Source organism: Ligilactobacillus pabuli, from assembly GCF_022836475.1.
Classification (GTDB): domain Bacteria; phylum Bacillota; class Bacilli; order Lactobacillales; family Lactobacillaceae; genus Ligilactobacillus; species Ligilactobacillus pabuli.
Genome location: NZ_BQXH01000001.1, coordinates 173,015 through 216,219 on the forward strand (window position 1 = coordinate 173,015; position 43,205 = coordinate 216,219).

The window sequence follows — 43,205 nt, forward strand, 5'->3', positions numbered from 1 at the left end:
AACTTGAGCAGTGGGCTGATCAGCGACTTTATGAAAATTTTTCTGGCGCAATTTTTCCACCATTTGTGTTTTCTGTGTTAGAGCTGCTGAATAGCTCATACCTTTTTGTGCACTAGTAATGAGGTTCTTGGTCGGCAAACAAGCAACATTAATGCAGGTTCCACCATACATTTCAGCGTCCTTTTCAATCACTAACACTTCTTCGCCGTGTTTAGCAAAACTACCAGCTAGCGTTTTGCCTGCTTTTCCAAAACCAACGATAATATTCTGATAATGCTTCATGTTAATTTCCTTCCTAAGTGGGCACAATTTACGAGCAAAATTTCCAAGTCTCGCTGTGCCACTTACTTACTATTATATAATTAAAGTCATCCATGGACAACTCAACCGCTCAAATTCATGTATATTAGTTCGCTCACCCAGTAAATTCAACTAAAAAAAGGATCCGTTTGAGCTTCCTTTAATCAAGAACTCAAACAGATCCAGATGCTAATTATCAGTTAATTACCATAAAAATAATTTTCAATCACTCTTTGAACTGCATGCCCATCATTGGCCGTATTCCACAGCTCATTAAAAGTACTAAAATCGCTGCTTGTCAACGGTTGTAAAAGTTGTTCTTCTAACTGATCAGCTGTTTTAACCAGTCGGCCTGGCAACCATTCGCTAAAGTCTTGTTGAACCCCAACGACTTGGGAGTAATTTTCAAAATCATAACAATAGAAAATAATTTGCTGCGCATTTTCTAACAAACTATAATCAAAAATCACTGAAGAATAGTCAGTGACCAAGCGTTGAGTAATGAGCAATAAATCATTGGTCGAAAAATCATCGACCCAGACCACATGCGGCAAACTTAACTTTTTGAGTTCGGCCGCTTTTTCTTTAACATGTGGATGTAATTTCATGACGACCACTTGTTTTTGATTCAAGTGAGCCAACATCTCCGTAAAGTCGGCTGGCAAATCAAAATAGATTTCACCAGTCGCGGTTTCCCGGTATGTTGGTGCATATAAAATAATTTCTTTATCTTGTAATTCAGGATGTTGCTGCAAAATTTGCTTTCTTTTATGGGCTTTTTTCTCCTTAGCAAATAACAAATCAGTGCGGGGATAGCCTAAAACTTGCATTTTTTCCATTGATTGGTGGTAACTATTACAAAAAACTTCCGCCATTTGCGTCGAACCAACCACAAAATCATCGAACTGATCATAAACTTTTTGGAACCGATTCTTATCTCCGGTTGAGCGGTCTTTTGTCCGCGGTTCTTCCCAGCCAAAAGTTTTAACTGCTCCATTAGCGTGCCAGAGCTGGATCACTCGTGTTTGTTCTTTATTAAAGACACATCCGCCTAGAAAAGCATAATAATTATCAGCAAAAACTAAGCGAGCCTGTAAAACTACCTTTAACTGATGGATCAAAAAAAATCCTCCGTCAGAAAACTGGCTGCAAGTAATACCGTGTTCTCGCAACTGTTTTGCACTCGCTTGACAATTTGGCCGATACAAAACGGTTAAGCGGCCCCCTGGTTCCTGACGCACTCGCCTGGCTAAACGAATAATAAAGTCCTCATTTCCGGCAAAGCTTAATAAATAAACCACTCCACTGGTCTGCTTCTTAGAAATCAACCGTGAACAAAACATGATCAGCCACAAATAAATTGTTTTAAACATTAAAAAAGTCCCATCTCCGATCGTTAAAGCTCGGGTTCATAGAAATGACCCATAATATGCACATTTTCCGCAATACTTACGAAAGCATGCGGGTCGGCTTCGTGCATTGCCCGCTGTAATTCAGGTTGTTCATAACGTGAGATCACGGTAAACAAGATCGTTTTAGCGTCATGTTTATAGGCGCCTTCAGCACCGTGAACGATCGTTACCCCTCGCCGTAATCTGGTTTGCAATGAATCGATCACACTATTCGGCCGAGAAGTCACGATCATCACCTGCATTTTCTTTTGTCTGGTATAAACCATATCCATGACCTTAGCGTTAACTACCAGACCTAACGCAGAGTAAAATGCATAGGGCCAGCCAAACATAAAGCCGGCTGCTAGAACGATCAAAGCGTTAAACAACATATTGATCGTCCCAATGGATTTTCCGGTGTGCTTTTTGATCACTAATCCTAAAATATCCAGGCCACCGGTTGAGATCCCATTTTTTAGCGCTAATCCTGTCCCAAAACCATTTACTGCCCCACCAAAAATAGCACAAATGATCGGGTCAGTGGTCAGATCGATCGGATGCATAAATTTGATCATGATACTTGAAAATACAACTGCGAGAAAAGTAAAAACGGTGAATCTATGGCCAATCTGTCTCCAAGCTAAAACAAACAACGGCACATTTAATGCAAACAACCAAAAAGCTGTTGTCAGCGGTAACGAATTGTTTTTACAAATCGTAGCTAGTAACTGAGCTAAACCTGTAATTCCCGAAGAATAAATATGTCCAGGAGTCCAAAAAAAGTTCATTGCAATTGAAACGATGATTCCGTATAAAAACGCCGTTGATGCCCGCATCACATAGGCATGTCTTTTCCAGATCTGTTGCAATTCATCCATTGATTTATATGTGTTCTCCTTTTTCGTAAAATTCTTGCTGCTTTTTTATCGAATTCCATTTGATTATACTAAACATTATACCAATCCAATTTCAGAATACCAAAGGTTCTTTACCCCCGGGTTCTTTACCCCAGCAAAAATTTGATTTAAAAAAAGAGCCTCCGTGATAGGAGACTCCAAATTGACCTATTCTTCAGGTCGGTTAACTTTCGCATCAGCAGGGATATCTGTTTGTAAGAACAGTTCACCTAATTGTTTGTCCGAAACAAAACTAGGTGCGTTCGTCAATGGTTCTGCAGCCTTTGAATTCTTCGGATATGCAATGACTTCACGAATATTATTGCGACCAGCCAAGAGCATGGCGAAACGGTCTAAGCCAAGAGCTAAACCACCATGTGGTGGGAAACCATAATCTAAAGCTTCCATGAACCAGCCAAATTGTTCTTCAGCCTTCTCCTTTGTAAAATCAAGGGCTTTAAACATCTGTTCCTGGATGTCACGGCGGTGAATACGGATCGAACCGCCACCAAGTTCGTAACCATTCAAGACAATATCATAACTTTGTGCATGACATTGATGTGGATCAGTCTTTAATAATTCCAAATCTTCTTCATTTGGCATAGTAAATGGATGGTGAGCTGCAATATAGCGTCCAAAGTCTTCACTGTATTCAAATAATGGCCAATCAACGACCCAGATAAAGGCAAAATCACTTTCATCGATCATATCCATTTCTTTAGCGATCGAAGTCCGCAAGTAACCCAAGGCATCGGCAACAACTTTAGCTTTATCAGCAACAAACAAAATCAAGTCGCCCTCATGAGCTTCAACAGCTGCGGTAATACTGTCTGCTTTATCCTTAAAGAATTTAGCAATTGGTCCTTGTAAACCATCAGCAGTAACTTTGACCCAGGCTAAGCCCTTAGCACCATAGCGCTTGATGTAGTCTTGTTTAGCATCGATCTGTTTCCGTGAATATGCTTGAGCACCATTCGGAACAGCAATGGCTTTAACTTGGCCGCCATCTGCTAATACAGAGTCAAAAACTTTAAAGCCGGCGTCTGCAACTACAGAAGACATATCATGTAATTCCATGGCAAAACGAATATCCGGCTTATCGGAACCGAACCGGTCCATCGCTTCGTTCCATGTGATCCGTGGAATTGGTGTGGTCAAGTCAAAGTCAACGGCTTCTTTCATAACAGCCTTCAAAAGTCCTTCAGTCATTTCCTGAATTTCTTCTGCCGTCATAAATGATGTTTCTAAATCGATCTGAGTAAATTCAGGTTGACGGTCACCACGTAAATCTTCGTCGCGGAAGCAACGAGCGATTTGATAGTAGCGATCAAAACCTGCACCCATCAGTAATTGTTTAAATAACTGCGGTGACTGTGGCAAAGCATAAAAATGACCTGGATAAACTCGTGATGGTACCAAATAATCCCGAGCACCTTCTGGAGTTGATTTTGTCAGATAAGGCGTTTCGATATCAACAAAGTCATTGCTGTCTAAGTAACGGTGAACAGCTTGGGTGATCCGGTTTCTGATCAACAAGCCTCGTTGCATTTCTGGCCGACGCAAGTCCAAATAACGGTACTTCAAACGTAAGTCATCTGAAGCAGTGATGCCATCTTGAATATCAAACGGCGGTGTTTTAGCCTTATTCAAGACATTGATCTGGTGAACTTCCACTTCAACCTTACCCGTTTTCATCTCTGGGTTGATCGCACCGTCTGCTCGCGCAACGACTTTCCCAGCAATTTCTAGCACATATTCACTCCGCAAGGTATCGGCAACTTCCAAAGCCTTGGCGTCAAATTCTTGACTAAAAACTAACTGGACAATTCCTTTTCTATCTCTTAAATCAATAAAAATTAAGTTCCCTAGGTCTCTTCTTTTTTGGACCCAGCCTTTGAGGACAACGTCTTGGCCTAAATAAGACTCATCGACCGCTCCTGCATATGTTGTTCTTTTCATGAGTAACTAGTTCTCCTTTTCAGCTAAAATTGCTTCGGCTTGTCCAAAATCAGTATAGATTTGTTCCAAGTCAATTGCTTCTTGATGCCCATTGGCCATGTTCTTTAAGTTGGCCTTGTGTTGCTCTAATTCTTCTTGACCAATCGTTAAAGTATAAGCAGCATTGGCCTTGCTGGCAGCTTTAAACTGACCCTTAGGCTTTTTGTCCAAATAATCACGGTCAGCACTAAAACCTTGTTGTCGTAGAGCTTGCACTAGTTTTAAACTAGCCGCATTTGTTTCTGCGCCAATTCCTACCACGTAAACATCCAAATCATGTTGTTCGTTTAAGTCAATTCCTTCAGCTGCAAGGATCAGCAACAAACGTTCGACCCCTAAACCAAAACCAACACCTGGTGTTTCTGGTCCGCCTAATTGTTCAACTAAACCGTTATAACGGCCACCCGCACAAACAGTCGTCCATTTTCCACCGAAGGCTTTAGAATCTGACATTACTTCAAAGATGGTATGGTTATAGTAATCTAGACCACGAACCATATTTGAGTCAACTTCATATGGAATGTTGAGTGCATCCAAATACTCTTTGACCTGAGTAAAATGTTCTGTGGCAGCTGGTGTCAAATAATCTAAAATCGATGGCGCATCTGCCACAATTTTTTGATCGTTAGCATCTTTACTGTCTAAAACTCGTAAAGGATTTTTGTGCAAACGTTCCTTGGAGTCTGCTGACAATTCTGCTTCATGCGGTTCCAAGTATGCGATCAATGCCTGACGATAGTTTTGACGAGACTCATTATCACCCAAAGTATTTAGGCTGAGCTTCAAACTATTTAGGCCAACACTTTGTAATAAGGCCATCGCTAAAGTAACAACTTCAACATCTAAAGCTGGTGAATCAGACCCAAAAGCTTCAACCCCGATTTGATGGAACTGGCGCAACCGGCCTGATTGCGGACGTTCATATCTAAACATCGGTCCCATATAGAAAGTCTTAAAAGGTTTTTGGATTTCTGGTCCATAGAGTTTATTTTCTACATAAGCTCGAACGATTCCCGCTGTTCCTTCAGGACGCAAGGTAATGTGTCGGTTACCTTTATCAAAAAAATCGTACATTTCTTTAGTAACAATATCAGATGTTTCCCCAGAAGTGCGGGAAAAAACATCAAAACTTTCAAACATTGGTGTGCGCATTTCTTGGTAACGATATTTTTTAAAAACTTCTCGCGCTAAGCTTTCAACCGCTGCCCACTGAGTTGCTTCATTGGGCAAAATATCTGCGGTGCCCTTTGGACGTTGATATTTCATAATACTCCTCCTCAAATCTCTATCAATTCTCTGCCAACAAACTAATCAAACCAAGTTCAACAAGTTTTGCCAGTGTAAAATTCTAATTAATTTTCAAGCCAAGACTTTTGACCGTCAAAAACAGCTGCAGACAAACAAAAAGCCCCTGCCAAGTCATAAATTGACTCGAACAAGGGCGCAGTTCTGCACGGTACCACCTTAATTTATTACTTCGCGATAACGCTGCGTGCGGTATGTTGCCATACGCCTTAAAAGTGTCTTCATCTGCAGAACCAGGCGAGGATCTCAGCTATCCCTCGTTCTCTGACAAGTTCTTTTTAAATTACTATTCTTTCTCAACGGCTTTTTTTCAGTATACAAACAAAAAAAATGAAAATCAAGTCTTTCCCCAAATTCTCCCTGAAATCATGCCTTTTTTTGGGAAATAAGTAAAATTATTTCATCTTTTTCTGTTAAAAACCCTGAAGTCTTGTATAATATTTTGTGTATAACTAATTTACCCAGGTAATTAATGTGGATGGTGTGATCAATGCAAAGAATTAAACACGGGACAAAAATTCCCCTTAATCAAATTATCTTATTAGGAATCATCGTACTTCTAGCAGGAATTTTAACTTATCGAATGGTCTCTTATTTCAAACAAGTTGAAGTTCAAACTACTCAGGCAGTACTTAAAAAAGGTCCAGGAATTGAAACTAAAGACCGCTTTACCCTTACACAAGGGCAGCGTCTACGAGTACTGAAAACTAAACAACATTGGCTCTATGTGAAAACCGATGATGATCAATTAGGCTGGGTTGCTGATTGGATGCTATCGCCTTCTTATAAAAATCCGCTCGACTCTTTATCTGATGCAACCATTGTAATTGATGCAGGTCATGGGGGGCATGATTCAGGAGCTCTTTCTAATTCAAAAAAGGAAGAAAAAGTTTATACTTTACGCTACGCTAAACAAGTCGCCAAAAAATTACGGTTACATGGTGCCAAAGTTTATCTGACTCGTACTGAGGATCAAACCGTTAGTTTAGGTGCTCGCCCTCGCTTGGCAGAACAAGTCCATGCGGACGCTTTTATTAGTTTCCATTTTGACTCAGCTCCTCAAGCTAACGTTGCTTCCGGTTACACGACTTATTACTTCAACAAAGGACCATCATTGAAACTCGCTAATACGATCAACGGGCACTTTGAAGACCTTGGTTTAGACAATCGTGGCGTTGATCTGGGTGATTTTCTGGTGATTAGAGATAATTCTCGTCCTGCAGTCTTACTTGAAATGGGCTATATCAACTCTGAGCGAGACTTTGAGAAAATCAAGTCGCATGCTTATCAAAATAAAGTTACCAGCCAAGTCGTTGCTGGTTTAAAAGACTATTTTCATCATGAAGAATAAAACAGAGCGAAAAACTCGGTTAGAAGCTAAGCGGGCCCACTAAAAATACCCCTGTACCGGCATTTATGTCAGTGCAAGGGTATTTTTTCTTTCTCAATGCTTAGAAGTTCATCACACCATGCTGAATTCTAACTAGGCGTGGGGACGAATCCAATCTACAGCCACATTCATGGCTAAGCGACACGCATCAGTAGTGTCTAACTCATTTTTTAAAACAAAGTCGTGAATCGTTGCCTGTAAGCGGATCTGCACGGTTTTAACATGGGCATCCCGAATTTTCCGGGCTAGAGCCTCTCCTTCATCCCGGACCACATCAGCTTCAGCTGAAATCACTAAAGTCTCAGGTAAAGCAGCTAACTGCTCTTTGGCAGCCAATAAAGGAGAAAAATCAACCGAATTTCCAGCAGCTTGCGGTCCCAAATAATGATCCCACGACCATTTCATTTGCGTTCGTGTTAAACTATATCCGCCTGCAAAACTGATATATGAAAAAGTGTCAAAATTATAATTCACAACCGGATAAAACAGACACATTTTATAAATGGGTAATTGCTGTGCTTCTGTTTGTAAAGCCAAAGAAACAGCCATTCCCCCTCCAACATCATCGCCACTAAGAATTAACCGCCGCAAATTTAAGTGATATTTAGCAGCCAACAATGGTAGTTGTTTAAAAACAGCTAATAATTGCTGATTTTGGACCGGTGCCTGAGCTTCAGGTGCCAAACTATATTCTGGGAACACTAAACAGACTCGACTCCGAACGGTAATTTCTCTGATCAACTTATTATATGAATGATGATCACCCGCGATAAACTGCCCACCATGAATATAAAAAACAACCGGCAGCTGCTCATCTTGCCGTATATCAGTCGGAAAAAGCAGATAAACTCTAACCTGACCCAACTTTGGGCCCAAATCAATAGTTTCAGCTTTAAATTGAACCTGATGCAAATAGACCGGCGATTTTTGTTCTAATGCGAGTCGTTGACGGACCACATTAATTGAAATCGTCGTCGGGACAAAATTCATCCGTTTTGCACGTTCACAAACTTCACGAGCTTCTGGTTCAAGTGAAATTAAAGCCATCTAAACTACCTCTCTATTTTCAATTCAGGACTAAGTTAACTAAATCTATAGGTCAATTTCAGCGGTATCATAAATAATTGTGACTGGCCCATCATTTTGCAAATAAACCTGCATATCAGCACCAAATACACCACTGGCTACAGTTAAGCCACTCTCACGTAAACGCTGATTAAATAAGTCATAGTTTTTAGCTGCCAAAGTTGGTTCCTGTGCATTGGAGAATCCAGGACGGTTCCCTTTTTTGGTCTCAGCATATAAGGTGAATTGAGAAACTGATAAAATCTCCCCTGAAACCTGGGCCAAACTTTGATTCATTTTTCCGTCTGCATCACTAAAAACTCGCAGTTTAGCAATTTTGTTAGCACAGTAGTTAATTTCTTTTTCACCATCGCCATTGGTAAAACCAACTAATAAAACAAAGCCATGGTCAATTTGTCCGACGATTTTTTCGTCAATTTCAACCCGTGCTGCTTGACTTCTTTGAACTACAACTCGCACTACATCCATTCCTTTCACATCATTTAATTAATGGATCACTCGTTTCACTACATATACGTCAGCGACCCGCTTAACGTTATCGATCAAACGCTGCAACTCAACTTGATCACGAACACCAACTGTAAGGTCAATGATTGCCATCTTGTTATTATCGACTCGACCATTGATCGAATTCAAATTCTTCGTGGAATTGTTGACCATTTGTAAAATGTCATTTAATAAGCCGGAACGGTTATAACCTTCGATTTCCAAATCCGTATCATAGTAAGTTTGGTCTTCTGGTAAATTATTCCAGGAAACTTCAATCAGTCGTGTCCCATTTTTCTCTGCATTTTTCACATTTGGACAGTCAATTCGATGAACTGATACACCACGACCTTTGGTAATATAACCAACGATTTCATCTCCAGGAATCGGATTACAACAATGACTTAGTCGAACTAACATGTTATCGATCCCTGCAATGACTACTTTATCGTCCTTATCAGTCGACTTCTTAGCTTTCTGATTATTCTTATTATCCGTGTTAAGTTCCTTATGATCTTCTAAGAGCTCTTTTTCCTGTTGCTGACGTCGTTTTTCTTCTTCTTTTTGACGAATGTTTTCTACTAGAACGTTCACAACTCCAATTGGCTGTAATTCTCCAAAACCAATTGAAGCATATAAGTCTTCCACCGTCTTAAACTGCTTGCGCTCTAAAACTCGCTCAATATTTTCACTCACTAAGACTTGATGCGGATCAAAGCCGCCGTCTTCTAGTGCATGCTGCAAAATTTCTTGACCATTGGCGACATTTTCACTCCGGTCACGGAGCTTAAAGAACCGGCGAATCTTATTTCTCGCCTTATTAGTGTGCACTAAATCTAACCAATCTTGACTAGGACCGGCAGAATTCTGTGAGGTCAAAATGTCAACGATATCACCATTTTTAATTTGATAATTTAATGGGACGATCTTACCATTTACTTTGGTACCTGTCGTATGATTCCCAATTTCAGTATGAATTGAGTAAGCCATATCCAACGGAACTGAACCTTTCGGTAATTCCAAAACATCACCTTTAGGGGTAAACACATAGACACGGTCAGAAAATAAGTCGCCTTTAACACTTTCCATGAAATCGTTAGCGTCTTCTGATTCGTTTTGGAACTCTAAGATCTCCTTGAAAAAGTTAAGCTTCTCGCCAGTTTCCGTCGAATTAACAGCATCTTTTTTGCCTTCTTTATAAGCCCAGTGAGCCGCGATCCCAAATTCAGCAACTTGGTGCATTTCTTCAGTCCGAATTTGAACTTCAAACGGGCGTCCAGTTGGCCCTAAGACTGTCGTGTGCAAAGATTGATACATATTGGCCTTTGGCATCGCAATATAGTCCTTAAACCGTCCTGGCATTGGTTTCCAGCGGGTATGGATCGCACCTAAAACGGCATAACAATCTTTAATTGAACGGACTACGACTCGAATCGCAATTAAATCATAAATTTGATCAAATTGCTTGTGCTGATCGCGCATTTTACGATAAATCGAATAAATATGTTTCGGCCGTCCATAAATTTCACAATCCAAGTCTAAATCTGCAATGGCTTGTTTAATCTGTTCGATCACCTGTTCAATATATTGTAAGCGTTCCGTTCGTTTAGAGTTCATCAAATGGACGATCCGGTAATACTGTTGCGGGTTCAAATAACGTAAGGATGTATCCTCCAATTCCCATTTAATGGTACTGATTCCCAAACGGTCAGCCAGCGGTGCGTAAATTTCTAACGTTTCGTTAGCGATCCTGCGCTGCTTATCTGGCCTCAAATGACCCAGTGTCCGCATATTATGCAGGCGGTCAGCGAGTTTCACGATAATGACCCGCAGATCTTTAGACATCGCAAGTAAAAGTTTCCGGTGATTTTCTGCCTGTGCTTCTTGGTGAGAGATATATTTGATCTTACTCAATTTAGTCACACCATCAACAATGATTTCCACATCTTTACCAAAAAGTTCACCGACATCACCTAAAGTGACTGGTGTATCTTCGACAACATCATGCAAAAAGCCCGCACAAACTGTTGCTGGATCCATTTTTAAATTAGCCAAGATCCCGGCCACTTGAATCGGATGAATAATATATGGTTCGCCCGATTTTCTAACCTGTTCCTTATGAACATAAGTGGCAAAATCGCAGGCCTTTTGGACTAATGCAACATGTTCTTGGTTCATATATTTTTGACACATCTCAAGAACGCCTTCAGCGCTCCAAATTGTTTCTTTTTCCATGAGTATTCACCCCAAACTAACTTCGGATTTTCAAATTAGGCAGGATATTTGAGCAATTGTCCTCCTAACTTGAGTCCTCCATCGTTAACAAAATTTTTATTTAAAAGAAAAGCACGCATGTCTACCCTGGATAAACAAACGTGCGGTTCCTTTTAATCTTTGGTGATTCCATAAGCAAGGTAAGTCAGGCATAGATAGACTGCCGTGAAATAAACTGCATAGCCGTCAAAAAAGTATCTATAACCGATAAAATATAGTACCGGAAAAAATAAAAGGATCAGCCATGACATTTTTTTAGCACCAAGATACAATCCTAAAACAATGGCATAGACTACGTTCGCTCCCAGTAGAACAAAACCTACCTTCATAATATCATTTAAACCTAGTGTTACGCTAATAATTGGAACAATAAAAGCAAAAACAGCTCCAAAAGCTAAACACCATGCTGCTTTTATTGTAAAAAGATCTCTGACCTTCATAAAAGCCCCCGCTTTTCAAAATTTCTTAGTTAGTATTTTACTCCAGTTTTTGTCGATAATCAATTCTGCTCTTTGGCTAATAACTACCCATCAAATTGGTTAATTATGCCGGTTTTTAAGCTAACTCTAAACCAAAGGACAAAGCTGCCAGTAAATACAATGGTGCTGTTTCTGCCCGCATAATGCGCGGTCCCAGTCCACTAGCGACCACTTGCTGGGCTTGCAAAGTTTGAACCTCTGCTGGAGTAAAGCCGCCCTCTGGTCCAAAAAAGGCTGCTAAACGACACGGAGCCTGCGGTTTGGCCTGAAGCTGTGCTTTAATTTTCTGGACAATTTGAGCTAGTTGACTCGTTTCGCCCTGTTTGGCAGATTCTTCGTACGCCACGGTTCGATAGTCAGCAGTTTCAATCGCTGTAAGGACTTCATCCAAACTTTGACAATAAAGCACCTCTGGCACAACTACTCGGTGCGATTGTTCAGCAGCTCCCTGAGCAATCTTTTGCAAACGATCCACTTTTTTGACCGCTTTTTTAGTATTCCATTGTGCTACTGAACGGGCACCATTATAAAAAATAAATTGGGCAGCACCCAATTCTGTCCCTTTTTGCACAATTTTTTCAGTTTTATCTCCCTTAGAGATTCCGCAAATAATTTGCACTTGAACGGGTAATTCTGGTTTAGCAGTTAATGTTTCCACCAGCTTTGCCTGGGCTTGTTCAGGTTCGATTGCTGTTAATTCAACCACTTTAACTAATTGATCTGGACCGACCAGCTCCAATTGTGCTCCCACCTGATTACGCATGACCTTGATTGCATGGTGAAAAACTTCCGTGGGCAAAGTAAATTCATTAGTGGTAATGTCTGTGTGAATAAAATAACGTTGCATCTTTTTCTCCTATTCATCTTCCAGCGGCTGACTAGCAATTATCCCATACCAGTCACCAATGTTAAATGTTTCTTCCACGACAAAACCATTTTGGGTTAAGGTGTCCTTGATCAAAGAGACCTTATCCTGAATGATTCCAGATAACAGCAGCTTACCGTTAGGGTTAAGATGCGTTGCAGCTTGTGGGATCAAAGGTACGATGATTTCAGCTAAAATATTAGCGACAATGATATCGGTTTTGCCAGTCACATTCTCTAATAGGCTATTTTTAGCTAAATGAACGTCGGTCGCAACTGGATTTAACGCAAAGTTCTCTGCAGCCGCTTTGATCGATTCATCATCAACATCATAGGCAGCGACATGTGCTGCACCTAAGTACTTAGCTGCAATACTTAAGACACCAGACCCAGTCCCAACATCGATCACATCTTCTCCGCCTGCTATTACAGCTTCTAATGCATGAAGGGCTAACACGGTCGTTGGATGTGTTCCTGTTCCAAATGACTTTCCTGGATCCAACCGGATCACCGCAGTTTTTTCATCAAAAGTATCCGTCGGTTCCCAACTAGGTGCAATCGCTAGATAACGACTGATTCGTTTAGAATGATAGTATTTCTTCCACTCGTTATCCCAACTACTATCGTCTAACTGTTCAATAGTGATCTCAAAATCACCTGGCTCCAAACCAAACTGAGGTAAGTTTGCTAACGAACTGCCCATTTTCTGTGCTAGTGGTTCAACTGCTGTTCCCTCAGCAAAATAGGTGGCTAAAACGACATAGTCAGCCTGATCGGCTTCAGTTAATTCAATTCCTTCTGCACCATTTTCAACCAAAAGGTTACTAACTGCTTCTTGTGCTTCTGCACTACACTTAATTGCTAATTTATTCCACTTCAAACTCATTTCTCCTTAAGTTTTAAATTATTCTCATATTTCTGCTGAATTACTAACTCTGTTTATTTTACAGTAACTTGACAAATTTTGCACAGTTAACTAATTACGTCTGAAAAAACCAATTATAGCCAGTCCCCAGCTAAAATCTGAAATAAATCTCTTAAAAGCAATTACAAGGCCCGTTTTTTTTGCTAAACTTAATTAGGTAGATAATTATTTTCGATAGGAGCAAAACAAATGGCAAAATATAAAATGATTTTAGATTTAGATACTGGGATCGATGACGCTTTGGCCATTGCATATGCATTGGCCACACCCGAAGCAGATTTGATTGGGATCATCGGTTCTTATGGTAACGTAGTCACTGAACGTGGGGTTCAGAATAGTTTAGATCTCTTAGAATTATTAGGTCATCCTGAAGTTCCCGTTTATCTTGGTGCACAACACTCCTCCACCACTGACCACTTCGATGTAATGCCTGTCAGTGCCCAAATTCATGGCGTGAACGGCGTTGGTGAAGTTGAATTAAAAACTGCAGACCGTCAGTTGGAAGCGGGTTCAGGCGTCGACTTTTTAGTTGCTGCAGCCCACAAGTACCAACAAGATTTAATTTTAGTTCCAACTGGTCCAATGACTAACTTAGCTGCTGCTTTAGACCAAGACCCAGCTATTGCGGATTTAATTGGTAATGTCACTTTTATGGGCGGTGCTTTAACAGTCCCTGGTAATGTCACACCAGTCACAGAAGCTAACATTAACCAAGACCCAGAAGCTGCAGACCGCGTTTTACGCAGCTCATTACCACTAACAATGGTTGGCTTGGATGTTACAACGCGGACCTTGCTAACTACTAAGGAAACTCAGTCTTGGCGTGATCTCCACACCACTGCTGGTGAAAAGTATGCTGATATTGTTGACTTTTATATTGATGCATACAAGGTTACTAGTCCACACTTAGGCGGTTGTGCTTTACACGATCCGCTAGCTGTGGCTGTGGCTGTTGAACAAAGTCTAGTTTCAACAATTTATCTTAACATGAAAGTTGATACTGAAGCTCCGTTTGCCGGCCGGACAATTGGCGATGAAACCCGGATCAACGACCCAGCAACCCAAACTCAAGTTGCCGTTAACGTTGACAAAGACCGTTTTGTCGCAGAATTTATGACAAAATTAACTGAACTATTTAAAAATAATTAGTTCAGATTTACAAAGCAGGTGAACATATGAACTGGAAGTATGTTGGAATTTTTTTATTTGTCCTCTGGTTATTTCTAACGGCAAATAAATTTATCAGTTTAGGCAAGCGAGCCAACTTTTCTTATCAGCGTGCCTATTTTGGCCAAATTAACTGGTACCGAAACTTTCGTAACTGGCTGCTGATCATTGCCTTGTTAATGGTTGAAATCTTCGCATCGCTAAAGACGATCTTTTTGCTCTTCCTAGTTGCTTCAATTGTTTTTTTAGTATTGTGCCTTCGCAACTTAAAATTCAGAATTGGCCGGCCTTCCAGTTCAGTCTGGCTTTCTGGCTTAAATCTACTCTTACTGATTATTGCAAGCATCTTTGTCTTCGTCTTATAGCTCGCTAAATAAAAAGTCTCCCACCTCATTATTTTAATCAGGTGGGAGACTTTTTTTAGTATAAGCAGAGCTGTTGCTGGTGGATCACGTTTAAAATATCATCTCGTTTAGTTTCACGGTGGTTCAGCTTAGCTGAGTTCACTTGGTGAGTAAAAGAATCAATACGGCGGTTAGAGTCACGTAAATCGTAATAAGTCTGGACGACTTCATCATAGTCTTTTAATTCAGCTAAACTATGGTCGGTCTCATACTCATTTTCAAAACTACGAAATTTTAACGGTAATCGCGGCTTTAATTCTGGCTGTTGATCTGGGACACCAACTTGCAAACCCAACAGTGGAAAAGTTAGGGCTGGCAGCTTTAATAGCTTAACCATCGCTGCCGCATCATTAGCGATACTGCCCAAAAAGACCGTTCCTAAGCCCCAGCTTTCAGCTAGATCAGCAACGTTTTGACTAGCTAAAACCGTGTCGTCAACTGCTTGCAAAAAAACGTCAGTCTTGTGTAAACGACCATCATTGTTCCCACTGGCTTTTCTAATTTGCTGATTACGATACAAATCAACGACAAAAATAAATAAATCACCGTTTGCGCCAACATAATCCTGCTGACAAATTTCGCGGATCTGCTGCCGCTTTTCTGATGCAGTGACATGAATGACTGAAGACTGCTGTAAAAATGACGAAGTTGCAGTCTGACGAGCTGCTTCTAACAATAAGTTTAACTGCTCTTGTGTCAAAGATTGCTCTTTAAAAGCCCGAATTGTTCGCCGATTCAATAATAAATTTTCAACTTGGTTATTTTTGTTCACCATCAGTTTGAGCCCCTCCTTTAATTAATAAAAAACAAACCATCTCCGCTGATCAAGAAATGATTTGCTTTCTCTAACTTAAACTTACTTAACGTCAACGATCTTAACTGACATTTCGCCAGCGGGTGTGTCGATTGTTACTTCTTCACCCAACTTATGACCAATCAAGCCTTTGGCAATTGGTGATTCGTTTGAAATCTTACCTTCAAATGGATCTGCTTCAGCAGCACCAACGATTTGGTAAGTTTCTGGTTCATCATCGTCTTCTTGGAAAGTGACGCTCTTACCAACAGCAACTTCGTTTTTAGCAATTGCATCACTATCAATAATTTCAGCATAGTTGATCATATGGTCAAGTTCTTTGATTCGACCTTCAACAAATGACTGTTCATCTTTAGCTGATTCATATTCAGAGTTTTCTGATAAGTCACCGAAAGACCGTGCGATTTTGATCCGTTTGATCACTTCTGCACGTTTGTTAGTTTTTAATTCTTCTAATTCTGCTTGTAATTTTTCTTTTCCTTCCAAAGTCATTGGAAATGTTTTTTCTTCAGCCATTCTAAAAATCCCTTCAATTCAAAAATTTATCCTTATTGTAAGCAAAAAGCTTACCTAGGTAAACACCTATTTTTATAGTTAACAAGATTATATGCTAGTTCAAATCAGTTCACTTTGCAAGTCTTGTTCACCAATTTAACAATTACTCAACTTAATCCAGTCAACTGAAAGAAAGGCACAAACAGCAATCAAACATTGCTATTTGTGCACTTTCTAGCCACTTTAGTTTTGTGCGACTCGAATTATATCCCGAATTTTTGTTACCAATAAATCAATGGCAACTTTGTTTTCGGCTCCTTCAGGTACGATCACATCAGCATAACGCTTGGTTGGTTCAATAAACTGATGGTACATGGGCTTAACCGTTCGCAAGTACTGGTCAATGATCGACTGGAGCGTACGTCCACGATCCTTCATATCGCGTTGGATCCGTCGGATGATCCGAATATCATCATCCGTATCAACAAAGACTTTAATATCTAAGAGATCCCGCAGTTTAGGATCAGTTAAAATAAAAATTCCTTCTAAGATGATCACTTCTTTAGGTTCAACTCTTTCAATTTCTTCACTTCTAGTAGAAATTGAATAATCGTAAACCGGCTTATCAATTGCTTTCCACTGGGATAGATCCGACAGCTGAGCAATTAGTAAGTCTGTATCAAAAGCATTCGGATGATCATAGTTGACCTTAGCTCGTTGTTCCAGTGTCATTTCACTTTGATCACGATAGTATGAATCTTGTTCCAACATTAAAATTGAATGACCATGCAGTTGGTCGAAAATTGCGTGCGACACAGAAGTTTTTCCACTTCCTGAGCCCCCCGTAACTCCAATGATAACCGGTCTTTTTCTTGGCATTGCGTTTACCCCTCTACTCTAGTTATTTTTAGCGTCTACTTTATCAATGATCGCCTGATGCTGGTCATAAGTCTGGGAATAATAAACTTTACCAGTCTTGATATCTGCAAAGAAGTACAAGTAGTCTTGATCTCTTTGTTGTGGCGCTAAAACGGCCTTAACTGAAGCAATACTTGGATTATTAAACGGTCCAGGTCCGATTCCGTTATTTTTGTAGAGATTATAAGGAGAATCAACTTCTAGGTCCTTGTAAGACACATTTTCTTTATGTTTGTTTAAAGCATATAAGACAGAAATATCAGTTTGTAATTTCATTTTTTGTGCTAAACGATTTTCGAATACCCCAGCAATTTTCGCCCGGTCTTGCGCATTGTTTCCTTCACGTTCAACTAACGAAGCCAAAGTCAAGACAGCTTGAACACTCTTCTTTTGCTGCTTGATCTTGCCATAGTATGGTTTAAGTTCTTGATCAGTTTTAGCAACCATTTCTTCGACTAACTGTTGTAAGGTTAATTTTTTATTAATTGTGTAAGTTGCAGGATACAAATAGCCTTCTAAACGGTAGCGCACGTTCTTCGACTGCACATCCGATGTCAGTAAGTCAGGATACTTCTTTTGTAATTCACCGATAAACTTAGGATCATTCAATAACTTCAAAAAGTCTTTTTGTGAAAAACGGGTGCTTTGTGCAACAGTTTTAGCAATCGTTTCTGCCGTCACACCTTCTCTGATCAACAATCGGCCAGAACTTATTGGTTCACTAGAACCGCCTTTTTGTAAGTTATGTGCAATCTGACCCAAAGTCATCGATGGTTTGAGTTCATAGTAGCCCGCCTTAAAGTTAGCGATTTTTTTTGATTTAACGTAGTAATCAAATACAAAACCACTTTTAACGACTTTCTTTTGCTCCAAAATTGCCCCAATTTGTTTGCTGGTACTACCTACTGGAACCTTCACTTCAATTCGTTGGTGTGAGTTCGGCGCGAGCGGTTTTAAGCCCGCCTTAAAGTAGCTATAGCCTGTCACAGCAACTACCACTAGTAAGATCACGATAATGCTAACTACGATCGTGATCACTTTTGTAGCGATATTATTTTTTTTACCATTAGAATCCAACATTTACCCTCCTAGAAAAACTCTCGAAATTAGTATACCAAACAGGAGCCAAAATGTATATAGTCGTTGATTTAGCAATGTTTTCATTTTATAGGTATCAACTCTATTAATTTTACCTGCAAAAAAATACAACTATAGTTCACGAAATAAACTTTTTTACCATTTATTCGCCCCTACAATTGTATTTTATTATTTCTATTACTTTAAAAATTATCGAACGGTTACTTCAAGTTCTGTTTGAAGTGCCGTCACAACTTTCTCAAATTCAGCCGTAACTTCGTCATCCTTCAAAGTTGCGTCTTTATCTTGGTAAACCAAGGTATACGCTAATGACTTAAAGCCTTGTGCCAAATGTTCACCCTGATAGTAATCAAACAAACGAACATCAACTAAATGTTTGCCGCTGTTAGCCCAGACAGAGTTCAAAATTTGTTGGTTCGTGATTTCAGCTGGTACAGCTAAAGCAATGTCACGTGTAATTGTTGGATACTTCGAAATTTCTTGGTAAACAACTTCATTCTTAGGTGCAGCAATCACTTTAGAAAGATCTAATTCAAAGACATAAGTCCGTTTCAGCTTATATTCTTTGGCCAAAGATGGGTGAATTTCGCCAATAAAACCTAAAAGCTCATCATTTAAATAAATGTCAGCGGTCCGGCCAGGATGCATTTCTTCGTGTTTTGCTGTTGCTTCAAAGCGTAAACCAGTTGTAATTCCTAATGAAGATAATAAGAAAGTGACAATTCCTTTCGTCAGGTAAAAATCAACTGGACGTTTTCCATCATGCCATGTGACTTCATGGAATAAACCGGTTAAAGCACCTGCAACATGTTCCACTTCCCGTGGGCGGTCGTTATCTTCATCTCTAAAGAAAACTCTGCCTTGTTCGTATAAAGCAACATCAGATACTTTACGGGCGCTATTGTATGATAGATCATCTAATAAGCCGCTTAACAAATTCATCCGTAAAGTAGTGTGGTCTGAACTCATCGGGAAATCAAGGTCAGTTTGTGCAGCAGGCTCCATCGCAAAGCGTTGCGCTTTTTGCGGCGTCGTTAAACTATAAGAAATTGCCTGATCCAATCCAGCACTTTCTAATAATTTTCGAGTGTCACGAATTGCTTTTTGTTTGGCAGTATACTGACCTGGAGTTGCTTGTCCAGCCGGTAAAGTAGCAGGCAATTTATCATAGCCATACAAACGGGCAACTTCTTCAATCAAATCAGCGTCAATGTCAATATCCCATCTTCTAACAGGAACTTGCACTGTAAACTTACCGGCTTCTTCAGTAGCGGTAAAGCCTAGTTGAGTAAAAATCTGGCTGACCTCTGTTGCTTGCAAGCTAGTCCCCAAGACATGGTTGATTTTATCTAAGGAAACTTCAACTTCTTTAGCACTTTGGTCGGCTAATTCTTGACCGGCTACTCCACTAACTACTTGGCCGCCGCCTAGGTTAGCGATCATTTGTGCAGCATCATCCAAGGCTGCTCTAACCGTCGCAACGTTGATCCCACGTTCAAAACGGGTTGATGCTTCAGAATGCAGTTTTTCCTTCCGTGCAGTCTTACGGATCCGGTGACCATCAAAAACTGCTGCTTCTAAAGCAACTGTCTGAGAGGCATCATCGATTTGCGTATTAGCTCCACCCATAGTTCCGGCCAAAGCAACTGGCTTTTCTCCGTTAGTGATCACAATATCACTGGCACTTAAAACTCGTTTTTCACCATCTAGGGTCGTTAATTCTTCGCCTTCATTAGCCAAACGAACTACAATTTCCTTAGTTGCCAGTTTGTCATAGTCAAATGAATGTAATGGCTGACCATAATCCATCAGGATGTAATTAGTAACGTCCACCACATTGTTAACTGGCCGTACACCGGCATTCCAGAGTCTCTTTTGCAGCCACAAAGGACTGTCAGCGACCGTCACGTCCTTGATGATCCGCATGAGATAAGTGGGTGCCAAGTCTTTTGGTGCTTTTGCTGCTAGGTAATCACTAATTTGAGTCTCAGATGCTTCAACTAATTCTGGCTGAGGTAAAGTTACCTTTCGATTATACAGAGCGGCAATTTCATGGGCAACACCACGCATACTCAACAAGTCTGCTCGATTAGGTGTGATATCAACATCAAGAATATCTTCATCCATTCCTAAGTATGGGAAGATTGATTCTCCTGGCACTGCATCAGCTGGCAAAACATAAATTCCGTCAGCATACTTTTTAGGAACAACACTATCGGAAAAGCCAATTTCTTGTAAGGAACAAATCATTCCCATTGAAACTTCCCCACGCATTTTTGATTTCTTAATTTTATTATGGCCAGCGATCCATGAACTAGGTAAAGCAACGATCACGTTTTGACCACTTTGAATATTAGGGGCTCCACAGACGATTTGGTATGGTTCATCTGCGCCTACCTCAACTTGGCAGACCTTCAAATGATCTGAGTTAGGATGTGGCACTAAACTGTTCACATGCCCAACGACAATCTTTTTTTGTCCTTCTTCGAGTCGAGTAACATCATCAATTTCTACGGTACTTAATTCTATTTTATTTGCTAAAGCTGCTGCATCAAGATCATCAACTGCAACATAATCATTCAGCCATTGTTTCGAAACTTTCATTAAGAAGACCTAACCTTTCTGAGAAAATTGTTCAAGGAAACGAACATCATTTAGGTAAAATTCACGGATATCATTAACACCATACTGTAACATGGCAAAACGATCTGGTCCTAAGCCAAAGGCGAAACCACCGTAAACTTCAGGATCGATTCCAGCCATTTTCAACACATTTGGATGAACCATCCCAGCACCTAAAGTTTCGATCCAACCAGTATACTTGCAGACCGCACAACCTTTACCGCCGCATTTGAAACAAGAAACATCAACTTCTGCCGATGGTTCAGTAAATGGGAAGTAACTTGGACGCATTCTGATCTCACGTTCTTCGCCAAATAAAGTCTTAACCAATTGTTGCAATGTACCCTTTAAATCAGCCATTGAGATGTGTTTGTCGATCACGAGGCCTTCAACCTGGTGAAATTGATGTGAATGTGTCGCATCATCTGTATCACGACGGTAAACTTTCCCTGGTGAAATCATTTTTAATGGTCCCTTAGAAAAGTCATGTTTCTCCATCGTCCGTGCCTGAACTGGAGAAGTCTGAGTCCGCATTAAAATTGAGTTGGTAATGTAAAATGTATCTTGCATATCACGGGCAGGATGATCCTTAGGCAAGTTCAGCATTTCAAAGTTATAATGTTCCTCTTCAACTTCAGGACCATCTACAACCTGATAACCCATTCCCAAAAACAATTTTTCGATTTGGTCTAAAACCTGTGACAAAACATGCGGTTGTCCCTGTTTAACAGGTACGCCTGGCAATGATACGTCAATTTTTTCTTTCTCTAGTTTGGCCGCTGTTTTAGCTATTTCTAATTCATCGCGCCGGTTGGCAATTGCTTCGGTCAATTCATCGCGAACCTTGTTAGCAAAGCTGCCGACTTTAGGACGTTCTTCGGCAGGCAAATCACGCATCCCGCGTAAAACCTCCGTGATCGGTCCTTTTTTGCCTAATACATGGACCCGAATATCATTGACTTTATTAGTATCAGAGGCAGCTTTAATTTCCGCCAAACTATTTTGCTTGAGTTCTTCAAGTCTATCTTTTAGATTCATTACTATTCCTTCCTTTTGAAAGTGATTGAATTTTAGTTACAAAGTACGTAATGGTTCTCACTAAAAATTACCATTTTAGTCAAAATCACCTAGTACTAGTCAATAGTCGGAGCCAGTGCTTCCAACCCTATTTGTGCGAAAAAGAAAAAAGCCCCGTCCCAAAAAAGGGACGAGGCTTCGCGGTACCACCCTTGTTTTATTAATAGCCATTCACTATTAATAACACTCGGAGCTTGTTAACGATCAAGTGTCGACCGTAACGTTTTTCACTAGTCAAACTAGCTCCCAACGTTAACTCGGGAAGTGAACTTCAACTACTTTCTAACAAAACGTTCTCAATTACCCGCTTTTCCCTGTGAAAGTCTGTAGTTTACTTTTTTCCGTCTTCGTTTCAAATATTAGTCTTAGTTTACCTTCATTAAAGTTAATAGTCAAGTTAGTCTGTTGTACAATCGGCCAAAGTATACCACTTTTCTGCCCAATCGTGAACCTGGCCAATAATGCCAGCAAGGTCTTCACCCTGTTCAGTTAACTGATAGACATCACGGCAACTGTCAACTAATGGTGTTTTGGTAACTAAACCTTGAACTTCTAGCTCTTTCAAACGTTCAACTAAAACACGGTCACTACACTTATCAACTTTATTGGCGATATCCTTAAAGCGTTGGGGACCTTCAGATAATAAAACATCGATGATCAGTCCGTTCCACTTCTTGCCTAAAATCCCAAAAGTTTTTTCAAAACGAGGACACAGTTCATAAGCACTCTTCTGCTCAACTTCTACTGCCATAATAAATTCACCTCCAGAACAAAAATTAAGTCCGATTAAAGTTAACAAAAAGCCCACGACACGAAAAACGAGTTCGATGGACTTTGTGTCTAATTTAATTTTACTCTTATTTACTTACTTTTGCAAAGCTAAATTTCTGTTTAAAAGTCTGTTCAATTTTATCAACCAAATGACCGCTATATTCAGAAGTTGCAGAATATTTATCAACTGCAGTAACAATGAAACCTTCGGGATATTTCGGTGGGCAAACAGTTGCGCCCCACATGTGCTTAATAATAATATCTTTTTCTAATGGGCTTAAATCAGTGATTTTTTCAGCGTTTCTTAAGGCGATCCGGGGATGGATCCACGCATGTGTTCCCCGGTCAAACTTAGTTGTTCGCCAGTCGTAATAAAATAAATCGTGGAGCAATCCTGCCCGTGCTGTTGCTCGTGCATTTAAGTGCATTTTTTTGGCAAGACAATAGCTGGTATAAGAAACATTAATACAGTGTTCCAAACGTGTTGTTGCATGATGTTGTTCATATTCAGAAAGTTTTTGGACGGCTGGTTCTTGTAACAAGTCGCCAACATAGCTCATATATTCAGAATCTTGTTCCCATTTGGTATTGCTCATATTAATTAAATTACCTCACTCGCTTAATCAAATTAGCTTTCACCGCATAATATTAGCCCGTTTGCTTGTAACTTGCAATCTTAAATCACTAAGTCTGGTAATGTTAATTGATTCTTAATAATCATGCCTTTAACGCAAACATTAGGATTCCTGCCGCAACTGCAACATTCAATGATTCTGCTTGACCTTTTATCGGAATGTAGAGGTTCATTGACGTAGCTGCCAACATTTCTTGACTTAAGCCATTGCCTTCATTTCCCATCATCACTGCAAAATCTTCATGGCGGCCAACTTGATCATAACTACGTGCTTGGTCATTTAATTCGCTGCCAAAAACAGGCAAGCCCTGAGCTTTAAAAGCTGTTGTCCACTTTGCCAAATCATCTTGAACAATTTGAATGTGAAATTGGCTGCCCTGCATTGCCCGCACTAATTTAGGCTGATACATATCCACTGAACCTTTACTTAAAACGACCCCTGCAAAACCAGCTGCGTCGGCTGTTCGGACCATAGTACCGACATTTCCAGGATCCTGCACCGTATCTAAAAATAACCATGAACCAGTAATTTCAGTTGGCAGTACTGCTTCAGTTTGCTTTAAGGCGACTGTCGCAAAAATTCCTTGTGGACTAGGTGTTTCACTTAGTTGCTGCGCAACTTCAGGTGAAATTTCATACAAATCAACTTGGTTTAAGTCAATTTGCAGCTGCTCTTGCGCCAATGCTTCGGCCGTCCCCATAATTTCAAGGATCTTTTCATTGGCATGGATCGCTTCTTTCACCAAGTGCCAACCTTCTAGTAAATATTTTTCTTGTTTAAGTCTGCCTTTTTTGGCGGCTAGTTTCTTCCAATTTTTAACTGTTTGGTTCCCTGTTGATTGTATAGTCTTCATATTAATTTCCTATTCTTTTCGGTGTTTTAATTAGCCAACTGTTTAGTTAACCGTAAAATTGCTTGTTTCTTTCCATTTAAATCCTGTTGGAGCCCACTGACGATTTGTAACCGATAGGTGGCTGCCAACTGTTGTACGGCCTGAGTATCTGTCGCAAATTCTTGTTCAGTCACTAAAACTGCTGTGACACAATTTGTTTCATAGTTATAAAAAGAGCGGTAGATATTAGCTGGGATCTGGCTTAACGCTAGATCACTCGCAAAAAAGTGAGCACTCAAACGCGCAGCCACGTTCATACAGTCGGTTGCCGCTTTAAAAATCTCATCATCACTATTAAACGTGAATCCTGGATTATGGAACATTAATGAAACCCCATGTTCGGAAAAAGGTCCACAGTCCAAAAAGCGCTGTGGTCCATCAGTCGGCTGCGACGATAACAAAAGGTACAAACCATTTTGTTCAATTTCGCGTCCTCGCATTTGTAATAATGGTTCAATTCCATCCAGAAGATTCAGTTGATGTTCTTGCTTTAATTGTCTCTTGGAGATCAACTCTAAGCGTAATGAAGTATCCTCCAACTTATCTGTCAAAATTCCAGTCAAATACCGCTCAACATTTTGAATCAAATACATGTCATAGATTGTTTGTCCAACTGCCTGATATTTAATGTTCATCACCAACCACCTCTTACTCACTTACATTTTCCTTAATTATACAACGAAGCAGCCTGCTTCGTATATTAACACCCCTAAATTAACTGGCTTTTAACCAAAAAAAGACCCCACTCCAGTTACGGAGCAAGGCTTTAGGGGTTGTATTAATTTGTTTAGGGGGACAAATTAAATAGTTGTCAATTAGAATCGAGATCCTAACTGTCAACGGAATTATTATAGCACAGTCCACTTTTTGCGACAAGCTTTTTCAAGCAGATGGTCCTGTTGTATTTAAATTTTTCATTATTAAATATTCTGATGTCAGTTTATTTTAACATAAAAAAATCCCGTCACTTCAGCGACAGGAAGAACAGATATATAATATGTGCATAGCCATCAGGACAACGGAATTATGTGATAGTCAGTAATATTGCTAAAAATAGATGTGTCCCTCTCAATGGCTATGTAGCTAGTATATACCTTCAATTTTAAAAAATCTATAACAAAAATGTTACAAATTCTTAACTAAATCATTTCTTACTGGCTCTTTTTGCAGTTTTTTGTTCGTTTTTAGCAATAATCTAGTGACTAGCTGTAAGAATTTCCACCATTATGCCCGCCAACTAAGCCAGCACGGTCCAACATTGTTCCACCTTTTTTTAAGCTGTGTCCCCAAAATAAGGCTGTCGTGCCAAACCGCTGTCGAATTTGGTCGAGTGTTTTTTCTAACAAGAATTTCTTTTCTGGTTGTTTTCCTACGTTAAATAAGTCCAACTGTAAATTTTGGGTCGTGGTCAATTGACCATAACTCACTGCAACATTTCTGATACCCTCGCCCTGCCAGTTTTCCCTAAAAATTTTCAGTAAATACCGGTTTAAACACTGACTATCATTAGTTGGTGCAATTTTCAGTTGTTGAGTAAAGCCATGTTTACCTGCCTGTTCTGCCGCCGCATAAGAAAAACCAATGCTTAAACTCACACACATCGTTTGCCTAGCTCGGCTTCGCAGTCTGGCAGCGACCTGCTCACCAATTTCTTGAATCACCACTTCAATTTCATCTTGCTTCAAATAATCCCGTGGTAAAACCTGTGAATTTCCCAAACTCTTGCTTTTAACCGGCACTGGTTTTTCCAAATTAGACCGGTCGATCCCCCAAGCAAGTGCTAATAACTGGGTCCCAATTATGCCAAATTCTGCTTTTAAAATAGCTGGACTAGTATGTGCCAAATTTTTAATTGAATAGATCCCCATTCGATTTAAATGTTTAGCAGTTCGTTGACCAATACTCCAAACAGTAGTTAAGTCAGTAATTGGCCACACTTTTTGAGCAAAGTTTTCATACTTTAACTCTCCAATTAAATCTGGCGAATGTTTAGCGAAAAGATCCAGCGCCAACTTCGCTTGCAGTGGATTTTCTCCAATCCCAACTGTAGTATATAGTCCTAATTTATCTCGGACCTCCTGTTGAATCTTTTGCGCAACGATTCGTGGTGTGGCACCAAACAACTGCCATGCCCCCGTCAGATCCAAAATCGTTTCATCAATTGAATAAGGAACACAATCTTTTTCAGGTGTATATCGTTGAAATAAAGCATTGATCTCCAAATTCTTTTCAATATAGAGGTTCATCCTTGGTGGCACGATCAATAAATCAGCTGTCCGTGGCAAGTCTCGTTGCCGACTAACATTACTAATGTGGTACCTCTTTTTAGCCATCGGTGAAGCAGCCAAAATCAATCCACCATTCGTATTTTCTTGCTCTGATAGCACGACCAGTGCAGCTTCTAATGGATTTAGTCCTCGTTTAACGCATTCAACACTAGCATAAAATGACTTATTATCGATCAGGAAAAAAACTCCATGTGGTTCTTTTTGAAAATCCATCGCTGCACCTCCTCGCATTAGTCTTCCTAAAACATGTGTTCTCCTTTATTATAGAACATTAGTTCGAAAAGTAAATAAAAAAAACAGCTCATTTACTTCAAATTAATTAAAATATCTCATTTATTCTTCAAAATCACCACTTAGCTTTTGTATCAAAAACCAGTTAACCCTGAACCAGCTGGTCGATATTTAATTTTTTAATTTTTAAGTTGACTAACAACATTTTTTAACTTATTATTAGTTTGGACATAAGGTCACGCGCCTGAAGATTTTTCTTCACTGACTGCTTCGGTAGTGCACATAGATAGTTAAACCCATTCTTGCTGGAAGAATGGGCTTTTTACTGTCTAAAATTATGCTCAAACTTAGAAAAAATTTTAGATTGTCATCAGGTTATATTTTTGCTATAATAGTTCCTGTTGCGGAGAGTTGGCAGAGTGGTAATGCACCGGACTCGAAATCCGGCGAACCGGCTAATACCGGCGCGCAGGTTCAAATCCTGTACTCTCCTTATTAGATAACTTTAGTTGAATGCTAAAAGCCTACAAACGCTGATTTTGTAGGCTTTTATTTTTTTATTAAAGGCAAATAAAGGTAATTAAAAGAATTCGTGTGCACATTTTTAAAACTTACACAGCAAAAAAATAAAGTACAGCCATCTCTGACTGAGCCCTATTTGCCAAAAACGGCAATATTTGAAAATTAGTATTTCAATTTCTGACCTGGATAAATCACATTGTGGTTCTTGATGCCAACATATAATTGTCCTTTTAACACTGGCAGAGCTTTGACCTGCAGTTCTTGCCACTCATTTTCTGAGATAGCGGACTTCTGGTTGTACTTGATCCATAGTCCCAAACGTTGAATGTTAAAGTCAATCGTATCAGAACCGATTTCATCTTGGATTGAACGCTCAGTAAAGATGGTCCCCAAAGATGGATTGCACAGATACCATAACTCACGATCATGGATGTCTGACTCATCTTCGACACCCCATTCGGCCCAACCCGCATTTTCGACTTTATGTGATAAAACATCATCACGAAAACTAGGAAAAACTGTTCCGCTGGATAATGGTGTCGGAGGCGTTCCACAGAAAATCGTTTGTGGATTCTGTGAGTCAGTTACGACGTACTTTAATGCTGACTCTTGATCAGTCGTGTATTCCTGTGCCTCATCGATCACTAGTAAATCGAACCCTTCACCTAAACCACCAGTAGAGGTCCGCGTCCGAAATTCAACTCTTCCACCAGTTTCTGGTATTTCCAACCGTTCACGTCCCGTGGCTCGCAAAGATTCGTACTCAATACCAGCTTTATCCAGTAAACGCAAAAGTCGCTCCCACGAAGAATGGCTGGTCGTTGTACGGTGAGCAGTGTGTAACATCTGTTCACCATTCAACAAACCAGCCATTTCTCTGATTGCAGCAATTTCATTTTTACCATTACGTCGGGGCAAGCTGTAGCCAAACTTAGTATGGACCCACAGTCCTTCATCATTGACAGCAAAAATGCTTTTACATAATTCAACCTGCCATTCTTGTGCTGTTCTGCCAGACTTCTCATAGGATTCAATTGCAGCTTGATAATGTGTTTCAGTATATGGAAGAATTACCGATTGAGTAGGATGCTGATTACCAAGTCTGACTTGAGTAGTCATAAGAATCCCCCAATCTTAATTCATGCATGATAACCCTATCGCTGGGGTGAGGCTACATCTTAATACATTCGTTTGATTCTTTGATGTAAGTATCGATATAAGTTTCGCCCTTATCGCCATTATGGGTAATTTCATATAATGGTGCGTCTTTGACTGTTGCACTAAGAATAGCTTTATTATTCTGTAATGTTTTACATGACCAAACTACAAAGACCTCAAACTCAGGGAAGTTCCCATCATCATCCATTAACTTATTTAGAATTCTTTGTCCAACCATCGTCTTACATCTTTCAATAAACTTCTCATTATCCATAATAGATCATCCTCCTATTTTTCCAACGCAACTCCAGCAATATTATTTTGGTTAAAGGTAGCGGAACGATTGGTTTGTGTGCTAATCCCAAAATAATCAAACTTCAATTCTGAACAAGTATTTTCTACGTTCGTTACATTTTCAAACTTCAGTGTTTGACCATCAATTAACCAAATAATCAAAGATTTACCATTTTCCATTAAGTTTCACTCCTCGTAATTTTGTGTACAAAAATAGCACTTAGTCATCTTTTAACTAAGTGCTAAACAAGTGGGATAATCGCTTTTACCATTTTTTAACTCTTTCAAAAAAATATACGGCTTAACCTTTTTAATGCTCTGAAACTTTCCAAGTTACCTCCTCAATATCACTCATTGAGATAGTGGGGAGTTTCAAATCATAATCATCTTTAGCTTCAAACATAAAATGATCATCATCAAAGCGATATACGATAGCACCTTCACGTCCATCTTTTAGCTTTACCACGTCTAACTCTTCAATTTTCATTTTTTTGACTCCCCTTCCTTGGCTATTCTTACAGTGGTTAACCTAACTTCATTCTTATCTTCAATCCACGCGGTTAAAACATTTGCATATTCTTTGTTAGCACCTTTAATAGGCATAATCACAAAGTATTTTTTCCCGTAACCTTCATTTCCCTTAAATATTGCTTTATAATAGGGCAACTTTTGATATATTTGATTTAACAAAATACGATAATTACTCGTGGTAATTCCAAGTCTATCCCTAAACTCTTTTGCCTTAGGTCCACCAACATTATGATTTATATCAAGCGCATAATTCACTAATTTGCTCTTGCTAATCGTTGCATTCTGCCAATTTGGTAATGCTTGTGGATGGACTCGGCCACGTTTTAACGCACTAACCCCGGAAGGACCAGTATAGTTATCCGTTAAAAGACCAATCTTTTTCCTAACATTAATTTTAGCATCTTTCTGCGGGTCTTTCCACGCTTTAGACCATACATTTTGCTGTCTGCCATCGCCTGGTTTATAGTCCACAGTACACCGACAGCGTTCATGTCGCCGATAGATATCATGCGGTTCATCTTGGTAGTCATAGGTACCTGCTAGCGCCTTACACCAATCACAAGCATGACCTGCAACTCGACGAGTTATCTTAGGATGTAGCCCTGCTTTTGCTTGAAATTCAGCATTGGCTTTAATCGTATCATCCACTACACTTTGACTGAAATTAATCAGTGGGTCTTCCAAGAGCCACTGAACTTTTTCAAAATCGTCTTCTTGCGAAACTCGATTCACAATACCATCGATTCGACTCTGATTAACCGGAGCAGTTTGGCCACGCATATGCAATCCTGCCTGTTGATTTAATCCATTCTGAACATCCAACGCGTAACTCGAAATCAACTCATGATTTTTCTTCATGGTTGAGTCCAACAAACGTTGAGCGATATTGAAATACATTTTTCCATCGGGTAATGACTCACCAGTAATATGTTGACCCAGTACCTTACCCAGAATTTGACCAACTGTAATCGCAAAGTCATTCACATCCAAGTAAGTCGCTTTTTTAGATTGCAAAGCTTTAACTGCAGCAACTAGCTTAGGATCCTTTGCAGTTTGTTCATCAAATTCTGTCTGAATTACTTCTAGTAATGCTGGAACAATATCATCGGTCACTATTCCTCACCACCCTGGACACCAGTCAAATCTCTAACAGTGTCTTTAGTGATGTAACCTGGAATAGCTTGGTTTAGCTTAATTGCTCCATCGCCGATCAGTCCTAAAGTATTGGCATCAGCTTCAAATAACGGTTCCCACTTTGGTTGAGTTGCATTAAACTGACGACGCTGATACGGAAAATCATCGCGTAAGCAAGCCGACAAATATGCCACGTTTAACAAACCAGAGCCTAAACTTCGTTGTGCTTTACGACCAGCTAAGCGCAAGTTTTCATGACTTGCCTTAATAGCTTCAACTGATGACGGATTATCAGACACAAAACCCAAATCGTCCATAGTTAAGCCAGTTTCACCAGCAAATCCTGCTGCTCCTTATTAAAATCAAAATAGAATCATTTAAAAAATACAAAAGCCCAACTTTAGCTAAATGCGATAAAGTTGGGCTTAACTATTGACTTTCCGTAGAAAAAGCCTTGGAAATTTCTAAAGTTTTTTTATTTTTGAGTCACCATTAAAAGCTTTGAGTATTTTAAGTAAAATTTGAGCAAAAAGACAGTCTTCCATTCCCGACCTAGAAACTTCAAAAAAAGTTGGAAAACTTAACCACCCCTCATTGATTTGATCCGCTAAGATTACAAATTCATTACCAGTTGCTCTCAACCAGTGTGCTTCCTTTAGAAATTTGGTAAAGTATGCTAACATTGACACTAATTCATAGTTGTCACGTTAACACGAACCATTATTATTATCATAGGGAGTGAAATCTTGCGTAAACACAACAAAACCAACCACCAACTATTAATTTGTGCTAGTTGTCTTTTGGGATTTACTAGTTGGTTTCTTTTTGAACCGCAAGTTAACGCCGCTGCTGCTAATATTCCGACAGAAACCAGTCAATCACAGCACTCAGCAACTAGTAGTCAGCTCACTACTTCAAAAAAACCAGCAACTGGTGCTAATACTTCAACTGCAGCCAGTATTTCATCTGAAAACAGCTCAATTAGTTCCGACAGTTCAAATGTTTCGTCTGACGCCACAAGTTCATCCAGCTCAGCTAGCTCTAATGAATCAATCGGCTCATCCTCTAGTTCTTCTAGTTCTTCAGATAGTTCAGCTAGTTCTTCGAGCAGCTCTAGTTCAACCAGTTCTAGTTCGTCAAGCTCCTCAAGTTCTAGTTCCGCCTCTTCTGCAGCCGGCGGCAATCAGCCACCAGCCAATCAAGATGGTGATCAAGCTGGTTCTAGTGCAGAATCAACTACCAGTATTCCTGCAAAAAGCAACCAGCCTAGTGCAAAGCCGGGCAGAAACAACCAGTGGTTTCAAAGTAGAAAACAAGAATTAGTTTCTCAAAACAATGAAGTTGAAAAAATCACTGATACCTATAATAAGGCTCAAATTTTAGCCGCACGAAGTTCAGCTGCTAATAGACAAGCTGACAAAGAAAATTCTGGGGAAAGCCAACAACCTAATACTAATATTATTGACTTCACAAATGGAACGACAGCTTACGCACCACCAACTTCAACCATTTTAAAAGACGATTCTCATTTTACTTTAAACGCCTTTTTGTATTTTGCCGTAGTTTTCGTCATTATTTTAGTTTACACCCTTTACGGTGAAATTCAGGATAGTCGTAAATATAAAATTGAAAATCACCCAGAAAATAATCACCATATTAATTAAGAACACAACAGTTAGCTCCCCAACCTGTATGTAATCTGACTTTAGTACCTTTTCACCATTGGAGTCTACTTCGATTGCAATTAAAGAGAGTTATCTTAAACAACTTAAGAAAAAAAGAGGACCTAACTTCACAGTTTAATGCTGCGAAATTAGGTCCTCTTTAATTAATTCCAATTAGTTTAACTACTTTTTATTTCTAACTCCGACTCTTTCAAGCTGAATGCCGCTAAACCGATTGATCATTTCCAAATCATCAAAGTGACTTTCCAGTTCATCTAAAGAGATATTACTTTTTTGCGGGGTAGTTTCAAAGTAAAGTTGCTGCGTTCCCTGCAGAGCATAGCGTTCGATCTTCATAAACTCTTCGTGAAACAACAAGTTTAATGAAAAGTGCCGGTGAAAAGAACTGCTGATCCGCGGGAGTTCAGTATCTAACTTAAACCGGGTAAACTTCCCATCATGGTACTTAACATCAAGTGGCTCAAGCAAGGAAAAACGCTGATTTTCATACGCCAAAACCGTTGCTTGTTTGTCATTGATTTCAATAAATTCGGGAACTTTAACTCTAACTATGTACAAATAATTACTGGATTGGTCAATCCCTAAAAAATTATTTGCGCTGAATTGATATATTGCCATTCTAAAAACCTCTCTCAATATGCTGAAGACTATCGTACCAAGCTAAATAACATAATTCAAATAAAAATGTCTTTTTGTAAGCGCCATGAGCTTGATGTTCCGTCTTTTCAGTAACGCTCAAAAAAAGAGAAGAACTTAACTTACGAGTCCTTCTCCCCTTCAGTTGTAAAAACTGGTGGCTCTTACCACCACTTCCACTGTAATAGTTTTGCTTTTTAATTTAAATCTCTCACTAAGATTCTTAACCTTAATTTAGTGGTCTCACTAAATTTATTTACTTTCATCTTCAGACTGAAGGACAGCCATAAATGCTTCTTGCGGAATTTGAACTGTACCAACATCTTTCATCCGTTTCTTACCACGTTTCTGCTTTTCAAGTAATTTAGCCCGACGGTCAGGGTCACCTGTATGGATCTTTGAAGTAACATCCTTACGGTAGGCCTTGATATTCGTCCGTGCAATAATTTTAGCCCCAGTTGCTGCTTGGATCGGAATTTCAAAGTTTTGTCGCGGAATAATTCCTTTCAGTTTCTTAGTGATCACTCGAGCTCGTTCTTGAGCAAATTGGCGGTGAGAAATAAAGCTCAAGGCATCAACTTTATCACCATTCAATAGAATGTCGATTTTAACTAAGTCACTTGGCTGGTCCTCGTCAAATTCATAGTCTAACGATGCATAGCCATGGGTATTGGACTTCAATTTGTCAAAGAAATCAAAAATAATTTCCGCTAACGGCATCTTATAAATGACATTGACACGGGTGTCATCCAAATAATCCATCGTGACAAATTGGCCACGCTTGCGCTGACATAACTCCATGACCGCCCCCACAAAGTCGTTAGGAACCATAATTTCCGCTCTAACAAATGGTTCATTGATTTGCGAGATATTGGAAACTTCCGGCATTTCTGCTGGGTTGGCAACTTCAAGCATCGTTCCATCTGTTAACTTAACATTGTAGGTGACTGACGGTGCAGTGGTGATCAGGTCCATATTAAATTCACGTTCTAATCGTTCCTGGATCACGTCCATATGAAGTAAACCCAAAAAGCCACAACGGAAACCGAACCCTAGCGCCTGTGAAGTTTCTGGTTCGAACTCTAAAGCTGCATCATTTAACTGTAATTTTTCCAAATCTTCACGCAAGTCATTATATTTTGCATTATCGGTTGGATATAATCCGGAATATACCATTGGATGCATTTCCCGATAACCTTTTAACGGCTTTTCAGTCGGATTGTCCGCACTAGTAACAGTATCACCAACACGAGTATCCTTGATATCTTTAATGCTGGCTGTTAAATAGCCCACATCTCCTGCCATCAAAAAATCACGCTTCAATGGTTTAGGTGAATTGACCCCAACTTCAGCCACTTCATATTCTACCCCACCATTCATCAGTCTAATTCGATCACCAGGCTTAACCACACCTTCAGTGACCCGAATACTTAAAACAACACCACGGTAATCATCATAGACTGAATCAAAAATCAGCGCTTTTAATGGGGCTTGAATATCTCCAGTCGGTGCCGGCACCTTTTGCACGATTTGTTCTAGCATTTCAGGAATACCTACACCAGTTTTACCTGAAGTTAACACAGCCTCAGAAGCATCCAAACCAATCACATCTTCAATATCTTTGCGAACTACTTCGGGTTGGGCTGATGGCAAATCAATTTTATTGATGACTGGGATAATTTCTAAATCATCATCAATTGCCAAATAAACATTCGCTAAGGTTTGAGCTTCAATTCCTTGCGCAGCGTCGACAACTAAGATTGCCCCTTCACACGCTGCCAAAGAACGTGAAACTTCATATGAAAAGTCAACATGTCCTGGAGTGTCGATCAAATGGAAAATATAATCTTCACCATCGTTAGCGTGATATTTTAATTCAACAGCGTTTAATTTAATAGTAATTCCACGTTCACGCTCCAAATCCATGGAATCTAGTAATTGTTCTTTCATTTCCCGGTGAGAAACAGTATCCGTTAATTCAAGGATGCGATCAGCGATGGTCGATTTACCATGATCAATATGTGCAACGATTGAAAAATTGCGGATATGTTTTTGCCGTTCCTTCATTTCTTCTATCTTCATTCAGCAAATTCCTGCTTTCTGTACTGTTATCCTATCTAACGCTATATTATAGCCTGTCTTTAACATGTCAGTCAATTTAAGTCCAACTTAAGTAAAATTTAAATCTGAAAAATAAGTACTATATAAGTCCCAAGGGTTCACGTAATTTAGAAATCAACTCTAAATTTAGTAAAAAATTTTGTAGCCCACAATTTGACAATAAAATAATTTTTTTCTTCTATATAAAATAGATTTTTTTCTATGTATTCAAGTAAAAAAAGAAAATTCTCGAAAGTTTTGATGGTTTTTGGGCGCAAAAAATTAATTTTTTTACAAAAAAACACCTTTTTTTCAAATTTTTTGGACTTTTTTAAAATAAAATCGCTTACAATGTTGTGTACAACCTTGTAAGCGATTTTCGTTTAGGGTAGAATAAACAGTGTTGAATTTTAGCTTAAATTAGTTAAAGAGAAAGGATGTATTATTTTGCAAAAACAACAAACCGTTGAAGCCGGCGTTGCGATGATGAAAGTTTTAGAATCTTGGGGGGTTAAGCATGTCTATGGTTATCCTGGTGGTTCAATCAGTTCCACTTTGCATGCCTTAGAAGTTGAAAAAGAAAACATCACTTATGTTCAAGTACGTCATGAACAAGTTGGTGCTTTAGCCGCTGTTGGTCATGCTAAAGCTACTGGTAAAATTGGTGTTACTTTTGGTTCAGCTGGCCCTGGTGCCGTTAACTTGTTAAACGGCCTCTATGATGCTAAAGAAGATAACGTTCCTGTTCTAGCTATTGTTGGACAAGTTCCTCGTTCAAACATGAACTACGACTACTTCCAAGAATTCCCAGAAACACCAATGTTTAGCGACGTCGCTGACTACAACCGTGTTGTTATGACACCAGAAAGCTTGCCATATGTTGTTGACAAAGCTATCCGTGAAGCATACAAGAATAACGGTGTCTCAGTTGTTGTTATCCCTAATGATATTGGCTTTGTTGAAATTGAAGACGTACCATTTTCTTCAGCTCAATTAACAGACGAAAAAGCTGCTCCACAACCTGAAGCAACTGACGAAGAAGTTAAGCATTTACTTGACATGATCAAAGATGCTAAACGCCCTGTCTTCCACGTTGGCTCTGGTATCAAGGATAACCAAGATAAATTACAAAAATTAGCCGAAAAATTACAAATTCCTGTTGTTATTACAGGTCTTGCTAAGGGTAAAGTTGACGATCACTTCGAAGGTAACATGGGTACATCTAACCGTGCCGCATCAAAAGCTGCTGACGAAGTCTTCGGTACAGCTGACTTGGTAATTGCATTGGGTGCTAACTTCCCATTTGCTAACTTAGTTTACCGGACACATGAATTCAAGTTCGTTCAAATTGATAACGACAAATCTAAATTTGGCCGTCATCATTACCTTGACTTCAGTATCTGGTCAGATTCTGGCAAATTCTTGGACAAAGCTCTTGAATTAAGTGAACAACAACCAGAATCAGCTTACTACCAAGCTGCTAAAGAAGATATGAAAGACTGGAGAGCTTACCTTGACAGTTTGATGAACAAAACTGAAGGTGCTCCTGAATACGAAGAAGTTTACCGTGAAATCAACCGGATTGCTGAAGACGATGCCCTCTTCTCAGTTGATGTTGGTGATAACATCATTAACAGTTTCCGTTTCTTAGACATGAAGCGTGGACAAAAGATGACAATTTCAGCATTGTTTGCAACAATGGGTTACGGCCTTCCAGGTGCGATTGCAGCTCAATTCGCTTACCCAGAACGTCAGGTCTTCAACATTGCTGGTGACGGTGCCTTCTCAATGGTTATGCAAGATCTTTTGACATTGAACAAGTACAACTTGCCTGTTATCAACGTTATTACTTCTAACCAATACCTTAGCTTCATCAAGTCAGAACAAGATGATTTGACAATGAACAACTTTGGTATCGATATTAAAGATGCTAAGTTTAAGGATATTGCTGAAGCAATGGGCGTTCATGGTATCGAAGTTAACGACGCTAAAGAATTACCTGCTGCTTTTGACGAAGCTGTTGCTACAACTAAAGCCGGCAAGCCTGTCTTGATCGACGTTAACATCACTGGCAAACGTGGTATTCCTGTTGAAGAATTACAATTCAAGATGGAAGACGGCAAGTTGGTTGAATACATCTCAGATGGTTATCAATTAGCTCATGGTTCACGTACAATGGATGAATTCTTTGCAGAATATGATGCTTCTGAATTGAAGCCATTCACATACTACTTGGACAAATATGGGGTTAAGTTCTAAGAACTAACCCACTAATTAAAATCACATCACTAGTTGATGTGATTTTTTTTATGGTAAAATTGTAGGATAAACTAACTAAATCGCAGAGGAATAAAAAAATGGCCAAATTAGCAGTCTATTGCGGTGCCGCTTCAGGCTTCTCACCGCTTTTTGAACAAGCAACTAAACAACTCGGCAAGTGGATGGTGGAAAATAACTTAGAATTGATCTATGGCGGTGGCAAATATGGGTTAATGGGAACCCTCGCCCAAACGGTCAGTGATTACGGTGGAAAAGTTCATGGAATCGTGCCAGAAGTCTTGTACGATCGTCAAATTACTTTTGACCGTTTAACCGATTTAAAGGTCGTCGGTGATATGTCAGAACGCAAAAAGGAAATGCTCGCCAGCGCAGATGCTTCGTTGGCCCTACCTGGCGGACCAGGAACATTAGAAGAAATTTCTCAAGCCTTTTCCTGGGCACGGATCGGTGAGAATCCGACACCATCGATCATCTATAACGTCGCTAATTTTTACGCACCACTAGAACAAATGTATGATGCAATGGTGACGAATGGATTCTTAACTAAGGTTGACCGTCAAAAATTACTTTTTTCCGAATCGCTGCCGCAAATCCTTGCATTTATGCACGGCTATACTCCCCCAGAAATCAGAACTTATCAGACTAAAGATGCCAAGCAATAAATTAATTAACAAAGGACGCTCATTCCAAGTTAATGGAGTAAGCGTCCTTTTTAGTCTAAAATTCATGGAAAATTAGTTCATTTGGGTCATTTTTGGGGTCAACATTATTTGACACATAACCTCCGATTAACCTCGTTATTCAAACTCTTCGTACTCATTCGGGTCTTGTCCGTCAATTCGTCCATCCTGACGATTTAAGGTATTGATTGCCTTAACTTCATCCCCAGTTAATTCAAAATCAAAAACATCTAAGTTAGCTCGTTGATGATTTAAATTAGTTGATTTCGGTAGTGGAACGATTCCACGTTGTAAATGCCATCTGAGTAAAATTTGCCCAGGATTTTTCTGATACTTTTCAGCCAATTTAACCACAATTGGTTCACTTAATGCTGAACTTCCACGACCTAATGGGCTCCATGCTTCAGTGACAATTCCGCGTTTGGCATTTTCCTGAACTCGTTCATCATTGACCCAGTACGGATGAATTTCGATCTGGTTTACTGAAGGTGTAACACCCGTTTCTTGAATGATACGGTCTAAATGTTCTGGTTCAAAGTTAGATACACCAATTGACTTGATCAAGCCTAATTTTTGCGCAGTGATCAAAGCTTGCCAAGCCTCAACATAAAGTTTACGTTTTGGTAATGGCCAGTGGATCAAGTACAAGTCAAAATAGTCTAGTCCCATCCGCGCCAAAGATTCTGTAATTGCGTTTAACGCATCATCATAATGATGGTATTTACCGGGAAGTTTTGATGAAACAAAAATTTGATCACGAGGCACGCCAGAATCACGAATTGCTTTCCCAACGATACCTTCGTTGTCATAATTAGTGGCACTGTCGATTGAACGATATCCATCTTTAATGGCCGAAATGATTTGCTGGTAGCCCATTCCACCACGTAATTGATAAGTTCCCAACCCAACTTTAGGCAGCTTGTAACCGTCGTTTAAAACTACTTCAGGTATTGTCATTAATTTACTTCCTCCTTTGATAAGTTCCTGTAGTTACAGTATAACGCAAAATTGTATTAAAATAATGTAATCTGTTTGTTGTTTTTGCTTGGCTTTTTCCACTATAATAAAATTAACTAAAAATTCAATGTTGTATGATACAACTATAACTTAATCATCAAACAATTTATCGCTTGAATGTCTGGATTCTATACGAAGTTGTATTAACCAACTAATTTAAAGGAGACCACCCTGATGTCAATTAGCTTTAAACTCGCTCAGCAAAATGATTTACCCCGGATCGTTGAAATTTACAACCAAACTATCAGCTTAAAAAATATCACTGCTGACATTAAACCCGTGACTGTCGCTGACCGTGAGGAATGGTTTGCAGCCTTTTCTCCAGATAAATACCCTCTTTGGGTCATGCAAGATGCCACTGCTCAACAAATTTTCGGCTGGGTCGGTCTCGAGGCCTTTTATGGTCGCGCTGCTTACCAACAAACTGCAGAAATTAGTATCTACATTGACCAAAATAGCCGTGGGCAACACATTGGCAGTCAGGCGTTTGCTTTTGTCGGCAGTCAATTGCCGCGTTTGAATCTGCATAACTTAGTCGGCTTTGTTTTCAAACAAAACCCAGCCAGCCTAGGCTTATTTAAAAAACAAGGCTTTTCTCAATGGGGATTCTTACCCCAGGTTGCCCAAATTGACGCAAACTACCTCGATTTAGTGATCGTTGGTAAACATTTTGACTAAAAAAGATGAGTTCATCATTAGCGATGAACTCATCTTTTTTAGCTAAATCAACCATCAAAGTATAAATAATGCTTGATTTGTTTTTTCTTTTTAATTAAATTCAACTGGAGCAAGCAAGTCGTCAATTGGATGTTGCGCAGTTAATTGATGGACCTCTGTTCTAATTTGGGCCAACGCATCAGCATCATCATGGTTTTCAATCGCACGCACGATCAAGCGAGCAACCTGACGACAATCAGCTTCGTCAAAACCACGTGTTGTGATTGCTGGAGTTCCTAGTCTGACACCTGAAGTCTTAAATGGACTTAATTTTTCAGCAGGAATGGCTTCCTTATTGGTTGTGATTGAAACAGAATCCAAAACTTCTTGAGCCTGCTTGCCATTTAAGTCAGTCTCAGACAAATCAATTGTCATCAAATGGTTATCAGTCCCACCAGAAACGACCCGAATATGCTCGGAAGAAGAAAATTCATCTGCCATTGCTTGGGCATTCTTAATGATCTGTGCCGCATATTCTTTAAACTCAGGTTGCAAGTCTTCGTGCAGCATCACTGCTTTAGCCGCCATCACGTGGTCTAATGGTCCACCCTGTGAACCTGGGAAAACTGCAGAATTGATTTGTTTAGCATATTTTTCTTTAGCTAAGATCATCCCGCCGCGTGGTCCACGTAAAGTCTTATGTGTCGTAGTAGTCACAACATCAGCGTATGGTACTGGACTAGGATGAAGCCCTGCAGCAACTAAGCCAGCAATGTGTGCCATATCTACTAATAAGTATGCACCTACATCATCTGCAATTTCACGGAACTTCGCCCAGTCGATCACGCGACTGTATGCTGAGGCCCCAGCAACGATTAAATTAGGCTGGACATCGCGGGCAACTCGGAGAACTTCATCATAATCCAATAGTTCTGTTTCGGGATTCAAGCCATATGAAAATGACTGATATAATTTCCCACTGAAATTAACCTTAGCGCCGTGAGAAAGATGTCCTCCGGCATTTAAGTCCATCCCTAGGATTTTATCCCCCGGCTTCAAAAAGGCTGCATAGACCTCTTGGTTCGCCTGTGAGCCAGAGTGTGGCTGGACATTTACATATTCTGCGCCAAATAATTCTTTGGCTCGATCGATCGCCAGATTTTCCACAATATCAACGTACTCATTACCACCATAGTAACGTTTACCTGGATAACCTTCTGAGTACTTGTTAGTTAAAACAGAACCCTGTGCTGCTCGAACTGCCGGTGAAACAATATTTTCCGACGCGATCAATTCAATATTATCTTGTTGTCTTTGTTGTTCGTTAGCAATTGCTTGCCATAATTCTGGATCTAAATTTTGATAATTAGACAAAATATCAGCCCCTTTTTTAATCTAAATACTATCTTACCATGAAAAGTCCAAATAATTGCAAAAAAAGACAGGATAATTTTCCCGCCTTTTTGCTTAATATTTAAATTAACTGTTAGTTAAACGCTGACTGGCAAATGTGTTGAATAAGCAAACGGTCATCCCAAAAACCAAACAGTTAAATATTAACTAAAGTAATGTTTTAAAAGAAATGACGCATAATATCTTTGATTGGAGGCAACTTAGGCAACTGATGTTTCTTAGTCAGATACTGTGTCCCAAACTTAGTATAGCCCTTAGCTTCGTTAGCCACGATTTGGCCAGGAAGTGGAGCATCATCAGCGACATAGGCATTGATCAAGACTGGACGGTCTTTAGACTTGTATGCCTTCTTTAAAGCCTGCGCAAATTCTTGCTTGTTAGTTACGGTGTACCCAATTCCACCCGCAGCTTCAGCGAACTTCGCATAGTCCATGTCTGCCAAATCAATCGCATAATTCATTTGACCGGCTGATTGTTGTTCATATTGAATAAAGGCCAATTTACGGTTATTCAAAACAATATTGATCAGCGGCATCTTGTATTTCACAGCAGTAACGAAATCTTCCATCACCATCGCAAAGGCACCATCACCATTAATTGAGATCACTTGACGATCTGGGTAAACTTGGGATGAAGCAATCGCAGCTGGTAAAGCACAGCCCATCGTTCCTAACCAGGCAGAAATCGTGTATTGTTGATCACGGCCAACTGGCAAGTAACGTGAACTCCATGAAGTAGCAGTTCCGACATCAATTGCAAAAACCGCATCACGTGGCGCCGTCTTTTTAATTTGGTCAAATAAAACTTCTGGAGCCAATGGTGAACCTTTGAGGTCCTTTTTCTCTTCAACCCATGAATTCCAAGTTGCCATGCGTTTTTGACAGCTAGCAAGGAATTGTCCGTCTGAAGCTTGAATACCACTATTTAATAAGGCACTAACAACTTCACCCGCATCACCATGGATGGCAACATCAGCAGGGTAACGCTTATTCAAATGACTTGGTTCCAAGTTGATTTGAATACTCTTGGCACGTCCTGTTTCTGGCAAATAAGCTGTGTAAGGATAATTAGTCCCGACCATCACGATCAAGTCAGCTTCCTTCATGGCATGGTAAGCTGCTTTAGTCCCTAGCTTACCTACCTGACCTAATGAGTTAGGATGATCATCTGGGATAAATCCCTTGGCTGGTAAAGTTTGGACAAATGGAATCTTGTAAGTTTCCACGAAACGCTGCATGATCTCACCAGAATGCTTGATTCCTGTCCCAAATAAAGCAATTGGCTTTTTAGCACGGTTCATCAATTCAACGGCTTCTTCAACTTCTGCCATTGGTACAACAGGTTTTTGCACCTTAAATGAATTAGCCGTTGGTTTAAATGCTGTCGCAAGCTTTTTCTGTGGGATGTCATCTGGAATTGTTAAAACAGCAACACCCTTCTTTTCATAAGCAGTCCGAATGGCTTCATCAACAGTTTCTGCCAAATGGTCAACTGATGTAACTGAACGGTTATAAACCGCAACATCTTCAAATAATTGTGGTGTGTTAACTTCCTGGAAGTAACCAGTGTTCAATAAGTTTGATTCAACCTGGCCTAACAAAGCCAACACGGGTGCATGATCCATCTTAGCGTCATACAAGCCGTTTAGCATGTGAATGGCACCTGGACCACCAATTGACAAACAGACAGCTAACTTATCCGTTAACTTAGCTTCAGCGGCGGCAGCTAAAGCCCCAACTTCTTCATGACGAACTTGAATGAACTTAATTTTATCTGACTGACGGCGGATTCCTTCAACAGTTGTGTCGATCGAATCACCAGGCAAACCATAAACGTGGTCAACACCCCAGGCAGTCAAAACATCTACTAATCTATCTGCTCCATTTTTCATTTTTTACAATCTCCCTGTTAAAAATTTACTAGGAACACAGTCCCTTTGTGTAAAATACTAGCGTAATTAAGAAGAAATGTTCCGTTTCAGAATATTTATCTTGGTTAACAGTCGTTGGTACTAATACTTGTACTTGAACAAGTCTGCATTTTATTGTGTAAAATATAGTTTACTCCAATTCTCTAACTTTTTCAAAGGGTTTTCAGAAAAATAATGCAAGAAAATGTAAAAAAGTGCAAAAAAAAGAAGAAGCCTACACTTCTTCTTTCAACTAATCGAAATTATTTCGGGTCTAAACTTTTTAGTGTTGATGAGATGATCATCAGCACTATTTTTATACGTAAAAAGGACATCATTTGTCCTCTTGTGCTACGATTAAAGTGTCGAAGTCTAATCAAAGC

Annotated in this window: 40 protein-coding genes, 1 tRNA gene, 2 pseudogenes and 1 other annotated feature (1 of these 44 cut by a window edge); of the genes and pseudogenes, 9 read left to right on the plus strand and 34 right to left on the minus strand. The window is 39.7% G+C overall.

What is annotated here, in order from left to right; all coding sequences use genetic code 11:
• The 5 genes from LPAF129_RS00825 to hisS all read right to left on the minus strand — a co-directional run.
• Positions 1-282, minus strand: partial view of an FAD-dependent oxidoreductase gene (locus LPAF129_RS00825; protein WP_244054063.1) — the start only. 1,056 nt of this gene lie to the left of the window's left edge; the window shows 282 of its 1,338 coding nt (coding positions 1-282); its start codon is at positions 280-282; its stop codon lies off the left edge, out of view.
• 218 nt (positions 283-500) lie between these two features.
• Entirely contained in the window at positions 501-1,673 is a 1,173-nt protein-coding gene (locus LPAF129_RS00830) for a CDP-glycerol glycerophosphotransferase family protein (protein ID WP_244054065.1), read from the minus strand.
• 23 nt (positions 1,674-1,696) lie between these two features.
• Entirely contained in the window at positions 1,697-2,569 is an 873-nt protein-coding gene (locus tag LPAF129_RS00835; protein ID WP_244054067.1) for a YitT family protein, read from the minus strand.
• Positions 2,570-2,755: 186 nt separating this feature from the next.
• On the minus strand, positions 2,756-4,546 hold the full coding sequence (gene aspS / locus LPAF129_RS00840) for an aspartate--tRNA ligase (protein ID WP_244054069.1): 1,791 nt from the start codon (positions 4,544-4,546) through the stop codon (positions 2,756-2,758).
• Between the two features lie 6 nt (positions 4,547-4,552).
• Positions 4,553-5,851, minus strand: coding sequence for a histidine--tRNA ligase (hisS, locus tag LPAF129_RS00845; protein WP_244054071.1), 1,299 nt, complete (start codon positions 5,849-5,851; stop codon positions 4,553-4,555).
• Between the two features lie 529 nt (positions 5,852-6,380).
• Here hisS and LPAF129_RS00850 point away from each other — a divergent pair.
• On the plus strand, positions 6,381-7,241 hold the full coding sequence (locus LPAF129_RS00850; protein WP_244054073.1) for an N-acetylmuramoyl-L-alanine amidase: 861 nt from the start codon (positions 6,381-6,383) through the stop codon (positions 7,239-7,241).
• 132 nt (positions 7,242-7,373) lie between these two features.
• On the opposite strand, the gene LPAF129_RS00855 is transcribed toward LPAF129_RS00850, so the two are convergent.
• The 6 genes from LPAF129_RS00855 to prmA form a co-directional block, all read right to left on the minus strand.
• A complete protein-coding gene (locus LPAF129_RS00855) occupies positions 7,374-8,327 on the minus strand; it encodes an alpha/beta hydrolase fold domain-containing protein (protein ID WP_244054075.1) in 954 nt (317 codons plus the stop codon).
• Positions 8,328-8,372: 45 nt separating this feature from the next.
• Entirely contained in the window at positions 8,373-8,825 is a 453-nt protein-coding gene (gene dtd / locus LPAF129_RS00860; protein ID WP_244054150.1) for a D-aminoacyl-tRNA deacylase, read from the minus strand.
• A gap of 27 nt (positions 8,826-8,852) precedes the next feature.
• Positions 8,853-11,087: a RelA/SpoT family protein gene (locus LPAF129_RS00865; protein WP_244054077.1), complete on the minus strand. Its 2,235-nt coding sequence runs from the start codon at positions 11,085-11,087 to the stop codon at positions 8,853-8,855.
• A gap of 152 nt (positions 11,088-11,239) precedes the next feature.
• Positions 11,240-11,566 carry a hypothetical protein gene (locus tag LPAF129_RS00870; protein WP_244054078.1) on the minus strand — a complete coding sequence of 109 codons (327 nt, stop codon included), beginning with the start codon at positions 11,564-11,566 and terminating at the stop codon, positions 11,240-11,242.
• Between the two features lie 115 nt (positions 11,567-11,681).
• A complete protein-coding gene (locus tag LPAF129_RS00875; RefSeq protein WP_244054080.1) occupies positions 11,682-12,452 on the minus strand; it encodes a 16S rRNA (uracil(1498)-N(3))-methyltransferase in 771 nt (256 codons plus the stop codon).
• 9 nt (positions 12,453-12,461) lie between these two features.
• Positions 12,462-13,355, minus strand: a complete 894-nt coding sequence (gene prmA / locus LPAF129_RS00880) for a 50S ribosomal protein L11 methyltransferase (RefSeq protein ID WP_373875020.1) — start codon at positions 13,353-13,355, stop codon at positions 12,462-12,464.
• A 228-nt stretch (positions 13,356-13,583) separates the two neighbouring features.
• Here prmA and LPAF129_RS00885 point away from each other — a divergent pair, with 228 nt between their 5' ends.
• Both LPAF129_RS00885 and LPAF129_RS00890 read left to right on the plus strand, forming a co-directional pair.
• Positions 13,584-14,543 carry a nucleoside hydrolase gene (locus LPAF129_RS00885; protein WP_244054083.1) on the plus strand — a complete coding sequence of 320 codons (960 nt, stop codon included), beginning with the start codon at positions 13,584-13,586 and terminating at the stop codon, positions 14,541-14,543.
• 26 nt (positions 14,544-14,569) lie between these two features.
• Entirely contained in the window at positions 14,570-14,926 is a 357-nt protein-coding gene (locus tag LPAF129_RS00890; RefSeq protein WP_244054085.1) for a hypothetical protein, read from the plus strand.
• Positions 14,927-14,981: 55 nt separating this feature from the next.
• On the opposite strand, the gene LPAF129_RS00895 is transcribed toward LPAF129_RS00890, so the two are convergent.
• The 11 genes from LPAF129_RS00895 to LPAF129_RS00945 form a co-directional block, all read right to left on the minus strand.
• Positions 14,982-15,740, minus strand: coding sequence for an NADPH-dependent oxidoreductase (locus LPAF129_RS00895; protein WP_244054086.1), 759 nt, complete (start codon positions 15,738-15,740; stop codon positions 14,982-14,984).
• 81 nt (positions 15,741-15,821) lie between these two features.
• On the minus strand, positions 15,822-16,295 hold the full coding sequence (gene greA / locus LPAF129_RS00900) for a transcription elongation factor GreA (protein ID WP_244054088.1): 474 nt from the start codon (positions 16,293-16,295) through the stop codon (positions 15,822-15,824).
• Positions 16,296-16,517: 222 nt separating this feature from the next.
• Complete coding sequence (udk, locus tag LPAF129_RS00905) at positions 16,518-17,153, minus strand: uridine kinase (RefSeq protein ID WP_244054090.1); 636 nt, start codon at positions 17,151-17,153, stop codon at positions 16,518-16,520.
• An 18-nt stretch (positions 17,154-17,171) separates the two neighbouring features.
• Positions 17,172-18,269: an endolytic transglycosylase MltG gene (mltG, locus tag LPAF129_RS00910; protein WP_244054092.1), complete on the minus strand. Its 1,098-nt coding sequence runs from the start codon at positions 18,267-18,269 to the stop codon at positions 17,172-17,174.
• A gap of 210 nt (positions 18,270-18,479) precedes the next feature.
• Positions 18,480-20,894 carry a phenylalanine--tRNA ligase subunit beta gene (pheT, locus tag LPAF129_RS00915; RefSeq protein ID WP_244054094.1) on the minus strand — a complete coding sequence of 805 codons (2,415 nt, stop codon included), beginning with the start codon at positions 20,892-20,894 and terminating at the stop codon, positions 18,480-18,482.
• A 9-nt stretch (positions 20,895-20,903) separates the two neighbouring features.
• Entirely contained in the window at positions 20,904-21,950 is a 1,047-nt protein-coding gene (gene pheS / locus LPAF129_RS00920) for a phenylalanine--tRNA ligase subunit alpha (RefSeq protein ID WP_244054096.1), read from the minus strand.
• A gap of 162 nt (positions 21,951-22,112) precedes the next feature.
• Positions 22,113-22,346 (minus strand) — a binding site (T-box leader).
• Between the two features lie 40 nt (positions 22,347-22,386).
• A complete protein-coding gene (locus LPAF129_RS00925) occupies positions 22,387-22,740 on the minus strand; it encodes a winged helix-turn-helix transcriptional regulator (protein WP_244054098.1) in 354 nt (117 codons plus the stop codon).
• Between the two features lie 106 nt (positions 22,741-22,846).
• A complete protein-coding gene (locus LPAF129_RS00930; protein WP_244054100.1) occupies positions 22,847-23,356 on the minus strand; it encodes an HD domain-containing protein in 510 nt (169 codons plus the stop codon).
• Between the two features lie 121 nt (positions 23,357-23,477).
• On the minus strand, positions 23,478-24,248 hold the full coding sequence (locus tag LPAF129_RS00935) for a TrmH family RNA methyltransferase (protein WP_244054102.1): 771 nt from the start codon (positions 24,246-24,248) through the stop codon (positions 23,478-23,480).
• A 26-nt stretch (positions 24,249-24,274) separates the two neighbouring features.
• Positions 24,275-24,922 carry a hypothetical protein gene (locus LPAF129_RS00940; protein ID WP_244054104.1) on the minus strand — a complete coding sequence of 216 codons (648 nt, stop codon included), beginning with the start codon at positions 24,920-24,922 and terminating at the stop codon, positions 24,275-24,277.
• Positions 24,923-25,489: 567 nt separating this feature from the next.
• Positions 25,490-26,788: a Y-family DNA polymerase gene (locus tag LPAF129_RS00945; protein WP_244054106.1), complete on the minus strand. Its 1,299-nt coding sequence runs from the start codon at positions 26,786-26,788 to the stop codon at positions 25,490-25,492.
• 423 nt (positions 26,789-27,211) lie between these two features.
• On the opposite strand from LPAF129_RS00945, the gene LPAF129_RS00950 reads away from it, so the two are divergent.
• Positions 27,212-27,299 (plus strand) — tRNA-Ser (locus LPAF129_RS00950).
• Between the two features lie 224 nt (positions 27,300-27,523).
• Here LPAF129_RS00950 and LPAF129_RS00955 read toward each other — a convergent pair.
• The 7 genes and pseudogenes from LPAF129_RS00955 to LPAF129_RS00985 all read right to left on the minus strand — a co-directional run.
• A pseudogene (locus LPAF129_RS00955) lies at positions 27,524-28,447 on the minus strand (terminase large subunit domain-containing protein); the annotation flags it as partial.
• Positions 28,448-28,499: 52 nt separating this feature from the next.
• Entirely contained in the window at positions 28,500-28,760 is a 261-nt protein-coding gene (locus LPAF129_RS00960; protein ID WP_244054110.1) for a DUF6275 family protein, read from the minus strand.
• Positions 28,761-28,774: 14 nt separating this feature from the next.
• Positions 28,775-28,960, minus strand: a complete 186-nt coding sequence (locus LPAF129_RS00965; RefSeq protein WP_244054112.1) for a hypothetical protein — start codon at positions 28,958-28,960, stop codon at positions 28,775-28,777.
• Between the two features lie 130 nt (positions 28,961-29,090).
• Positions 29,091-29,267, minus strand: coding sequence for a hypothetical protein (locus tag LPAF129_RS00970; protein WP_244054114.1), 177 nt, complete (start codon positions 29,265-29,267; stop codon positions 29,091-29,093).
• Entirely contained in the window at positions 29,264-30,424 is a 1,161-nt protein-coding gene (locus tag LPAF129_RS00975) for a DUF6883 domain-containing protein (protein WP_244054116.1), read from the minus strand. The genes LPAF129_RS00970 and LPAF129_RS00975 overlap by 4 nt, the downstream gene beginning before the upstream one ends.
• Positions 30,424-30,795, minus strand: a pseudogene (locus LPAF129_RS00980) (hypothetical protein); the annotation flags it as partial. The pseudogene LPAF129_RS00980 and the gene LPAF129_RS00975, both read right to left, overlap by 1 nt.
• 114 nt (positions 30,796-30,909) lie before the next feature.
• Entirely contained in the window at positions 30,910-31,086 is a 177-nt protein-coding gene (locus LPAF129_RS00985) for a hypothetical protein (RefSeq protein WP_244054117.1), read from the minus strand.
• A gap of 105 nt (positions 31,087-31,191) precedes the next feature.
• Between LPAF129_RS00985 and LPAF129_RS00990 the strand changes: the two genes are divergently transcribed.
• On the plus strand, positions 31,192-32,109 hold the full coding sequence (locus tag LPAF129_RS00990; RefSeq protein WP_244054119.1) for a hypothetical protein: 918 nt from the start codon (positions 31,192-31,194) through the stop codon (positions 32,107-32,109).
• A 183-nt stretch (positions 32,110-32,292) separates the two neighbouring features.
• On the opposite strand, the gene LPAF129_RS00995 is transcribed toward LPAF129_RS00990, so the two are convergent.
• Positions 32,293-32,748 (minus strand): hypothetical protein, encoded by a 456-nt coding sequence (locus LPAF129_RS00995; protein ID WP_244054121.1) that lies wholly within the window; start codon positions 32,746-32,748, stop codon positions 32,293-32,295.
• A 270-nt stretch (positions 32,749-33,018) separates the two neighbouring features.
• Positions 33,019-34,848: a translation elongation factor 4 gene (gene lepA, locus LPAF129_RS01000; RefSeq protein WP_244054123.1), complete on the minus strand. Its 1,830-nt coding sequence runs from the start codon at positions 34,846-34,848 to the stop codon at positions 33,019-33,021.
• Positions 34,849-35,349: 501 nt separating this feature from the next.
• Between lepA and spxB the strand changes: the two genes are divergently transcribed.
• Complete coding sequence (gene spxB, locus LPAF129_RS01005; protein WP_244054152.1) at positions 35,350-37,125, plus strand: pyruvate oxidase; 1,776 nt, start codon at positions 35,350-35,352, stop codon at positions 37,123-37,125.
• A gap of 98 nt (positions 37,126-37,223) precedes the next feature.
• Positions 37,224-37,808, plus strand: a complete 585-nt coding sequence (locus LPAF129_RS01010; RefSeq protein ID WP_244054125.1) for an LOG family protein — start codon at positions 37,224-37,226, stop codon at positions 37,806-37,808.
• A gap of 135 nt (positions 37,809-37,943) precedes the next feature.
• Here the strand turns inward: LPAF129_RS01010 and LPAF129_RS01015 are convergent, their stop codons facing one another.
• Positions 37,944-38,783 (minus strand): aldo/keto reductase, encoded by an 840-nt coding sequence (locus LPAF129_RS01015; RefSeq protein ID WP_244054127.1) that lies wholly within the window; start codon positions 38,781-38,783, stop codon positions 37,944-37,946.
• 234 nt (positions 38,784-39,017) lie between these two features.
• On the opposite strand from LPAF129_RS01015, the gene LPAF129_RS01020 reads away from it, so the two are divergent.
• A complete protein-coding gene (locus LPAF129_RS01020; RefSeq protein WP_244054130.1) occupies positions 39,018-39,521 on the plus strand; it encodes a GNAT family N-acetyltransferase in 504 nt (167 codons plus the stop codon).
• 90 nt (positions 39,522-39,611) lie between these two features.
• Here LPAF129_RS01020 and glyA read toward each other — a convergent pair whose 3' ends face one another.
• Positions 39,612-40,874: a serine hydroxymethyltransferase gene (gene glyA, locus LPAF129_RS01025; protein ID WP_244054132.1), complete on the minus strand. Its 1,263-nt coding sequence runs from the start codon at positions 40,872-40,874 to the stop codon at positions 39,612-39,614.
• 199 nt (positions 40,875-41,073) lie between these two features.
• The gene (locus tag LPAF129_RS01030; RefSeq protein ID WP_244054134.1) at positions 41,074-42,804 is read right to left on the minus strand and encodes a pyruvate oxidase; all 1,731 of its coding nucleotides are present in this window, start codon (positions 42,802-42,804) and stop codon (positions 41,074-41,076) included.
• A 213-nt stretch (positions 42,805-43,017) separates the two neighbouring features.
• Between LPAF129_RS01030 and LPAF129_RS01035 the strand changes: the two genes are divergently transcribed.
• On the plus strand, positions 43,018-43,205 hold a 188-nt coding region (locus LPAF129_RS01035; RefSeq protein WP_244054136.1), incomplete at its 3' end, for a hypothetical protein.

Coding starts and splice junctions, on each gene's coding strand:
- LPAF129_RS00885 (WP_244054083.1), top strand. CDS start 13,584: ATGGCAAAATATAAAATGATTTTAGATTTAGATACTGGGATCGATGAC.
- pheS (WP_244054096.1), bottom strand. CDS start 21,950: ATGAATCTAAAAGATAGACTTGAAGAACTCAAGCAAAATAGTTTGGCG.
- greA (WP_244054088.1), bottom strand. CDS start 16,295: ATGGCTGAAGAAAAAACATTTCCAATGACTTTGGAAGGAAAAGAAAAA.
- LPAF129_RS01010 (WP_244054125.1), top strand. CDS start 37,224: ATGGCCAAATTAGCAGTCTATTGCGGTGCCGCTTCAGGCTTCTCACCG.
- LPAF129_RS00925 (WP_244054098.1), bottom strand. CDS start 22,740: ATGGCAGTAGAAGTTGAGCAGAAGAGTGCTTATGAACTGTGTCCTCGT.
- LPAF129_RS00875 (WP_244054080.1), bottom strand. CDS start 12,452: ATGCAACGTTATTTTATTCACACAGACATTACCACTAATGAATTTACT.
- LPAF129_RS00835 (WP_244054067.1), bottom strand. CDS start 2,569: ATGGATGAATTGCAACAGATCTGGAAAAGACATGCCTATGTGATGCGG.
- LPAF129_RS00855 (WP_244054075.1), bottom strand. CDS start 8,327: ATGGCTTTAATTTCACTTGAACCAGAAGCTCGTGAAGTTTGTGAACGT.
- LPAF129_RS01030 (WP_244054134.1), bottom strand. CDS start 42,804: ATGAAAAATGGAGCAGATAGATTAGTAGATGTTTTGACTGCCTGGGGT.
- LPAF129_RS00890 (WP_244054085.1), top strand. CDS start 14,570: ATGAACTGGAAGTATGTTGGAATTTTTTTATTTGTCCTCTGGTTATTT.
- hisS (WP_244054071.1), bottom strand. CDS start 5,851: ATGAAATATCAACGTCCAAAGGGCACCGCAGATATTTTGCCCAATGAA.
- aspS (WP_244054069.1), bottom strand. CDS start 4,546: ATGAAAAGAACAACATATGCAGGAGCGGTCGATGAGTCTTATTTAGGC.
- LPAF129_RS01020 (WP_244054130.1), top strand. CDS start 39,018: ATGTCAATTAGCTTTAAACTCGCTCAGCAAAATGATTTACCCCGGATC.
- udk (WP_244054090.1), bottom strand. CDS start 17,153: ATGCCAAGAAAAAGACCGGTTATCATTGGAGTTACGGGGGGCTCAGGA.
- LPAF129_RS00945 (WP_244054106.1), bottom strand. CDS start 26,788: ATGGATTTTCAAAAAGAACCACATGGAGTTTTTTTCCTGATCGATAAT.
- LPAF129_RS00995 (WP_244054121.1), bottom strand. CDS start 32,748: ATGGCAATATATCAATTCAGCGCAAATAATTTTTTAGGGATTGACCAA.
- LPAF129_RS00865 (WP_244054077.1), bottom strand. CDS start 11,087: ATGGAAAAAGAAACAATTTGGAGCGCTGAAGGCGTTCTTGAGATGTGT.
- pheT (WP_244054094.1), bottom strand. CDS start 20,894: ATGAAAGTTTCGAAACAATGGCTGAATGATTATGTTGCAGTTGATGAT.
- LPAF129_RS00895 (WP_244054086.1), bottom strand. CDS start 15,740: ATGGTGAACAAAAATAACCAAGTTGAAAATTTATTATTGAATCGGCGA.
- LPAF129_RS00830 (WP_244054065.1), bottom strand. CDS start 1,673: ATGTTTAAAACAATTTATTTGTGGCTGATCATGTTTTGTTCACGGTTG.
- spxB (WP_244054152.1), top strand. CDS start 35,350: ATGATGAAAGTTTTAGAATCTTGGGGGGTTAAGCATGTCTATGGTTAT.
- LPAF129_RS01015 (WP_244054127.1), bottom strand. CDS start 38,783: ATGACAATACCTGAAGTAGTTTTAAACGACGGTTACAAGCTGCCTAAA.
- LPAF129_RS00960 (WP_244054110.1), bottom strand. CDS start 28,760: ATGGATAATGAGAAGTTTATTGAAAGATGTAAGACGATGGTTGGACAA.
- LPAF129_RS00930 (WP_244054100.1), bottom strand. CDS start 23,356: ATGAGCAATACCAAATGGGAACAAGATTCTGAATATATGAGCTATGTT.
- LPAF129_RS00935 (WP_244054102.1), bottom strand. CDS start 24,248: ATGAAGACTATACAATCAACAGGGAACCAAACAGTTAAAAATTGGAAG.
- LPAF129_RS00970 (WP_244054114.1), bottom strand. CDS start 29,267: ATGAAAATTGAAGAGTTAGACGTGGTAAAGCTAAAAGATGGACGTGAA.
- lepA (WP_244054123.1), bottom strand. CDS start 34,848: ATGAAGATAGAAGAAATGAAGGAACGGCAAAAACATATCCGCAATTTT.
- LPAF129_RS00870 (WP_244054078.1), bottom strand. CDS start 11,566: ATGAAGGTCAGAGATCTTTTTACAATAAAAGCAGCATGGTGTTTAGCT.
- LPAF129_RS00850 (WP_244054073.1), top strand. CDS start 6,381: ATGCAAAGAATTAAACACGGGACAAAAATTCCCCTTAATCAAATTATC.
- prmA (WP_373875020.1), bottom strand. CDS start 13,355: ATGAGTTTGAAGTGGAATAAATTAGCAATTAAGTGTAGTGCAGAAGCA.
- LPAF129_RS00965 (WP_244054112.1), bottom strand. CDS start 28,960: ATGGAAAATGGTAAATCTTTGATTATTTGGTTAATTGATGGTCAAACA.
- LPAF129_RS00940 (WP_244054104.1), bottom strand. CDS start 24,922: ATGAACATTAAATATCAGGCAGTTGGACAAACAATCTATGACATGTAT.